This window comes from Pseudundibacterium arcticum (assembly GCF_042646465.1).
Classification (GTDB): Bacteria; Pseudomonadota; Gammaproteobacteria; order Burkholderiales; family Burkholderiaceae_D; genus Undibacterium_A; species Undibacterium_A arcticum.
In genome coordinates this window covers 1-44,796 of sequence record NZ_JBHRTP010000071.1, presented here as the reverse complement: position 1 = coordinate 44,796, position 44,796 = coordinate 1, and the positions used below count along the sequence as shown (strand labels likewise).

Sequence of the window (44,796 nt, the reverse complement as noted above, 5' to 3'; positions counted from 1 at the left end):
ACAGGCTGAGGATGACGAGGTTTTGTTAACAGCCATGACACAACTCAGGGAGCAACCAGCCGAAAACTGGAACCTGTCAAATTACACATACAACATTGCAAATAACGAGCTCAAGCGACAGTTCCAGACGTGGACTGGGTCAGGTCTTTACGCAAAATATTTCGATAATTACGAAGATGAATTTAACTTGAATCCATTCGTAAGTATTGAAATGGGCGGTCTGATGGATACAGACGTTGCCGCCCCGTTTATGGAATATGCGTTCTTCCGAGTAAATCAGATGCTGGATGGCCGGCCGACACTGATTTATATTGAAGAATGTTGGTTTATGTTGGCCAATGCGACCTTTGCTGCCCGCATTAATGACTGGCTCAAGACGCTTCGGAAAAAAAATGCTTTTGTGATCATGGCGACACAATCACTGCAAGAAATCGCAACAAGCGACATCTTTGCAACCATCATCGACAACATGCAGAACCGGATTTATTTGGCGAACCCAAATGCGTTCGCGCACCGGGAATTGTATGAGACTAAATTTCAATTAAACGGCGCCCAGATCGATCGCATTGCAACCGCCATTCCGAAACAACAGTATTACATCGTTACTCCCAAACTCTCGAGAATGGTTAATGCTAAATTTCCAAAGGAAATTATGGCCTGCACTGCTGCTGATGAGCGGTCAAAGTCAATTTTTAGGAAGCACTATAAAAACGGGAATGGCTCAAATAATTGGAAATTTGACTATGTGGCGGAGCGGGTCAGCTGATTTTTTTGGAAAATCGATTTAATAGTCGCCTTTCACTTCGGAGAGAAAAATGGAAAAAGTAGTTGTAACACTGAAACGGGTCGCGATCGCGACGATGATCATGTCCGTCTTGGTTACGGATTCAGCCTTCGGCATGGCGAGCGGTAGTGTGGTTTTCGATCCTGCGAATTTTTCAAAAAATCTTGTAACGGCTATGGAGGCCTTAAAGGCAACCTATGACCGTGCGATGCAACTGAAAACTCAATACGAACAGTACCGGACGCAGTTAGCGCAATTGAAGGGACTTTCGGAGGGCGACCTGTCGTCTATGCGGTTGCGTAATCAAGATGAACTCAGCAATATCAACGGATTTATACAATCTGTAAACCGGACCTATGGCGACGTAGGACAAAGCCGCAATTTATTGCAAAAGCGATTCGATGATCAAAGCGCAGCGCAAATGTCATGGAAAGACTATACCGAGAGCGAAAACGCAAGTATCAAGCGCGGAGTTGAATCGGCAAAGAGCCGGGCCGCTATCGATCGTCAGTCTCTGGAAAAGGTCAATACAGATTATGACCAGGTCAGGGAATGGCAAGGGAAGATCGGTAACACGGCGGGCATGCATGAGGCGATGCAGCTGATGAACGCCCAAATGAATAAAGTCATCACGCAAAATGGCGAAGTCATCAAAACCATGGCGCTGAATAGCATGCAGAAAAATAACGAAGATGTCGACTCTTTGAGCAACCGGCAAAACGAAGCCCGCATGATTAAGAAGCGCCGTGAAGAGGAAGCCAAACGAGTACATGACGCCAACAACCGCTCCCGTAGCGAGCTGGAATCCTGGTCTAAAAAATAAATGTGCGTTGCGCACGGAAGCTGAAGCCTGTGCATCACGAAAGAAGATAATGAGCAACCCGAGCGGCGATTTAAATGGGATTAATCTCGTTCTGGATACCTTCCGGGACGTAGTGGTCAATCTTGGTCAGCACAATCCGCTGAACGAATACGGGATTACCCTGTTGTTTTCGATCATTGGTATGTTGCTTGTTTTCCAATCGCTCCGCACTTTGTTGGAGGGTGGGAGTAGCAGACAATTGATCGCTCAGTTTCTGTATCTCGTCATGCTCGGTTCTTTTGCTTCACTGATGATTACGGATGACTTCCAACTGAAGCAGAAGTTAATCGATTCGGCCGATATGATCGCGGACAAAGTGTCGCCCACAGGGGCGGGATCTAGTGGCTTTGATGCGGCGAGCTCCGCATTAAACGTCATGTTCAATGCGGCCTTTACGGTTTTTGATTCTGAAGCTCCAACTGCTAATTTTGGTCAAGACTTGCCGGCCGGCGACAAGGGGGCAGATCCAGCTTCAAATACTTCCAACGGAGGAAGTGTTTGGGGGGCCTTGACGAACATAGGTGCGTATTTGGGAACAGGGTTGCAAATTGCACTTATGACCCTTTTACTTAAATTTTTTGCGATGGCGATAATGATCCTGGGTGGATTAATTGCCATGGCTCAATTTATCGTCAGCCAAATACTTGTTCATATTGCGATCATTCTGGCACCAATCTTCATTCCATTCCTGGTTTGGGAGCAAGCTTCATTCCTCTTCGACGGTTGGTTAAAGTTTTTCATCAAGGCGGTGTTTCACAAGGTTGTTGGTTTAGTTATGGTGGGCCTGCTGAATTCGACGGTTGCTGTGGCACTCGGTAAAATTTCCGCGATGAAGATTGACGGTTTTGCTGAAGGTCAGGCATTGCGGTTGTCCGCTTTGATCGGAATTATGGCTATTGCGGCCATATTTGCGTACCTGATGTGGCAAATAGGGTCGATTGCAGATGGTTTGTTGAGCGGCGCAACCAGGGCGGGTTATCGATTTACCGGTGTTCCAAAAGTGCCTTCCATGCCTAAACCCGATTCGAAGCCGAGTGGGGGTGGTTTGCCGGATGGCGGCGGATCCGGAGCACCTGCAGGAGGAGGGGGCGCGGGTGGCGGAAATCTCACGCCCTCAAAAACCTCTGGCGCTGGTTCGGGAGCTGGTGGCGCTCAGAATTTACCCGGCACTTCGTCTTCATTCAAAGCATAGGGGATGACGATCTATGGACATAATCAAGAATAGGCTGGCAGCGAGCCTTCTCGAATCATTTGGGCCGGCCAAAGAGGAAGTCTTGGTATATCTCACCAGGCTTAACGAGATTCGGGAATTATCGGAAAATTCTAAAGAAGCACTTCAAGAATTCGAAAAAAATTACCGTGCATCAAGTTTCAGGGTCGATTGTTATTGCGTATTAGGCAACATTGTTAATGCGCGTCCGTATCTCTCTGTTGCTGGAGCCTTCGCTAGTCTGTACGTCGGATCGATGTTGTTCATGTGGTTATTAAGGAAAATTCACATCCTTGGAGCTTGATTTATAGAAATTTCATGTACCGTATAGCTAAAGCAACATATACGGGCTAACACATGAACGAGCTAACCAAACAACGAGCCGGGGACTCCAGCAAAACCACATCTTTGCTGCTTTATGGGTATGAAGCCTTTTATCTCTTCGTAACCGTAGTCCTGAATTATGGGATGTGGCGACAATCCCAAGATCATTTCGTGTGGCAGAGTGTTGCAACTGCACTTTCGATCATCCATATTTGTTACCTATTTCAGGCACTTCACGTATTCAGGCGCGTTGATTTGTTCATCGCAATTGGCTTTCTTCTAGCTCAATTGATGGTGATCTGGAAATTTGCCCAGTTGGGATCAGGTTGGATTCTTGTCCTCATTCTCGGCCAAGGATTGCGTATGGCTTGGAGTGCAGCTGCTGATCGTGCGACCAATTCCCAACAGACTGCTCACCCAGGCTCTCCCTCCACGTCAGTGACAGCGCAGATGCAGGCGGCGAGTATGGCGCCCGCAAATCCGACCGCGGCGCATGACACCCATCGATTTCCAGCGCAATGGCCTAAGCGGGTACTCGATGACATCCATGGCATGGAGGAAGTAAAGCAACGCTTAAAAAGGGCCGCGACTGAAATCGTTGCTCCGAGCACTGACCCATCGCGACATCCAAATGGTCGGAACGGAATTCTACTGTTCGGCGACCCGGGAAATGGCAAGACCGCTCTGGTAGATGCATTGGCAGGGGAAATGGGTCTGAAATATATCACCGTGACGTACGGGGACGTGGCGAGTAAGTGGATCAATGAAACGACCGAGCACGTCATGATCTCGTTCCGTGAGGCAGTTGCACAGGCACCATGCCTTCTGTTCTTTGATGAGATTGATAGTCTGATCCCATCAAGAACCTCGCCGGCCGGTGGCGGCTTCGATGAAACCTCCAAGACGACCAACAGTATCCTGACTGAGATAGTCAATATCCGTAACAAAGGTGTGATCGTCGTTGGTGCGACCAACTTCCTGGACAAACTTGACAAAGCTGCCATTCGAGAGGGACGTTTCGATTACAAGATCGAGGTGCCTACTCCGGACATTCATGCGAGACTCGGCATCTTGCTCGAATCGTTGATGCATAACCTGCCCCATGTTCCCTATGATCCGGATTCAGTTCATACCGTAGCCCTCCGTTGGGATGGTTATTCCGTTAAACGAATCCAGGCGGTCGGGGAGGAGCTGGCTGAGATGGATCGAGAAAGGCCAATTATCAAGGTCGAGGGCGAGCAGCTTCTCGCGGCATTACGTCGCGTGCAAGGTCGGAAGGGAAAAATACCGGCCGATACCAAAGATATCGCAGACTTGATACTTCCGACAAAGCTACGCCAAAAGCTGACGTCGATCAGCGTTCGCATGAAAGAGTTTGAACGGGTGGAACGACTCGGCGGGACCGTTCCTGCGGGTTTATTGTTTTCTGGAGAGCCAGGAACTGGCAAGACGGAAACGGCCCGCTCTTTGGCTAAAGCCTCGGGCTGGGCGTTTCTGTTCACTTCGGGTAATGACCTGATCAACAACCCCGCAGAAATCGATCGCATTCTCGCGGAAGCAAAGGATATCAGGCCGTGCATTGTTTTCATTGATGAGGCTGACGATATCCTTGCAAACAGAAAGATGTCGCATGTCACCTCTGTAACCAATAAATTGCTGGCCGCGATGGATGGCGCCTCCGGGAAAACAAAGGACATCGTGTATGTAGCTGCGACCAATCACCCTGATCAAATTGATCCAGCCGCTTTGCGCGGAGGGCGATTCACCGAGAAGCTGTATTTCCCTCTTCCAGACAGGGCAGGGATCGAGCAATTTGTCGAACGCTGGATGAGTCAATCCCCCGCCAGTTTCGCAATGGATCTTTCTGCGGCTAGCATAGCTGTGGCAATTGGCGTGGACACCTCAATTGCAGATGCGTCAGCGATTTTGCAGGAAGCTGTAAACCAGATGATCGGTCGCTCCAATGACACTCAGGGCACGCCCGTCGAGATGATGGATGTCTTAGAAGCGAAGAACGTTGTTCTAGGATAGGTTTGCCCCCCGGCCGGTGCAGCGACTCCTGCACCGGCACCAACACAGACTCCGTGTCCCGCCGACACGACGCAATATCTCCCCCTTTACCCTTATCAATAATTGCCTTGTTTTCGGCGGTTTATCGCGCCGATATTCATGCAATTCAATGATGAAATGATGACTCATTAGCATGGAGAGTACATCTTGGGTATCTTCGGGTCCAATCAGTCAAAGAAAGATTCATTTGCGGCCATTTCCGACATGGGAAACGCGCCGCTTACGGCATTCGCCAAAGCTGAAATTCGGTTCCATGAGATCTATGGATCGTCCAAGGTAGAAGCTTCTCGTTGGTTTGTGTTCGCCGTTGGGTCATTGGTCGTCATATTTATGATGGCCGTGGCCTTTTACCATTTTTTACCACTCAAAACTGCTGTTCCATACATGGTCACCCTGAATCGGGAGACTGGGGCTGTCGCTCAAACTGTCGAGGCTTCGAAATTTCAGCCAGATGAAAGCGTAAAGAGCTACTTTTTATCCAAGTGGATCGAAAAAATGCGAACGATCGATCCATATCAGACCCAAAAAAATATAAAAGAAGCGTACGCGCTTACCCGTGACAAAGCGGTTCAAGAGTTCACGGAGTATCTAAACGAAGAAAAGCCTATTGAGCGCCTGGTCAAAGACAGCACCCTGACACGGACCGTCAAATTCATTTCTATCAATCCCGGTGTTGAGCAAAATATTGCGTTCATTCGCGTCGCAGAAGAGGAGCGAACTGGGGCTAATAAGGTAACTACCAATCGCTACATGTTCACCATTCATTACGCCATGACGCCTCCAAAGGACGGAGAAGAGCTTCGAAAAAATCCGATCGGTATTTATGTAACGCACTTCGTCAAATCCGAAGAAATTGGAAACTAGGGCTCCTGATTTATGAAACTCATTCGCAATCTGATCGTTGCTTGCCTGTTCTTGGCGCACTCATGGGCCGCGGCAGAAATTTCAGCGACTGCGTTACCTGGCGACACTCGTCTTGTTGTGTTCACTTATGACCAGCACAACAGCTATCAGATTCTCTCGCGTCCCAAGTCGGTTACCGATATCCAGTTCAATGCAGAGGAAAAGGTCCGTGCAATCGCATTGGGTGACACGATTCAATGGGAAGTAGCTAAAACGGCTGATGGACAACATATCTTCGTCAAGCCGAAATTTGAAAACGTTCACACCTCAGCCACGGTCATTACCGACAAGCGTACATATCAGCTGCTGCTAACGTCGAATTCTACCGAAGGGAAGTGGTATCAGCGCGTCACATGGGACTATCCAGAGCTGATTCTTCTCAACGAAATAAAACAAGCTGATGTGGAAGAAAAATCGGTAGCAGAAGATAAACGGTTGACGTCGCAGGTGGTGGCGCCCGGTGTATCTCTTGAATCGGTGAACTTTAGCTACCAGATCGACGGTGATGCGCCGTTCAAACCAGCTGGCGTAATGGACGATGGAAAATTCACATACATCCGCATGCCTCAACAGCTACAGGAGCTGCCAGCACTCTTCTTGCTTACTCCGGATAACGATGCCGAGTTAATAAACTATGTAGTCCATGGTGAGTATTTGGTAGTGCAGCGCCTGATCGATCGAGTTTTGCTCAAAATCGGAAAGCAGGAAGTGCGAATCACAAATTCCAAGACGACTCGTTCTGGGTTGATGGGCCTGTTCAGAAACTAACCGTACCTACTCATGTCATCGTCAAACCAAGATTCGCTGTTGTCAGCGAACATTGATAAAAGGGGCTTTTCCGTACCGAAGAATCTGATCTGGATCGTCGGCGGGATTGTTATCGCGAGTGTCGTTATTGTCATGTTCGTGCAAATCTCGATGGCTGGTAATCAGGCACCGAAGCAACAACAATTAAAGTCGCAAGCAGATACCGCGACCGTCCCATCTGTTGAAACCATTGAACGGATCGCAGGCGAGCAAACTGACGCCGGCAAACGACAAAACGCTGAGGAAGCGAAGCGGCTTCAAGAAGTAGAGCGCGCTAAATTGCAGGCGGAGAACGACAAAGGCAAAAATTCTCCTCTCCCAGGAGGCGGTGGCGGGGAGTCGTTTCCCGCGGTCGACAAGTCTGGAAATATTGCGCTGCCTGTTCCATTAGGGACTCCCCAGCAGTCGGGAAGTGATCCACGTATCGAAGCTGCAGCACGGGAGAATTTAATACGTGCGGCTCCAATAATGGCCATCAATGATTCGTCCGACACTCTTCAAAATCTTAATGGGGGCAACTCTAAGATTTCTGGGATGGCAAAGATTTCCGATCTGCAGACAGAACAGGCAGAAGGGCGTGCACAGGCACAGGAGAAGATCAACAGTTTGCTTGGCATGGGGGCCGGTAGTCCGGGACAAACCACGGCCAGCAAGGGGAAATTGGAAAACGACTGGCTTAAGGAAAACGCGACCATGGCGGAGAGTCACGAGCCTTCTCGCGGATATGCGCCAACCTCGCGCTTCGTCCTGATGCAAGGAAGTGTGATCAACGCGGTTATGTTGACTGCTATGAATACGGACCTCCCGGGAGAGGTGCAAGCGCGGGTCACGATGGATATTTATGACTCGATTCGTGGAGCTGCACTGCTGATCCCGAAAGGGACCAAGCTGATAGGGCGCTACAACAGTGATATTCGCGTAGGTCAGGACCGGGTAAATCTAGCATTTCAACGAATGATTTTGCCGAATGGCATTTCAGTCGATCTCCCAGGGAACATCGGCATGGACGCTGCCGGCAGGGGCGGGGTCGGCGGCGATGTTAATAACCACTATACGCAGATGTTTTTTGTGTCGACGCTGACTGCGATCGGAGCCTATGTGGCTGCATCTGCTGAACCAAAAAACTCCGGCGTCACTGTCAATACCGGATCTCCTGGGATTGCGGCTGCAGGACAGATTTTCGGGGATGTGAATCGTGCGGTGATCGAACGAAATAGGTCCTTGGGCCCGACGATCACGGTCCCGGCCGGAATAAAGTTTTCAGTCAACGTTGCGCATGATATCGAGCTAGAACCATATCGCCGCTAAGCAGGACAGACCAAAAGATATTAAAGGGAATTCGGAATGACCATTTTGTCTTACTTAACATGCCGATCGAAGGTAATGCTCTTGCTGGCTTCAGCATTTCTGGCAACTGGAGCCAGTGGTGCTCAACCGGGTGCGGCTGGGTACAACTTCTCGTACTCAACCAAAGGAGATCGCTCCGTTTGGCCAACGCAGGTGTTTGACAATGGGACGGAAACTTATTTCCAATTCAATCCAGACCGCACTATACCCGCCATTTTCGCACTCACACCTTGCGGAAATCGCGTACTTATAACACCACGGTCTCAGGGTCCGTATCTGGTTGTGCCGGGATTGTACAAAAACTATTCGCTCCAGCTCGGTGCTCGTTCGTCGACCGTCGACTATGCCGGTACGCAAGAAATCCCCCTGGAAGAGAGCATTGCGAATGAGGCAAACTGTGCCAAGACCTCGCCTGCTACCGGTGTTGCGTCAGGAGCACGTGAATATGGGGCGGTGATGCCGACACTTGGGGATCCGGCTGCAAGTCCTCGACCAGCTGGGATAACCCAGGCTAGAAGCGTCGTCGAATCTGCCAAAAAGGCCGCGGCCGATAAATTGGCAGTGGCCGACAGGAATAAAGCTGATTCAGAGGGAGCAAAGGCTGGGGCTGGGGCCATGGCGGCAATCGCTGGCGGGACTGGTGGTCCTGCACCCACGTCGGTGACGGCCGCAGCTGCGACAGTACCAACAAAGCCAGAAGGGTGCCCCTATGTGATCTCTCCTTCGGACACCAAACTGAGCGAAGTCCTGGAGCGATGGGCCACAAAGGGCGGCTATCAGCTCGCATGGGAAATCACCGGCGAGGAACCGGTGATTTCGTTGACCGCACAGTTTTGCGGCAAGACGTTCCACGAGGCCCTCGAAATATTGCTCTCCTCGTATGACGATACGACGCCCATGAAGGCGATTCATTGGAAGCAAAACAACGCAATTCAACTCGTCTCGGGATCTAAATAATGAATATCGGAACAACTGTCATTAGGATGGCCGCGATCGCTGGTGTTGTCGCCACGTTATGTTCCTGTGCGGTCAATAAGGAAGTCTCCGAGGCGAAGAAGCAGATGGTTGCGCGCATGAATGACTTGGAAAAGACCATGCCAAAGGCTGAGGACTCGAGTAACCGTAAGCACATCCTCTACCGCGACGGAGCTTATTTCGGTAACAAGATGGTCGCGGTATCGTCTGAAAAGTTACTACCACCTGTTTTTGCAAAACCGTTCGGCTCTGGCGAAATCAAGTTCATTTCCTCTTCTGACGGACCGGTAAACCTTCCAACCTTTGCAGAAATGTTGACGAAGTACACCGGTATCCGTGTTGAAATAAGCCAAGATATCTATCTCAAATCGTCAGCTTTGCCGTCCGATGGTCAAGGAGCAGTTGCGGGTGCGTCGACGCAGGTCAAGAATGACCAGGTGAGCAATTATGCTTACGAAAATGAGCGCAGCATTTCTCTCGATTTTAAGGGTTCGCTTGCGAATTATTTGAACCTAGTCTCCTCCAAGCTCGGAATCAGTTGGGAGTATGAGGCTGGAACCATTCATTTTTTCCGTTACAAAAGCAAGTCCTTTGAAATTAAAGGTGCTACAGGCGCATTCAAGCACATCACAGCATTTTCCACTGCTGGCCAGATTGGAACTGGAACAGGAGCCAGCTCGTCTTCCGCCGGCGTTTCGACAAAACTGACCCGTGATCTCGATTTCTCATATCTGAAGGATCTGACTGCACAGGTACATGCACGTAACAGTGCGGGTGGAACTGCGATAGTTAACAACGCCTCAAGCACGATTACTGTCACCGACACTCCTGAACGCCTGCGTGACATTGGATTGTTCATGGAGGATATGAATCGTCGTTCAGTTCGCGTTGCCTACTTCGATTTGAAGCTCTATCGCTTATCCGATACGGACGGCAATCAGGCCGGTCTGAACTGGTCATCACTGATGACAAGCAACAAGTTCCGCTTGTTTGGCATCCCAGGCGCGAGCCTGGTAACCGACACCGGGGGATTAGGAGTATTCAGACTCGCACCGAAAATCCCGCTTCCTACCCCAAGCTCCCCCGGCTCAATCGGCGATGGCTTAAGCGGGGGCGAAGGGAGTAGTTTGCTAATCCAAGCTATCAATCAGATGACCGGGGTCTCGGAAGAGTGGTACGACAATGGTTATACCCTCAACAACATGCCTCTGCCATTCAGCAACTCGACAACCAAGGAATACGTGGCCGAGGCCGGCACAACAGCGAACAACACGTCGTCCTCTACGACTGTGACCCAGAAGGAATACTCCTTCGGCGTGAACATCGAACTGACCCCTCATATCTACGACAACAACTCGATGATGCTGGAAGTTGTGGTTGACGTGACCGATGGTGTCCCGTTCGAGGTAACCAGTGTCAACGGAACCCAAATTAAATCGAAAACCGTGCCGCGCCGCGCGAGTCGTCAGATGTTGATGGTGCGTCCTGGCGAGCAGATCGTGCTGGCAAAGCTCGGGCGGAATTCAAATTCTGGAAAGAATAACGTTGGACTGACCGGTGCGTCCACCGCTGTCGACAAGCAGAAAGACAGCATGCTCCTAGTCATTACTCCAGTGCTTTGGTCCACTCCAAACGAATCGACTCACTAAACACTCGATGAAATTCGACACTATCCACGGGACACCGGTAGTTCTAGGAATTGATTGGTTCGACCTGTCTGGCGAGCCGTCAACTCTGAAGAAAAACATAGCTAAGCTGATTAAGTCAGGACGCCCTACGCATACACTTGAACGACGCGGGCAGTTTAGTACTTTGTTGGGCCTGACTTCTGTCAAGGGCAAGGCTCGTGTTCCGAAAAAAACTATTAGTGCACTCGCGTGGTTCGCCTCAACGAGATCGGAAGAGGGAACCTCGCAAGCGATTGTTTGGGTGCAGGGCGATTCCAGTAAGAACCAAGACGTTAGTAATATGCGCGCGTGGATTGGGGCCCTCGTCAACGGCTTGCCGGCAAAGCGTGGGGACCGCATGGTGCGGCTTGGCGATGTGTCGGCAACATTGGCTGAGATTTTCAGCGACCGCGGTCACGATGCAATCATCCACGTGGTCAATTACAACGATCAGGGTTTCAACAGCTTTGGGGAGCACATTCAGGAATTTACGTCTGTCAGAGCGACTTCGCTTGCAACTCTATTTCCTGAAAATGTTCCAGCTGACGCGGTTATGAAGCAGTATGGTCTTGCTTCGCGAACGGTCGCGGTCTTAGGCATCTGCTTTTTTGGCATGCTTGTGGCCGCTGCCGCGGCCGGGTATTACCTGTACCGGCAAGAGCAAGAGAAGCAGAGACTCGCGGAGATCGAGCGTCAGCGGTTAATCGCTCAAAATCAGCCCAAACCGGACCAGGTATATACCGACAAGTTCGTCAAGTATTTTAATAATGGCCCACAAAGGGTGTCAGCTCAGGTTGCAGCGCAGCGAATCTTTAAGGAATACAAGTCCCTTGAGGCTTATGAACGAGGTTGGAAATTCTCCAAATTCGATTGTACATTTGTACCGGTCGCCGCTCCCGCCGCTAAGCCTGTAAGTAAACCACCTCCAACATGTGCAGTGGAGTATTCGCGCTCTGCTGAGGCAGGAAAATCGCCTCTTACAGAGGAGGAATACCCGGACGTTGAGCACTCTGTTGATTCGGTTCTAGCAAAACGCACATTGATGCTGAAGACCGATCCAATCGCTGGGATAATACCGCCTCAAAATCTTCAAGATATGTTTGCGCCAAAGGTATCGACTGATTTGGTGATTAAGCAATTGCGTGTGGTCGAGGATATGAAGTTGGCTCACAGCTACAAGGCACCAACAGCAATCCCGGCTTCGGATGGCCAGCAGGCACCATCGGTCGGTTCATCGCCATTCGAAATTAAAAAGGGGGACTGGTCGATCAGCGGTTCCTATGCTCTGTATGAGCTTCTCTATGACATGCCTCCTTCCGCATTCGTAGAAAACATCAGCTTTACTTCGGAAAAGGGAGCCATCATGTTCAAGGCAAATGGCTACTTCTTTACGACTGACGTTCACAAAGCGACCGCGACAATACCGGCGCCGGCTCAACACGGTCCTGGCCCAGGTGCAACGCGGCCGATAACGTCGACGAATCCGGTGCAAAGCGCCGCAACTAATCCTACAACCGCGCAGCCGGCCAGAATCGACAGCGCTACGAATTAATCGTAGATACAGGCAAAAAAATGAAATTACAACATCTATGGTGTGCGATCGGCCTTCTGTGTCTTTCCATGGTGGCTCAGGCAATTACGATGGAAGAAATTCACGAACTGCAAAAGGCCAGTCTGGCGAAGTCCCTCAAGGAGGGGTTGGAGAAAGACAAGGTAGGGAAGTCCGACTCGCCAGGCGGTCCTTCACTGACTGCTGGAACGCAGCAGCCGGCCGTGTATTTCAAGCCGGTAGCGCGCGATTCGATCAAGGATATGACTCTGACAGGATTGTTCGGTGTGGGAAGCGATGTTGAGGCCAAGATCGTTTTTCGGGGTGAAATCAACTCGATTAGAAAGGGAATGGACATAGAAGGGTGGGTCATGACCGATGTTAAAGACCGTTGTGTAGAGATGAGCAAACGCGTTCCAATCAATGTGAAACGTAAGCGTAAGGCTATCGCTGAGAACGAAACCAGGATTGTCTCTCTGTGCATCAAGACTATTGCGCGTGATTATTCAGTAGCCAACTTCAACCCGAACTCGCCTATTACCGGAAGCTCGTTCGCCAAAACACAGAATAGCAATCCTCTGGCGATATTGCCGCCGATCCCTCTGCGCTAAAAATTCACACAGGAAAAACCATGAAGCCTGGAATGTTGGGGACTTTCTTCAAGGATGCCGGACGCAGCGCCAGCGCCAGCGTTGAGAGCGCTCGTGGTCCAGAGATTCCTCCTTTAGGTAGCAAGCGGCCTGAAGTCCATCCGGCGCCTCCATTGGCTCTGGTACAGCATCCACAGTTGACACCGCCCAACGAGCGCAAGGTAAGGCAAACTTGGACCAGTTCTGAAGTCACCAACGAGGAAGCGCTGAATGTGGACTGGCAAAAGGCCCGAATTGTGCCGGTCGAGCGCGAAATGTCTCAATTTGCTGGAAAGGGACAGCGCAACTACTTGATTATTCAGAAAAGCCAAACCGTTCTCGCCTTGCTGGTTACCAAGGGGATGTTGGATGACGATCTGGCTTTTAACGTCCTACTTAACAACGTAGAAGGGCGCTCCGCCTTTAAGGTCGAGAAATACCTGGTCAGTCAAATTGTATTGAAGACTGCGCTCGAAAAGGTCACCAAGAAGGACAGCACGCAGGGTGCAGTGGCCAAACAGGCTGAAAGCGAAACTCTCGACGACTTTCTGAGAGTAGTACGTCGTGCAGTGGAACAGGACGCATCTGACATTCATTTTCGCGGTGACCGCAAGAATCCACGAATTGAATTTAGGGTACTTGGCACAGTCGTCAATAGCGGTATCGAACTGTCCTACGATCGACTGCAGGCCTTACTCAATGCCCAGTTCCAAACGCAGTCAGAATCGGGCTCCAACACCGGTTCGGTGCTTACTTACCAGTCTCAACAGCGAGCGGCTTTTCCGATCGACATCGAGGTTGGGGGTAAGACGGAAGCGTTGAAGTTGCGTTTTGAGATTACCAATAGCCAGAGTGGATTTCATTCGGCTATGCGTATCTTGTGGATGTCGGGAGACAAGGTAAAGAAAGGGCAGACGCTCAAGAGCGATATGCTGCGACGCGGCTACCACGATGACCAAGCCCAACTCCTCGCGCTGGCCAGCCTCAAGAATGGCGGTTCCATCGTTCTTTCTGGTCAAACCGGTTCGGGCAAGACAAATACCCTGTACAACATCATGGGGTGGATCTGTACCGACAATAAAATCTCCATTTCTATCGAGGACCCGATCGAGGGTGATCTTGCGGGCGTCACGCAGATACCGGTTGTGGTACGCGACGGTGAAAGCGTTGACACCGCAATTAACGGGATCATCAAATCAATGTTGCGCTTAGATCCCGATATTGCGCTGGTATCCGAATTGCGTGGCCGTGAATCCGCATCAGGTTTCCAACAATTGCTTCAATCTGGTCACAAGTCACTGACGACGGTTCACGCTGACTCACCGATCGGTATCTATGAACGACTGGCTTCCGACCAGCTCGGGATCGACCGTGGATTTCTGTCTACGCCTGACAATTTAACGCTCTGCGTATTTCAAAACCTCGTCCAAGTTGTTTGCCCAGAATGCGGATTGCCGCACTCTGCGGCGGGAATTTCCGCAGACTACATGCGAAGTCTCGAACGGACCGTCAAATGCGACCTTTCTTTAGTCCGCTTCCGGAACCCGGATGGTTGCTCAATTTGCCGCGCCGTTAGTCCGATCCCTGGTATCGCGAAGCGAGAAGTTGCCGCGTCAATGTGGTTGCCTGACGACGATACCTTACTTTTACTGCGCAATCGTCAGGTTCTGGAGGGGATTCGGGAATTTGGTAGCCGCCGTTCTGTACTGCATGACAGCGACACGACCGGGAAAACGGCGATGGAGGTAGCGATCAAGAAGATGATAGATGGCAGGGTCGATCCGAGGGAGATCGAGTCTGTATTTGCACCCTTTGAACTATACGAAAGTCAGCAAAAGCACATGCGCAAGGGAGTGGCATGTTAGATCGTTTCATATTTCAGCTGCGGTCGATTTTTTTCCGCTCGAAGGTTGACCAATTTTTCGGCGAGTTGATTCAGCAACTTGAGTTGAGTGTCGTGCTGGGGCGATTCATGAAGTCAAGAAGCGCTGCGGCTCAGTCTCAAGGCTCTTTTCTCGCCCCTGTGTACACCGAAATGGCAGATCGCTTCGCGGACGGCAGATCGTTTTCGGACAGCGGGGAAGGGATCTTGTCCAATCTGAACATTCTTATGATTCAGGCCGGCGAACGAGTGAATAACGTGATCGAGGGCGTCCGCACAGCGAGATTCCTCAATCAGTCGATGGCTAGGATCAACGCCTTGATTTTTCAGACCTTGTGGTGGCCGGTCACTATGATTTTCATCGCAGCGGCGGCGACATTCTTCTTTGGACTTACCATTGTGCCGGAATTTATTGGACTGATTCCATTAAGCGGCTTGGGCACCAGCTATCAGTTTGCAATGCCGGTGGCGACGTGGTCAAACGATCATGTCTGGGTTGTTCTGATTCTTGCAACAGCCCTGTCGTATGCGGTTTGGTGGGGCCTTTTCAATCTGACTGGCAGTGCTCGCGCGATTCTGGATCTCTTTGTGCCTCCTTTCAATATTTTCCGGTTGAAGAAGGCGGGAGAGTTGCTGATCATATTTTCTGGCTTGATCAGAAACGGAGTTCAGATCGACGAAGTGCTTTCCATCGTGATCGAGCGCGAATGCAAATACATGCGTTGGCACCTAGAGCTGATGCGCGAGCGGATCGCAGACGGTTTCCCCTTGGTGGGCGGGCTTGACGCCGACGGGCAGGTTACTGTCGGTGCTCTTGATACAGGTCTTCTTCCGAGCCCCGTGATCGAGCAGCTGATGAGCTTTAATAATTCAGGAAAACTTGAATATGCTATGCAGCGCATTGGCTTTGAGAACGTTGACGATTTGCTTCTAGTAGTGAAGATCAATGTCGTACTAATAGCAAACGTGATCAAGGTAATCGGCATGTCGGTTGTCGGTTGGCTGGTCTATGACACTTTGACCCTTTCCACGAAATTAATGGCATTTAGCCAATCAACGCAGTTCTAACTTGATTCACTCCTGATTCACCATTCTTATTCAGTAAAGGAAACCGAAATGAAAATGTCTCAAATTAAGGTCAAACAATTCAAGTCTCTGCCTCGTCAAAAAGGTGTCACCCTGATCGAGCTCGTTGTCGGAGCCGTAATCGTCGCTTTGGCGTTGGCCGCGCTGGTTGGCGTAATCAACGCACTTCGTGGCGACGGGAAGACATCGGCGGAGATCGACCGTCTAAATTTGGGCTTTGAAAAGGCGTTGGGTTACCTTGCAACGAGTCAGGACACCTCCGCTATCTCCAACGACATCGTCATTCGCAACGGGGGTGTGGCGGCTGATGCCATCTCGATGCCATCTACCATCAAGACGAAATTCGGCGGTACGACGGTTTACGCGCCGGCATCCCTCAACTCGCCAAACGATGCAGTCAGTGCTACTCAGACCAACATCGATGAAAAGAATTGCCTCAACTATGTGAAAGCACAGGGTGCCTCCTTTGCACGCACAACAGTCAATGGCCAGGTCGTCAAGGATGTCACCGATACCGTCGTGAAGGATGCTGCTCTGTCGGCTGCCTGCGCCAATACGGCGGCAGGAAACACAGTCGAGTTTGTACGACTGAAATCCTAAGCACAAGCAGCCAAAAAAAATCTGCAGTCAGGCGATCCCTTGCTTATGCGCGAGGGATTTTCCATTTTCCATGGAGATAACAATGACTCATCGGTATGAAATTAAGAAAAACCGTTCTCAGTCGGGATATACACTCGTCGAGTTGATCGCCGTGGCTGCAATTGTCGCGACGGTGGCCTCTGCTGGCTACGCGATCAAGTATGCCACTTCCAACTACAAGTCACTGGATGCCGCGGCAGTCGCCATCGGTCAGTACGGGAACGCAGTAGACAACTTTGAAACCAAGTTCGCCACTGAGCTTCTGGACGGAACAGCCATCGCCGGCGTTACCGATCCCTACCATCCGACCGTTAAGGAGCTCGTTTCGCTCGGGATGTTACCTCCCGGGTTTAATCAAAGCCGCCTACCTGGCGGTGACATGCTGACGACGATCCAGAAGGTGCCAGCCGGTTGTGCTCCGGGATCGTGCGATTTGTACTGGATGACGGTGGCCTCTAAGCCGTTCATGCAGGCAACATCCAACAATGTGGACGAAGCGGGCGCCGGCAGAGTGGTTAAGGCGATTGGTGCGCAGGCAGGGTACTCACCGAGAGAGAATCCCGGTGTATTCAAGGGGTACAACGACAGCTGGGGAGCGGGTATTGCAAATCCGGTCGGTCAGGCTGGTGTGGTTGCCATGCGCGGTGGATACGGCGCCAGCGTGCTGGCCAAGTTCTTGCGCACCGACGGTGGGAATCAGATGAGTGCCGATTTCAAGGGTGGCGGGCATAATCTGACTGGTGTCTCGAATATGACCGCAACCGGCACAGTAACAACTCAAAACCTCGCCGCAACGAACGGGTATATCAATACGTTGCAAGGAAATACCGCGACGCTGACGGGTAACATCAAAGCGGCAGACGCGACGCTGGGCAATGTCACCGCTAGCGGTATCGTGCACACCGCAGCCGGCTTGGTTTCGGACGGTTATGCGCAAGTGGCAAGTTGGATCAGCGGCGCGTCATTAGCGACCTCTGGAGATATCGCTGCCGGCAACAACGTTTCTGGCCAAACTGTTTCAGGCGTGAATGTCGTAGCTGCAAATAATGTTCAGGCGACAGGTACAGTGCTTGGGTCGCAAGTTCAATCATCGGGCGATGTAACAGCACAGGGGAATGTTTTTGCTGCAAAGACCGTATCTGCAATGCAGCTAACTTCGAATTCCTATATCGGCGTCGGCGGCGTCATAAACCCGGGTGGCTTTTGCAATCCTGACGGGACCCTAGCGCGTGATGGGACCGGTCAATCATATGCTTGTGTCAGTGGAATTTGGAAAGCCACGCAAGCCGACACTGGCTCAGCATATGTTACTTACGTTCCTGTAGCCGACTCGCAAATTTTTGGTCGTGCCAATCAGGTCAATGGAAAATTTCTCGCGACGGATGTGACTGATTCGATTGGAAATCACAGCATTGTCCCAACGCAAATGGGTTACACAGGTAGGACGGGTGGCACATGTACTTTGGTAAACTGGACAACCCCTTGTACCGTTGGGGACCAGACCAGTGGTTGTGATGCTAATTACGCGGGCCTACGGCCAGCTTCTATTCGATTCAATAGATATATGTATCCCGATGCGGCGCAGTCCGCTACGTTTGATGTTATCTACGCAGCAGATCGACGGTTCGATGATGGTTCAGGGACTTGCCAAGCCAGTAATGATGGCGGAGCTTATTACATCACTACTTACCATAAACAATAAATAAAATAGCGCCGGTTCAGTTCGGCGCTATTTTTTTGAGCAAGTTTCGTTACTTCATCTTCGATCGGTTGTTTGTTGTCAACTTCGTCGCGATGGATTGCGCTACGACAGCTTCAGTTTGACAAGCCAGAGTTTCAAACGTCGGGTTGGCATCAAAGGTAGCGCTCTCTACGGGGTAACGGAGGGTGTATGCCGGGCGCGCTGCCGAATTCAAACAGGAGGCATAGTGATATACGTCCCGCATCCGATCCAAGGCGACCTCGTTCTGCACCGAGTCATGGGACGTCTGAAGGGTACCGTCCGGATTCCGAGGTGTCATCAAGAGGTCGAGCAGGATTGGAGACGCGTTAGTGAATATCCCTGAGACCCATTTTCCGGCCATGATGGGAGCCCCATTTCCATCAATGCCGTTCATCTGATAGCCGCCTTGGGCACTGAGGCTAGCAATGCGAAGCACTTCGGAAGAAGGGAGATCGAATTTAACTCCGAAACCTTCCATAGCGGCGAGCACGTCCTTATATGCAAACAGGGTATCGTCGACAGAACCAGGGACCGTCTTAGATAAGTCTTCCCGTGCCGTAAGGTCATTCTTAAGAATAAAATTGCCGACACCAAGACCGATTGACGCTTGCTCTCCGTGGAGCAGAGCCAGGGCCAGTGTTTCGCCCTTCGCAGCTTTCAGAGTTGCAACTTGGGAAGCCACGTGCGTAATCGGCGTAATTACGAAGAAGTTGTAGTCGGTCGACGCATAGGGCGCCAACAGTTCCATCGAGACGTTCGTCTGCTTGGTGGCATCTACTGACGAAATGAAGTAGCCGCCCGTAGCGACCAGACGGAATATCCCGCTCGGTGCTTGGGTCATAGAAAGGTTGAACTTACCGTCAGCGCCGGTCGGTGTAGCAGTTACACCCAAAGACTGACCATTGGTGCCATCTGAGTTCACCAAATAAGCGGTTACGGTCGCGCCGACTACTGGTGTCGACATAACAACACCAGAAATGGTGGTGACCGTGGTGCCGGTGACCGCAGCGCCAGTAAATGGGTCGATCGGGTGCTGACCGGACGGCGTAGGGGTTGGCGTAGGTGTGGCTGAGGACGCACTACTGCCGCCGCCGCCACAACCGAAGAGAGCAGCGCACGCGGTCAGAGCAATCAATTTTTTCATGGTTACGACCTTTCAAAGTTATTAGTATTTGTTGCTACAGTGCAATTCTACAGATCAATTTTAAATGTCAAGGCCTGTTCCAAGCCAAATCCATACAGTTACGAGCTCAAATTGACATCCTCCCGCAACAAAAAAACCGCCAATTGAAACGGCGGTTCAGGTTTTGGTGAGTTCGAAATTAGTTGCGAGGTTTGAACTGTGCCGAAAACTTGGGCAGGTCCGTTGTTGCGCGGCGCGCATCCTCGAATCGAATCTGCCCGTTGTCATACAGCGCCAACAGATCTGTATTCATAAGGTGACACCCTTGATGGGCCATTGAATCCATCATCGGTCGGATGCGAGAGAGGTTCCGCTGCTCGATCATCCGTGCTAGATCGTGATTGACGGTCATCACCTCACTGGCCAGGTGCCATGCTTCCCCATTCAGAGACGGAATCAGGGCCTGACAGATTGTGCCGCGCAGCGTTTGCGCCAAAGCTTGCGCTTGATTTTCTGTGTCACCGAGTAGCCGCAACATCTTCATCAATCCGAATTCAGTGGACTTGGCATGCAGAGTAGCAAAAACCAGAGGTCCGGATTCGGCTAATGCCACCGCTTCAAGTGCAGTCTCCATATCCCGGATTTCGCCGATCATCACGACTTCCGGCCGCTGCCGCAGGCTGTCACGGGTGCCATGATAAAAGCTCTCGACGTCTGCATCGGGACCAACCTCACGCTGAGTAATCATGCATTTCCTAGACGGGATCAGCAGCTCCACGGGATCTTCCACGGTGACGATATGCCCCGATCGTGTCCGATTGATTTCGTCCAGTATGGACGCCAGGGTGGTTGATTTCCCTTGGCTGGTATCTCCGATGATCAGTACCAAACCGTGCCGGAGTTGCGCAAATTTTTGGGCATCCTGATGCAATCCCAACTCCGTCAGTGGCACCGGCTCCCTCGGAAATCTCCTAACTACGGCTCCCAACCCTTTTCGGCCTTGAAAGGAAAAGAAGTTGGCCCTGATTCGAAAGTCGGTCAAATCGACACCCTTGTCGATGGCGCGGACCTTAATCTTTTCTCGCCATTGGGGATCGAGAATCTGAAAGAAATCTTCAAGCGCCCGTCTCTCAACGTAGGTATCGGCGACGGCCACTACTCGATTCGGCTGCTTCAACATTAGCGGACTTCCTTCGTGAATGAAGATGTCGCTAAACACTGCTCCGGAATGCAGGACATGAGTTATTTGCTCTGAAAGACTATTGAGATCAGACATCCCGGAGACGCCGGCAATATCGACCGTCCCGATTGCCGGGCCACTATTGACGGGATTGATCGGAACTACCTCCTCAATGTTCATATCTTCGACGGACATAGGGAATCCAGGATGCTCGGCACGCCCCCGCTCAGGCGGGTGCCCTGCAAGAGAAAGCGAAGGGGAGGGATTTAACGAATTGGTGGCCATGATTATCCAGGAAGTTATTTGTCATGCTGGAGATTAGCCCACGGCCGGGGCAAGGTTGGGCACGAAAAGACCATCAATTCAGCGCAATTCTTGCTTCGAATTTGAAAATTACGGGTATGTGACTGCAAATTGGCTCAATTTGAGCGGTTTATCGCCGCTGATTTTCATGAATATTCACTGAAAATTTGCAATGGGAATTCTGACAGTGCTTTGGGTACTGCAGAACTTGGGAGGCGCGTTCATCGCGATCCACATTTAACTTCATGCGTGCAGCATTGAAATACCAAAAATTGCTTATAAATTAACAATGCCACGACTCGGTCAATACCTAGCTCTGATCTTCGGGATCGCCATTTCGCTACATGGGTGGGCTGGCGACGTCGCCAATCCTGAAGACTTGCGTCTGCTCGCAGTAAATGGCTACGAGGGTAAATGGACTGCCGACATGGCTTACAGGGGGGTGATTTTCTCGATTGCTCCGGGTGATGAAACGATTGAAGGGTGGAAGGCTGAGTCTGTCGCCCAGAATTATGTGGTGATCAGATCGGGCGATGGCCAAGATGGTAGTTCGCCGACGAGAAGGACACTCACAGTTAATGGACAAACAATTCTTGACTCCATTCCATCGCCAAGCGAAAGCTCACATACAACGGGTAATGCGACACCTACTAGGGCAGGTGTTGCAGTAACCGCACCCGTCGATCAAGTAGTGCCGTCAAAAAGCATCACTAGCGTGAATGTGTCCGCTGTGGAAAGCAAGGCGGTTCCGGTGCCAGAGTTCAAGCCAAGGGCGGCAACTTCTATTTCTTGGCAGGCTACCGTTGGCTCTCCAATCAAGCAAGTATTAAAAGCCTGGGCCCGGGCAGCGCAATGGGAGTTGGCTTGGGACGATGGCATACCGAATTATCAATTCCAAAATCAAAAGGAATTTTTTGGTTCCTTAGTCGACGCGATTTCGGGTCTCGTTGAATGCTTACCGGACAGCCATAAAGTCCAAATTACGATGTACGAAGGCGATAAGGTCATTCATGTCCACACACGTTAAGGTTTCTCAAGTGAAGTGGCCGCTCGCGGCAGCTTCCATCGTCGCGCTTCTGTCTGGTTGCGCATCATTTCCGCGCCCACTGACAGAGCCAGCGATCGTGACATCGACGGATGCAAGCGTCATGGCGGCGGTGCAGGAAGGCGATGCGGCCACGTCGATGGATCTTGACGCTGGATTCTCTGCCGAAGACGTATTCATGCTGCACCCCATTGACGAAAGTGGTCCAGTGCCAGACCGGCTGGTGAAGGGAATCACCATCACAGAATCGGGGATATTCGATGCGCTTCGTTTGATCGGTCGGGATGCCGGCCTTACGCTTAATATCGAGGGTGGCGTGAATGGTAGCGAACGATTTGGTTCAACCTCAGCGTTCGACGTGCACGGCAATCTGAAAGAAGTGCTTGAAGAACTGTCGGAATCGATGGGCTTTTTTTACAGCATACGCAAAAACACACTTTTCATTCAGCAAGAGCAGCAATTCGTAGTAGAGTTGCCACCGGCACTGAGCGAAGACAACGCGTCGGGGCTGACCAACACACTGCAATACCTCGGCGCAAAAGATACCTACATCGATCGGATGAACCGTTCGCTGGTATTCAAGACCAACCGGAAGTCGCTGGCCAAGATTGAGGGTTATTTACAAAAAATCCGCGAGACTCGCTCGCTGATCATCTATGACGTGAATATTTTTCAAGTCGATTTGAAGGATAACTCAGATACCGGCATTCAGTGGAACAAGTTGGGATGGTCCGGTACACCTGGTGCTCTCAACGGAGTCTCGAATGTCAGCGGAGCCGGGAACGGAGCGACCGGTACCAGCAATACCGTTGCGGATGTGATCGGGAACGCGATTACCGCAACCAAATCCTCTCTTGGAATGGGGTTGGTGCTGTCGAGCGCTCGGTTCTCTATCGATTCGCTCATTAATTTCCTGCAAACACAAGGCAGTGTCAAAGCGATCTCTCGCCCTCGATTGGCCGTTATCTCCGGGACCAAAGGCACGTTGCGGGTCGGACAAGTCACGACCTTCATTTCAAAGGTCGGCACGAACTTTTCCACCTCTGTCAATCAAGTCACCACCGAAACAAAGGACCTGAAAACCGGTCTTGAGCTCGGCCTCTTCGGTGATTTTAGCGATAACACGGTCTATACCCGGGTTGGCCTGTCGATCTCCGAAATTACGCGGCTGGACAAGGTAACGGCACTAGGCACGGATTTTACCTTGCCCCAAACGGCCGACCGCGACATCAATACCGTCATTCGTGCGCGTCCCGGAGACATGATTCTATTGGGTGGCATCACTATTGACCGCGACACGATCAATGCCAACGGCGGCATCTCGGGTACCGGAAAATCCAAGGAGGTCACTCGCTCGGAGTTGGTCCTGACCTTGCGAACCAAAGTCGTTTATTTCCGGGGTAAGGGCTACAAGACTGCAGAAGTCGCTAAATCCACCACACAACTGATCGGCGTCACGCCGAAACCGGTCTTATTGCCGGCCGCCGTGGCGGCGATCCAACCACCGACCGTCCCGGCACCAACAGTCATCATTTCATCCGGCTCGTTTGCGTCGGCAAAAACCAAGACCGCCAATTGATGCCATCAACACCGAACGGAATACCATCTTGAACAAAATTACGCCTACGCTGTTGTCGCTTGCGGTCCTGACACTTGCATCATCCCCAAGCTTTGCGCAGATGCAAATCCCCAATCCGCTGATTCAGCCCCAAGGTCGCGCCAAGCCGGCGACACAGGCGACCGATGGCAAGGATGTGCCTGCACCCTTCCCGGCCAATTATGCGCCGCGTGGAATGTCGGACCTTCCCTATCCTCAGGCGAATGGCAGTAATGGCAACGCCAAGACGCCGTTTGCCGAGGTTCGTGACAAGCTGGCAACGTTCTATGTGTCGGCGATCGTTGGTAATCAGGCGATTCTTCGGCGTGGCGTTGTCACGCAGCCTGTCAATGTCGGCGCCCAGCAAAACCCTATGGCAATGGCCCCGCAGCAGTACAACGCCGCACAGCAAATCAATAAGCCCGCAGCTGCTGTTCAAACCGAAACCATGTTCGTCACCGATGGCGAGCCGATTGATTTTGTGGGCGACGCCATCACGCTGATACCAAAGGTCACCGCAAACCGCGTGTGCATCTACTACACCGAAGATGGCGCGTCGCAGAAGAATTCGCGACGGCAAGTCGCTTTTTTGGGGCAAGTGGAAACTTCGACGGCTTCGGCTCCACCAGCGATCGTGCTTGAGAAGTCCGATCCTGCCTACAAGCAGTTTATTTCGGTAGACCTCAAATCGCGCAACGGTGGTGGCGCCAGTGCGCAGCCGTCGACCAACCCGTCCATGGTCAGCACGCCCCCGACCAATTGAGCGTCGCAATGTCGAATATCGAAACTGCTAAAAAGATGCACTCTGGCCATGATGAGTCGCTGGCCACTGGTCGTGCATTGATCGAGGCCGGCTTTGTCACAAAAGCGCAGCTGGAGATCTGTCTTCGCCAGCAACGTGCCTATTTGGAATCTGGTCGCGCATATTTCATTGAGCAGATTCTGGTGATGAACCGGTTCTGTTCCAAGGCGCAGATTTCAAGCGTCATCGATCAGGACTCAGCCGGTGGCCAGAGTAGTTTGTTCCAGTTGTTCCTGCCGGTCCAGATCTGCAAGAGGTATCTCGTATTCCCACTGCGGGTCAACAATGGCGTCATGGAAATCAAGTCGGCGAGACCATTGACACCGAAGCAGATCGAGGTAATCCGGGCATCGAGCTATGTGCCTGCTGCGGAAGTGAAAGTCATACCAACCGACCTCGCTGAGATCACGAGCATCTTGTCCGGTGTCTTAAATACCGAGCACACGTTTGAGGCGATGCTGGATCGGATGAAGCTTTCCGAAATCAACGGCGTCATGCTACGACAGGCTATTCATTCCATGCTAGTCGATGCTGTCAACATGCGTGCGTCGGATATTCACATCGACAAACAGCCAGATCCTAAGGCATGGATCAGCCATCGCATTGACGGCCGCATCATCCAATCGCACCTGATTCCGGCACGCATCATGGCTGCGATTTTCACGAAGATCAAGACCGAGGCAGGTATGGACGCCTCCGACGATCGTCGCTCGCAGGATGGCCGTGTCAGCATTGAAAATCATGGCAGGCAAATCGACTTTCGTGTAGCGACTCAGCCGGTCGTGGGCGGCGAAACCATGACATTGCGCGTGCTCGATCCAGAATCCCTGCTCGGGCTGGATGCCTTGTTTCCCAATCAACCCGATATGACGGAGATGTTCCGCAAAATTGCCACGGTCAACGGCAAACGCGGAGGGTTGGTGATATTTTCCGGCCCAACCGGATCTGGCAAAACTACTTCGTTGTATGCCTTGAGTCAGCAATTCCCGCGTGACGCCATCAACATCATCACAGTGGAGGACCCAGTTGAGTATGTTGTCAGCTTCATGCGCCAAATTCAGCTGAATCAATTGCTCAACGAGCAATCGATGGATGTTGAACGGTCGATGCTGCGGCAGGATCCTGATGTCATCATCCTGGGCGAAATTCGCGACGCCGATACGATGGGCGCTGCACTGCAGTTTGCCCAGTCTGGCCATCTAGTTTTGGCTTCCATCCACGCCGACAATGTGGTTCAAACATTCCAACGCGTCATGTCTTTTGTTGAAGGCGAGTCCAGCAGCAAGGCATTGTCCATGTTGGCCAACACACTGCGCGTCGTGGTCAATCAGAAATTGGTGCCGCGGTTGTGTTCCTGCGCCGAGCCACACTCCGATGTTGAGGCGGCCTTGTCCGTTGCCAGAGCAAGCATCGTCCCCATCTCCCTGGGGGCCAACCTTAAACGGAAAAAAGGTTGCCTGCGTTGCCGCGACACCGGGTATTACGGTCGTGCTGCGGCACATGAAACGATGGTGATCCCAATCGATGAGAACTATCGTCGCGATATTGCCAAAAAAATAAGCGAAGGCAGTAGCAGCTTTGCCGATGTGCAGGACATGCAAGGCGTGACGCTCAAACGGCGTCAGGATACGCTCGGCCGGCTTGCCGAGGCTGGTGTGATCGACTTGGACACGGCTGTGCGCCAGGTGAATGAGGAGTTCATCTGATGTTTAGCCAACTGCGTAGCTACAAAGTCCACTATATCCTGCCGTACCGCAGTGATTTGTCGGCCACAGAGGACCGGGTTCATCGTGGGCAGTTCCATCACCGGGCCATGATGGTTGGCGAGAGCGAAAACGCAATTGTCGGCCAGATTATTGAGCTTGGCGGCACACCTGTAAATTTCCAGCTGATGAAGCCGCGGAGCCGGTTGTTTTCTAAAATCACCGGCGCCTATAAAGAGCAGTTCTTGCGCGCAATTTACTTCAACTGTTCCGCGATGTCGGCCGCAAAGGCATTGGAAGCAGTGATCGAATCGGACACCAGCAGTGTGCGAACACAGCTGAACCCGGCACTGGCGATCATCAAGCGCGGCGGTAGTTTCATGGAGGCTATTGAGGCACTGAACGCATTCGATGAAAGTACCTTGGCCATTCTGGAGGCTGGTGAACGTACCGGCACGCTGTCCGAGGCAATCAACACCGCCGTAGAACACCTCCAGTCAAGCGCAACGACAGCAAAGCTGATGATCGGGATGGGGACCTTTGCCGCGATAGAAGTGTTCATGGCAGTCAGTTCATTGCTAGGCAATCGGTATGGAATGTTGCCGAGTATGACCAAGAACATTCCAGAAAACCTCGCGCCTGAGAAGCTGGAAGAACTTAAAACAGCGATCAAGTATGCGTTTCTGTCGAACGACATCATGATCTGGGCGACTGTCGGGGTGTTCTTTCTGGCGATTCTCGGAACGTATTCCTATTTTGACAAGGACAAATCGTTCCGCAAATGGGTCGATGACCAAGTTCAAAAGATACCTGCGTTTGGCTTGGCCATCCAGCACGGTGCGGTGGCCAGCAGTTTCCGGGTGGCAGCATCGTTGCTTAAGGGGGGAGTTCATCTTGCGGTAGCCATGACGATCGCCGGCAAAAGCACCCGCGTGCCTGGCGTCATGTCGTACTGGTCGGAAGCGCAAAAGCGCGCCGAAAATGGAGAATCTGTCGCTGCGACTTTGAAACAGCCGCTGTTGGACAACTCCAATCAGCTGCTGGTATCGGCCCACACCAATAGCAAGCAGTTGGCCGATTCATTTTTCGTTATCGCGACGCGTAGCGACGAAATGGCCAAGAAGTCGGCTAAACGCTTTGGAATCATGCTGTTTTTTGCGATGGCGGCATACACGATGCTGTCGGTTTGCGTCTCGCTCTATGTTCTCTGGATTCAGAACGAATCGATGATGTCCGGATTAAAAGGTCAATAATGCTTAGCACCGCCAACTTTGAACAGATTCATTCCGGCATGATTGCCGGGCGGGTCCCGAATCATGAGCGTGACATCGAGCTCACCATTTTTTACATTGCCCGGGATTTATTGGGTACCGACAATCTTCACTTGTTAACATCGGTCAGCCAGGATGGACTGTACGTGTATTACTTCGCCTCTATATCGAGCGCGTTCGCGTCGGTTCCGTCATTTGAGACGCCGTTAGCTGCGGCATTTCCGAATAATCCTGAGCATCAGGGCGATGGCGTATACCTGCTATCGAAGGGCTCGGTATCGGTTGCGGTCATCCAGGATGGCGAGAAATTCCGCTTGCTGGTGAACAACGTGGATGCCGTTGCCAGCGCCATCGCTGACCTCGACTTGCCGGTGTATATGGCGGAGCAGTTCACGCCGGTGCCGATGCTGTCGATTACAGAACGGCATCGCCATCTGGCCGACGCATTTTCCGGCAAGGTCATCAAGTGGAGCACGGTCGTCACGGTGGCTGCACTGGGCCTGGGTCTGATCGCAAATGTGGCATCGGCAGCCTTTACGACATCGCTGAAAAGCACCAACGACCAATACGCGAGCGAGCTTGGCTTGCTGGTTGCGAAGATCGAGCATAGCTCCCCGCTTTCGAAGCAGCTGGCACAGATCCAGAAGATATCGGCCACAGTGGTTCGAGCCGGTGGCTGGATTAATTCCTATGAGCTGGCCGGCGACAAGGAGAAATTCGTCGTTTCCTTGCCTGATTGGGTGACGCAGGACTTCATCGCCGCTCTTGGAAGAGAGGCGGTCGCCGATCGCGATTTGACGAACAACATCATCAAGGTAGAAAAAAAATGAGCGGCACACTCGCGAAGCTCGGCGGCATGGGCGGGCCTTTTTTGAAGGCGGGTCGATACATCAGCCTGGTGGCCCCTACGGCCTTGTTGCTATCGGCACTATCGATATGGTTTGCCACCACGCAAATCAACAAGGTCATTTCCACGGGAGCGCAATCGGCGGCCAACGCCATCACCAAGAACCAGCCTCCCAAGATGAACAAGCGAAATATGGACGCCGCCGGTTACGCCGAAGTCGTCAACCTGCTGTCACGCGGCAATCCAGCCGTGCGGGTTCAACTTGGGATTAACAAGGATTCCATCGTTGTGTCTGTTGCCGATCCGGAGCAGATGCCCGAATGGGTCTTTCTATTGTCGACCCTGCAGTCCTATCGGCCCGGGCTGATCTGGACCGCCGAGCGGATTTGCCTGAAAAAATGCGAAGACAACCGCGCTGCGTCAGCTGAACTGACGGCGTATACGCAAGAAGTCATCGTGAATTAATCACCATCCACTAATTCTGTTTTTGGGACTCACCATGAAAGCTGCAAAACAAGTACTCCTGGCTTCTGTTCTGATTCTGGTCGTTGCCGGCGCGGTCGCCGCAATCTACGGGCCTTCTTACGTCAACGGATCGAACCATTCGGCGGGACGGTCAGCTGGCAAAGGCAATGTTCTCGCCACAGTGAACGGTCAAGTCATCGCGGAGGCGGACATGTTGCCTCTTCTGCAAACCGGTTTGGATCGATCTGTCGCACTGGATCGTCGCATCACGCAAACCGTTTTGGCGCAGGCCGCCGAGAAGACGTATGCCACGGAGGCACAACAGGCCATCGACGATGCGAAGAACGACATTCTCGCGCAGATCTATACGACCAAGCGCACTGTTGCGTTACGAGCCGAGGTCACGGACAAGGATATCGCGACCTTCTACGACAAAAATGTCAATGCAGACCAATTCCGCCTGCTGAAGATCAAAGGTTACGTCACAACCGAGGCCAAAGATGCTCAGGCCTTATACGAACAAGCATCCGGGCCTAAGGACGCAAAGGAAACCAAGGACGCCGTCGCAAAAATGCAGTACCTGAAAAAGGATGGTGAGCATTTCCTTGCGGTGGCGCAGGTTCCTTACAACTTGGGGCAGGTGCTGAAGAAGATGAAGGCCGGGGATCTCTTGCAACCAGTGGTGATTCGGGAAGGCGTGTTGGTCGCGATGGTGGAAGAAATCAAAGAAATGCCCAAACCTGGTTTGGAAACTGTCAAGGAAGAGATTCGTAACTACCTTGTAATGCAAAAAATCGATGCCGAAGTTCAATCGTTACGAAAATTAGCGAGGATTGAACTAAAGGGGTGAATCAGGCAGCGATATTCTCGGCATGTGTGATTAGCAAATAAATTGATAATTCGATAATTTTTTAAAAGGGGTTCAAGATGCAGCGTTTCAAAATGACTAAAAATAAGCAGGGAGGTTTCGTCGGCGTGATCTTTTTGGCGATTGCGTTGATTGCGATTGTGATGGGCGCTATCGCGTACATGAGCCGCAGCAGCGCTTCCGGCGTGGGTGATCAGGGCGCGAAAACCAACGCATCGGTAATTTTGAAGCAGGCTGCGGACTTCAAGGCCGGGTATGATCGTCTGCTTGTCAGTGGCACCGTGACTGGCTCTCAAATTACTTTTGATACGACGGCCGCCACCGGGCTGTTCGACCCAGCTGCTGGCTATGCCATCCTGCAAGTGCCGCCTGCTGCGGCGGTCACGACCGGTACGGCCGCATTTACATACAGCAAGCTGGTGACTCTGCTCGGTGTCGGTACAACCGCTGCTGACAACGTCCTTACCGTGGGCAACCTGACTTTGGCGGTCTGCCAGCAAATCAACAAGACTTTGTATAACGACGCCGCAACGGCGACGCCTGCCGCGACCACAGGCTCGACTGCGCAATGGACGACCGCACCGGCAGCGATTGCTGATGGCACTGGCGGCAAGTCGGGTCGTAGCGAAGGCTGCGTAGGCACTTCGGACGGCGCCTACGTCTACTACAAGGCAATGCAAGAAATTTAATTTCCTGGATGCCGAAGCCATTGCGCGGAATCTTTTCTGCGTAGTGGCTTTTATGCATTCTGCGCTCCGCACAAGATTGGATGGTCAATGTGAAGAAATATCGACAAGGCGGGTTCATCGGATATGTGTTGATGGTAATCGCAATGCTGTCTATGGTCGCACTGGTCGCAGCCAAGATGTCGCGGAGCGGCGGACAGCAACAATGGAACTTCGAAACCAGAAACACGTTGCTGGATCAATCTAAATTGATTCGCAGCCGTGTCATCGGTTGCGGCATCGCCTACCCTTCCGGGAATAACGGTACGGGCTTCCACGCTCGATTTCCAGCGACCGCTGGCACAGGATTGGTATCTGACCTCGTGTGCCCAGGGCAACCGGCGCCGAATAATCTCTGGACTGGGGTGGGAGGAATGACTTTGCCCTCGGTCCCTGGCGGCTTTTCTGCCTGGAGCTATACCAATGACGGCACCAACGTGAGGATCAGCATTCAGACAACAGCTGGAATCGCTGATATAGCCGCGGTGGCGGTGCTTGACACGCTGGTTACTCGTATCGGCAGCAATGCTTCTCGGACCGGTGCGGTTCTCACAATTATTTTGATGGCCTAATCGTCAACCACCCCGTCCTAAAGGACGGAGCTTGAAAGGCACAAGCCCCGATAGTTCGAGTTGACCCGGGTTCGTTCTGCCGGCGTAAGCCGACAAGAACTCCGTTGCAAGTAGGTACAAGACCGACGCCGGGATGCTTTATCCAGTCCCGGATAGATGGGCGAAAGCCCATCACTCGAAGTTGCGGTAGCAGACAAGCTATAGGGTACGCACGAAACGGACCGCAACAGGCAGCAAATCATCGCTGCCGAAGCCGGCTTGCAACATTCCCAAGGATAGCGAGACCGTCAAGTTATCGACGGCCTCCGACACAAGGCGCGTAAGCGCAACCTGCCGCAGGGTATCTGCGGTACGCAAGAAAAAGAAACAAGGGAATCGACGTGGCAGTATTTGTACTGGACAAGAAAGGCCGGCCGTTGATGCCGTGCACACCGAAGCGGGCGCGCAAGCTGCTCGCGTCCGGCCGTGCTCGCGTCCACCGGCTGTTCCCGTTCTGCCTCCGGCTCGTCGACCGTTTCATCGAAGATGCAGCACTCCAACCGCTGCGCCTGTCGCTCGACCCGGGCAGCAAGACCACCGGCATCGCCATTTCTCGCACTGCCGACGTGATGGACGCCGATGACGTCATTGAACCGGTCATGCACATTACGTTTTTGATGGGACTGGTGCACCGCGGCCACGCCATCAAAGACGCGCTGCATGCTCGTGCAGCGATGCGTCGCCGGCGTCGCGGCAATTTGTGCTACCGCGCACCGCGCTTTCACAACCGCACCAAACCGAAAGGCTGGCTCGCACCCTCGCTGCAGCACCGGGTCGACACGACCATAGCGTGGGTCGAACGGCTCTGTCGTCTGGCCCCCATAACGCACCTGGTGCAGGAGCTGGTGCGCTTCGACATGCAGAAGATGCTCAACCCGGAAATCGCCGGCGTTGAGTATCAGCAAGGTACGCTGGCTGGCTACGAAGTGCGTGAGTACCTGCTCGAGAAGTTCCACCGGACCTGCGCCTACTGCGACGCCAAAGGCGTTGCGCTGCAGATGGAGCACATTCACCCGAAGGCGAAGGGCGGCTCGAATCGCGTCAGCAACCTGACGCTGGCGTGCGAACCCTGCAACACAAAGAAAGGCGCACGCGACATCACCGAATTCCTCGCGAAAGACCCAATACGGCTAGCGCGCATCCGGAAGCAAGCCAAAGCGCCGCTGCGCGACGCTGCGGCCGTCAACGCCACGCGCTGGGCGTTGTTCACCGCACTGCAAAAGACCGGCCTTCCGGTGCAAACCGGCACCGGCGGACAGACCAAGTGGAACCGATCGCAGCTCGGCATTATCAAAACCCACGCGCTGGACGCGGCCTGCGTCGGTGTCGTCGGCGACGTGCGCGGCGCGAACACTCCGACCTTGTGCGTCAACTGCACAGGGCGCGGTTCACGCTGCAAGACGCGACTCGACAAGTTTGGCTTTCCGCGCGCCTACTTGACAAACAAGAAAACGTCTTTTGGTTTTCGCACCGGTGACATGGTGGTGGCGGACGTGACAAAAGGTAAAAAAACAGGCGTCTACAAGGGTCGTGTGGCAATTCGCATGACGGGCAACTTCAACATCCAGACCGGCATTGCGGGCGCCGCGACCGTGCAGGGCATCTCGCACAAGCATTGTCGCATCGTTCAGCGCGCCGACGGTTATGGCTATGTCTGGCAGACCACCCAATTTCAAACCAAAGACAAGGGCTACGAACGCTTCGCGGTCGGCTCCTGTCCTCCCCGCCCTGGACGGGGTATCTCGGAGCATATTCTGATGAACATTCGATTCTCACATCGCCTGATTGCATCTGTTGTGGCACTGACCATCGGCGCGACTCCGGTCGTTCCCGTGTTTGCGACGACCGCAGATGAGGTTCTTGGCTTAGCGGACATGACACGCGCAGCCACGCAACGCATCGCGGTTCAGCAAGCCGTCATGTCATTGGCCACTGAATCGAGCGATATTGACGGCGATGGCTATATCGAAGCACCCGTAATTCTCGCCGGAACTGGCCCAGTCGGTGGCGGGATCATCCCGTTGTCCAGTGCTGCACCGAAGGACGACTCCTACGGCGTCAAGTTGGGGTACTGCTCTTGGGATAACGGTTCGACCAATAGCAGCGTTGGCCGTATCACAGGCGTTGTGAACGGGTATTCCGCGCCAGTGTTCGCGGTCATATCGGCGGGCATCGACAATGCGTTCCAGACCAGCTGCGCAGACATTGCTGCCGGCACCGGGGCAAAAGGTGACGATTTCCTGATCGCCTATAGCTCAACGCAGCTGCAGATGGGGACCAGCGGCACGCTGTTTTTTGGCGATCCGGTGGCCGACGTAACCGCTTTGAACGCTTTGAACGCCGGGAGTCTGAAAGATGGTCAGGTGCGTCTCACGAAGGCAACGAACGCGCTTTATCGCTGGAATGCAGGTACGACCACATGGGTGTCGGTAGGCTCGGGACTGCCATGGGTAGCATCTGGCGCTGGCTATGTGTCAAACAGTCAGGTCGCAGCGATGGGGGGGAATGCCATAGGCCTGGCCAACGGTGCATATTTTTTCCGAGTTGGCAGCGAACCCGGTCTGAATGTCGCGTATGACTACGGCGGGATTCAAGCACGTAACAACGGGGTCGCAGCGGCATTAAATCTCAATCCACTGGGCGGGAACGTCAATGTCGGCGCGAACTTGTATGCCAAAGACATTACTGCTTCGCGCGGCGACGGCACCGGCGTCATCTTCCTCAATGGCGCGAACACTCGCTACGTCTACTTTGACGGAACTCAATATCAGATGCCGGGCGCAAATTTATATGTCAACGGCAGTCAGGCCTGGACGCAAGCCACGCTGACAAATTTAAATCAGCTCACCAATGGCCCAGGGTACATCACGGCAGCGCAGGCTCCCGTGCAATCCGTGTTCGGGCGCACAGGTAATGTGGTGATGAATTCTGGAGATGTCACCACCGCCCTTGGATATGTTCCGGTCAATCGCGCCGGCGACACCATGTCGGCTGCACTGGGCTTCACGGCGCCGGGCACCGCTGCCACCATCGGGCCTGGCAATGGCGATGGCGCAAGCTCAACGACCAACAATTTTGCCCTGAAATCATGGTACGGCATCGGTTTCGGACCGAACATCACCGGCCAGCCGGTGGCTAACGGTAGTTATTCGCACTGGTTCAACGTTCGTACTGGTGACACCGGAATGGCGGGCACCCTGACTGCGGCACACATCCTGGTGAATACATCGGGCACCATAGGCCTCGCCAACCAGACTGCCTACGACATTGGCGCTGGCCGCATTGCCGCGGGGCAGTCCATTTACTCGTATGGCACCATCTGCGTGGGCAACAGCAGCGGCGACTGCACTGGCACAGGCGGAGCTATCCTGTCAGCCAGCGCGATGACCATCGGCGGCTCCAATGTCTTGACCGCTGCGAATATTTCCGCCAACGTCAACGGCGCGATGATTGCCAGCGTTCGGACTGACCAGAACACCGACATTGGCGTCGCCAAGATGATGCGCTGGAAGAACTATGGCAGTAATCACGTCCTGTTCGATGCATCGGCCAGCACGGCACCAGAAGGCCAGGCCATCAGCAACAAGGATGCGCAGGTTGCCTGGACTGGCAGCTATCCAACTCTGATGGGCTGGAACGGCACGAACACGTATGGCGTGCGCGTCGACAGTGCACGACTCGCCGATACTGCCACTACGCTGATAGGCAACGCCACTATCGCTGAAATTAACAACAATGGCTGGTATCGCTCCAACGGGCAGGCCGGCTGGTACAGCTCTACCTACGGCGGCGGTGTCTGGATGGTCGATACCACTTGGGTGCGCGCCTACAACGGCAAAGGGTTCCTGACTGACGCCTGGTTATATGCCGGAGCCGGCTTGCAGATTGCCGGTAACGTGGCAATCGATGGTTCGCGCAACTTCAATGGTGGCGCCGTCACGGCCAGCAATTACGTCCAACCGGGAAATATCGCCGGCAATGGCTGGGGCTGTGCCGCGGCTGGCTCGATTGGCCGGGATGGGTCCGGCAATCTGTATGTGTGCAACTAGGAGGCTGCAGTGAACAACTTACCACTGCTGACAGCGTCTACCGGGCCCTGCCAAGTACGCTCCCTGGAAACCGCCAGCCATTTGTTGCGAGCGTTGCTGGTGGGCTGCCTATTGCTGGGATTCTCGCTGGCCGCGCATGCGCTGACCTGGAAGCCGCTGTGTACCGATGGCGGGTCCGGACAAGGCGCACACAACGGAACCTGGCACCCACTCAACACGTCGTCCACCGGCGGTGGCACGTGGAAACCCTTGGGCGCCTGCACTCAACCGCTGACCGCGAGTGCCAATGGCGATAACTTTGGCTGCACCGGCAATACGACGGGTGTCCAGTACTACTGCTATACCTACCCTACCGTCATTGCCAGCGGCGGCACTGGTGGATATACCTACAGCTGGACAATTACAGCCGGTGCCAATTTTGGACTTGCCAATGGGACAACGGCAGGCCCCACCGTTAACCATCTAGTGGTCAAAGCCGGCTACACCGGCACAGCTGTGTTGTCCGTCACGGTAACGGACAATACCGGCCACCAAGTCACCGTAACCAATATTCAGTGTATTTATACGGCATAAGGAGCCACACAAATGCGTATCGCTTTTTATATGGCTTGTGATTTTACGCATAGCGATACTGATCCGTGCTGGATCTGACCACTCGATGACCTCAAATTCATCTGGCTTCACGCCCAGTTTTCGTCCGTCCGAGAATACAGCTGCGACCGCGCCATAGCTGTTTGTCCAGGCGTCCAGTTCCATTCCGCGAAAGGCCACAGGAATATTGTCACCCATCGTGGCGAACCCGATCACCGGCATGGGATCCGCCGTCACGGTCTTGATCATGCGAATCCGTTTTGGGACCGTCTCTCCGAAGGGGTAGCCGTCTTTGTGTGCGTGGGGGCAGTCAATCACAGGACGACTGTTTTCAACGCTCACGAAATTACCTCTCGCTGATCGCACCCCAATGTAATCTTCAGTTCCGCGATGCTTACATCCGTTTCTTCGTGAATCCGAATCAACATCGATGCGCCCATTTTAAGGGCGCCGTGCCTGAGCTTACTAATTAAGGGAGGAGCCACTTCAAGAGCACGAGACAATGCCGCGGCGTTTTTCAAATTTAGCTGTTTCATCATATTATCGAGAATCTGATTTTGACCTGTAGTTTTGTCGATTGCCATGTGTTGCGCTTTCTATAAGGATGAAAAATGGGATTAATAATTCCGAGTCCAGCCAGCTCCGTTAAGCAAACCGCCTATTTAACGCGGGGAACGGGCCGATCCTGGTTGTGAACAAGCAGTCAGACCAGAGTCTAACGCTCGCGTTTGGAAAAATAGCGTAGCCAAATTTTGTAAACTTTTAGCGCATAGGAATCGCGTTCGGCGATCGTTTCACTATGATAGGCACCAACCGCCATCCAAGTGTTCCCGTAACGACGCATCATTTTTTTGTAATGCCAAGCGCCGATATAGATATTCTTACACTGGTCAAGAAGGTCGGAAGGCGCAATTCCGAAACGCGATAGTTCAGAAAAGTGAATGGAATTGATCTGCATGCAGCCCACATCGATCGATCCGTTTGAATTTCTGCGTACTGTGCCATCGCAGCGCCAGTTTTCTTGAATTGCAATCGACCGTAGAATGTCGGGACTAACCTGATGGTAGCTTGCGGCGGCGTCAAAGCAGTCTTGTACCGCGAATGCTGAACGCTGTGCCATGATCAGGCAGAGGGCCAGCGCGGAAAGCGCGCCGGCGGTCCGAGATCCTAAAAATTTGGCGCAAGCCATGTCAGCACTCCGACTGATGTGATGACCGCGAGAACCAGAGGCGCCGCAGCTTTTGGCAGATGCGACTTGGTTGATAAATTTGCCGCATGGATTGCAAAACACCCGGATGTTTTGCCTTATTTTGTTGCACATAGTCTGCAAAGTTTTCTGAGATGTTTTCTTCAGAGATGTTCGGGTCGTACCTACGTGCCTTACTTGCGAAGGCGAGGTACATCTTCTCGCGGCCGTCGCCTTTTCCGTGCAACATCGCATGAACGCTGCGGGGGTCATTTTCGACCCATGCAACATTGCTTTGTTCAAGAGTCCAATTTGCCAGTGTGTTCATTTCCATCTCCTTTATAAGAACCGTGAGATAGAAATAACACGCAGTTTTGATCAGTCAAGCCCTCGAAGTCGTCATGCAAAGGTAACTTCGAGGGCGACACGTCAGCCTGTAAGGCCGTCTAGGTTAAATGTTGGTACCGAATAAGGTCGAGACTTATTCTTCTCGGTAGAACGCGTGTCCGCGGACTGTGCTGATTCGGTAGGGTGTGTCTGGCGCGAATCGCTTAGGTCGATGGGAGGCGCAGCAGTTGATACAGCTCGAGTCGTAAGTGATCCTTCGGCAATGACTCCCATGTGAATCAAAGCAATCAATCGGTGACGAATCGCTGTTTTGTCACCATTAAGTTTAGCGAGCTGGTCATAAGCCATATCCCCAGGACTGATGACGACTCTTGAGATGATCCTATTCATGGTCAGCTCGCGAGGTTTGCTGCCCATTGTTCTCCGACCATCTGAAAGCCGCGAACATTGCTGAAAATAGGATCGTCATCAAGAATGATTTTGCGATTCGGTATCGCCTTCTCAGTCTCTTTCTTGAAGAGAGTAGCGCCGCCTCCCGTCAGAATGATGTTGTCGACGTCGTCCATATTGCCTACGCTCTTCAGCATCGCTGCCAACGATTCTCGAATCGCATTCTCGGCAACCTTACCGTACCTACCGTTGATGTCGATTTCCTCGCCACTAATATGCACTTTCTGTCCGGTTCGGAGTGCTAGATCGATCCGCTCCAGAACCCCCATATTATTTTTCTTCCCCTGTCCCATGGCATCCGCCACACTGGTCACAATCTTGGAGACGCCGCCGTTATAACCATCGCTGCGTCCGGGGATCGGTGAATTGCCTTTGGCCAAAAACCAATCAAATGTGCCGTGGCCAACATCAAGAATCAAATTCTTCTGGGCGCTCATCTGGTTGTACAGCCGTCGCGGTACGCTGTAATTAAAGAATGCTCCAACTGGCTGTGGCAAAATTCGGACATTCGCTACCTGAACGCTCATCTTGGCCGGTGCACCAGGGTTCGCTTTTAGATGAGGATTGGGAATGGTATGGCCACCGACCATTCGCTCACGTAACTTTTCCCGGTGTGATTCAAATGTGGTCAGAGGGAGTCCAAGGACCAACATATCTATCTTTGGAGTCTTCATGTAATACAGTGCGCCGCGCACCAGGGCCATATAAATGTTGGAAAGAGAGTACTCGGCATCCATCAAACGCATGGTAGAGCTGGACTCGGCCGTTTCGGAATCCCTCCCGACGACGTAGGAGGCACCGTCAATCTCGACCTCGATGAACTCGCCAGCGGACAGTACGCCTCCCGTCATCCCAAGTGAGTTACGAGGTTGCGGAGCGATAGAAGGGAACACCTTGCACCCGAATTCAAATTCCCCGTCTGCGGTGGTGAATTTAGTGTTGCCGTGGCCAACGTCGATCGCACGTGTTGTGGTCATAAATATCTCCCTGATTAAAGAAAATTACTGTGATTACTTTACTTCGCCAATCGATAAAAACTAACCGCGAATAACCGCTAAAACTCTCGGATTCCCAAGTCGTTTGAGAAATTTTGACAAAAAATCGAAATTCTTTGCACGAGGCTTCGGATAAATTCCACGCGCCGTCAAAGTCGTGCAATAAATTGAAATAATTTATAAAAAAATGGCACGTTTTATCACGCAGTGTTCAGTGGAAGACCTAACACTGCTTGAATTGACAAAAAGTGAAAAAAAGTGAAAAATTTTTTCACTATTTCGCATTTACTCCTTTCAAGTTACAAGGTCCGATCTTCACCTCCAAAATCCCCTTGACAAGCATTTTGAGCTCACCTATTCTGGCCTCACTATCTGGTCGCACGGCCAGTTATGCAGCTGGGCATCTAGCATCTTCCTCACCGGTTCAAGACACCGGTACAAAAATCTTCTTCAAGGCCTCGCGCCTTTTTTTAAATTCAATGGATCAGAATTCCATTGGAAACAGAGTGTGTCTCAAAGCTAGTGTTCATGCGGTTCTCCAGTCCTTTTCGGACAATGAAACGACAATGAGATTTTTTTCCAAATTCCTGTAACGACATTCAAGCCTACTTGCGGGCGGTTCGGACATACGAACTGCCGTCAGCGGTTGATGCTCACGGTACGCAGCTATCTGTACGCCGGAGGTCGACTTCAATGGTGAGTTCTACCCTTCTGGTGGCAGGGAGGGATTAAGGAAATGTGAATGTCTGTCGTCCCATATTCCCCCAAGCGCGGTAAGCGTATATCGGGGACGTTTTTCCAGTGCAGCGATAAAACTGGACAAGACAGCAAGTCGTCACACACGCGACTTGCTCCCAATCTCCCGCAGAAAATGCACCAGGAGATGGGCATAACAGATTGGCGGAAACGCTCAATCGCTATGGTTCGATCATTTTTTAAGACACGACGCTCGTCCGCGCAAGACGTATAAAAGCGCCGAACCTCCAGCCGTTAGGAGAACCACCGTACCGGAATTGAAGTATTTTCCCCATGCGTGCGCTCGGGAAAAGACAGCACTGGAAGGAGCTGCCGATGCACAAAATGACATACACGAAGCACAGCAACGCAATAGAAGAGACTGATTGGCCCGCGTCCAATCGCGACAGCCAGGGTGAAACGACAGACGCCGTGCGCTATGCCGTCCGCATTAGACATAGGAGAGCAATGCGGGGGATTCGCGCCACTGCGTCCAAACCGGCCGTATCAGTGGCGAGCAATACACCCGAGTCCATGACGACAGCCGAAGGCATGCGCCAGCCATGGCATCCAACGGTCGAATTCCCGTGCATGCCAACACTCCTTCCCTTGATGGGACCTTTCCTGACCATACCTAACTGACGAGCCAACGGAAGCACAAATCACATAGAAAGCGGAGAAAGCACATGAACCTGCCTATCACCCAATACACACCAACATCTCCTCTCAATGGAGAAGCGTCACGGCAAGCCGGCTTTGCGCAGGTTTGGTCCGGCGTCCGATTCGCATGGCAACTTCGCCGTATGAAACGCACGTTATCCCGTATGCAGCCGCTGTTTTCCGTCGTTTGGGAAAACCTCCTCGACACCGATCGTCACGTAGCCATACAAATGCTCGCGGCAAGGGTGTATGGACTTCATGTAGCGGACGCGATCGCACTCAAGCCTGTCGTAAGTTGCCAAAATGGACATATCGTTCTCGGCGCCGGGGCAAAAAGTCAGCACAAGATACTGCTCAACACCCGGTTGCAGAAACAGACCATGCAGCTGCTCGTTCAATTTGTACGTACTCATTCGGGCGATAGCAACGCGACACTGGCCAATCCTCTTTTGACCGCGCCGCAGAATCTCACGCGTTATGGCGCCCTGGTCGACATACACGTCCAGCGCCTGCGTACGCAATACGCCTTTGTGACTGCGGAATAGGAGAATCGGACATGAACCATCATTTTTCCCATCGCGCCAAGGTTACCGAAAAGCCGCAAGGCGGCGGCTGGCAGCACAAACTCAAGGCGCTGATCGATCAACACAATCACATGAAGGCGAACGGGACCAGTGTCGCCTCCAACCGGACGCGGGAAGAACGCTGTGAAAAGCTGTTCCAGATGTTCCGCACGCTTCGGGATAAGCTCAACTTCAAGATCGAGGATCCGAACAACCTTAAGATCAAGCACATCGAATCCCTGGTGAAATATTGGGTCGAAGAAGGCTACGCGCCGGCGACGATCGACAATTTCCTCAGTCACCTCCGTCTGCTCTGCCTTTGGATGAAAAAGCCCGGGATGGTCAAAAGCCTCCAGGTCTACGCGCCAGAGGTCAAGCGGACCTATGCGGCCAAGCACGATAAGAGCTTCGTCGCCAACGATGTCGATTTTTGGGAAGTCTGGGAGAAGGTGCGAGCGATGGACCAATACGTCGCCATGCAGCTGCTCCTGATCAAGGCCTTCGGCGCGCGGCGCAAGGAAGCCGTGATGTTCAAGCCGCTGATCGCTGATCGAGAGCTGTATATCGAACTGTTCGAAGGAACGAAGGGCGGACGGCCGCGTATGGTGCCGGTCGAGGATGATTTCCAGCGCAACGTGCTCGCGACACTAAAAAACTTTGTCGCAAGCAGACTTGCCGACGCCAAAGGCCATATCGGCGATCCGGACAAGGATCTCGAGCAAAATTTGAAACGCTACAGCTACGTCCTGGGCGCGGTGGGCATCACCAAGAAGTCGCTCGGTGTCACCGGCCATGGCCTGCGCGCCGAATATGCCAACGACCAGCTGGCCAAGCTCGGCGTGATCACCACGATCCGGGGCGGAAGCGGCAAGGCAGAAGACAAACTGACAACGAAAATCGCTTACCTGAAAGTGTCCGAGGCTTTAGGCCATTCCCGTGAGGACGTGATGACGGCGTATGGTGGCAGGCGTCGACCATCGCGCCAACCGGAATGCGGCGATGTGCAGCGTCCCGGCAGGACAGCCGAACCGGGCGCAGAGGAGGAACGGAATTGAAGAAGGAACTAGCGCAACGGCTGGCCGCGCACTATACACAAACGATGACGGACGACATCCGTCCCGCGCGGACGCAGCAACGACCATCGGAGGTGAGACATCTCAGCACTGGCGAATTGGCCCTTACGATTCTGATACGGCAATGCATGACAATTATGGACCGGCGCGATCCGGCATTTCGCGATCGCTTCGAAGCTCTGTACCGAGAGGATGAGGGATATGTGGCGATGCAGCTGCTCGCCGCCCAGGTATTAGGCTTGCGCATGCATGAGGCAGTCATGATGAGGCGGAGCGTTCGAAATCTTGACGGCGCGATCTTGATCGACAGCGGGCGGGGCGCGCTTCCGCTCGAGCACCAGCTGCAGGGACAAGACGAACTGGTTGTGATGCAGGCGATAGACCAATTTTTGCGCGTCCGTAAAGGACAGCCGTTCGCCAGCCTGAACAACCCGTCCATGTCCGTCGAGGACAATATTGCGCGCTTTTACGAACTGACGGTGGCCGGACTTACGAGGGCGCCGTCGCGTCAGGACATAGCCGCCTGAATTAGCGCCCGAATTCCTCGGAATTGCCATTGATAAGGCGACAAACGGAGTTGCTCTGTTGATTGGTCATGGGCGGAGCAGGAGCGCCTTATCTAGCTACTAACAATTGAACTTTGTCGGATGCCTGAGACAATCAAACCACAAATTCAGGAGGGGGAAAATAGGAAAATATGGAAAATCACTCTGTGAGTAAAACCGTAGATTTGATCCCGAAAGTTATGTCAACCGGTTCATTAACAGACAGTGAATTGGAGGCTTTTCGACGGTTTGGCGAGACATGCGCGCGGAGAAGGATTAGATGTTTCTAAGAGCATGATGTATCGATTAGCTGCGAATGGCTTGGTTCGGCACATTGGCGACGGGCAGTTCGAAACGACCGAACTTGGTGAGTCGTTTTTTCAACCTGAACTCAATCCTGTTTTTTCCCAGGCTATTGTTCCGCCCGGATGGGAAATCGGACAGGTTGCAGGAGGCGAACCCTTTGATTTCACGGATAAGCCTGAGTTCGTGCATACTGCATGGAGCATCTCAAGCGGTGCGGCGACTCCAAGCTCGATAGCTCCAATCGACTACAAAATTCTTTTAAAATTCAAAGAGTTAACCGCGAAATTTTAAGAAATCCAGGCCTACCCTCATGATCATGATTGGACGCAGCCACAGCTCTAACCTTGATACTTACGCCAAAAAGCGCGACTTCACTGCGACCCCTGAGCCCGCAGCTAGTCTCAAAGATCGCGCAGGACCCCTCTTTTATGTTATTCACGAACATGCTGCACGCAACCTTCACTACGATTTACGGCTTGAACTAGACGGCGTTTTGAAGTCCTGGGCTGTTCCGCATGGCCTTCTTATCAAGCCAGGTGAAAAACACCTCGCCGTGCAAACCGAAGATCATCCGATCGATTATGCGAGTTTCGAGGGCGTCATACCGCCTAAACAGTACGGCGCCGGAAAGGTCATTGTTTGGGATTGCGGCGTGTATTCGCCGGATACGGGCGGTTCCTATTCCTTTCATGACCGCGCGACCGGGCAGGCGCGCGTTCGAGATGCGCTTGAGGAAGGCAAACTCAGCTTTACCTTCGCCGGTACAAAGCTCAAAGGCTCGTTTGCATTGATACGCACAGCGAAAGGCTGGCTTCTGATTAAACACTCTGACGGCATAGGACCGGTCGACATCGAGTTAGAACGGTCCCCGCTTTCAGGGGAAACGGTGACGGCTGTCACGGCGTCAGTCCCGCGGCTACTGTTGACACAGATGGTGCCTTCTGAACCCCAGGAGCCTACGCCGACAAAGATCGCAGTGATGACGGCGCAGACGGCTGAGCAAGCGTTCTCACACCCTGAGTGGCTATTTGAGCCAAAGCTAGACGGTTACCGTATGACTGCCTATCTGAACAACGGGAACGTAAAGCTTCTTTCTCGTGGAGGAATCGATTATACAAAATACTTCCCGAATATAGTGAAAGAGCTTGCCAGGCAGCCTGTTCAGCCGGCCGTGCTGGATGGGGAGATAATTGCATTCGAGAATGGCCGTCCATCTTTTTCAGCTCTACAGGAGATCACCAAATTCGTATTGGTAGATGACAAGGCGCATAGCTGCGTCTTTTACTGTTTTGATATTCTCCATGCGGTCGGTGTGAACACGCGCCATGCCGCTTACCTAGATCGTCGTCGTTTTCTGAAACAATGCGTGACACAATCCGATCACGTAAAAATCGTCCATGCTGAGCAGGATGGTCTCGCGCTTTATCAGGCTGCCATCGAGACGGGGCTTGAAGGGGTCATGGCGAAGAAGAAATCCAGCGTCTATAGCGTCGGTGCGCGTTCGCCGAACTGGCTTAAAGTAAAGCCGATCCGCACAGCCGAATTTGTTATTGTGGGTTATACGAAGGGGAACCGAGGGAGTTTGGGCGCGTTGCTGCTGGGTTATTGGGACAAAGGTACGCTGCAATACGTCGGGCGTGTCGGTACCGGATTCGACACGCGAACCATCTCAATGCTGCTTGGCAGATTGCAGCCGCTAACAACTAAAAATTCACTTTTGCCTGACAAGGCGGTTCGCGCGGCCTTATGGGTCAAACCTGAACTGGTTGCAGAAGTAAGTTACTTTGAGCTAACCAAAGAGAACAAGTTGCGGCACCCGGTCTTTGTAAAACTGCGTGAGGATGTCGATCCTCGTATGGTCTCTTTGCCTTCTGCAAAGCCGGTATCGCCCCCGGGCAGAAGTGAAGTGGACGCCGATGAAATTGCGCAGCTGTTGAAGCAGCTTGGCGAGAGTGATGCGAAGTGCATCTTGAAGGTTGGAGGCCATCAGATCGTGCTGACCCAACTGGATAAAGTGATGTGGCCAGCGCACAAAAAATACAAGGCGCTAACGAAGCGGGATCTCATTCACTATCTGATGAGCGTATCTCCCTATATGCTGCCGCACCTGCGGAACCGGCCGGTTACGCTGATTCGCATGCCGGATGGGATCGGGGGGGAATCCTTTTTCCAAAAGCATCTCGATCAGAAGCTGCCGCTTTTCATGGAAACCGTCGCAGAACCGTCAAAGGCGAAGACAGCCAAACCACTCCTGCTTTGCAACAATCTGGCCAGTTTAATATGGCTGGGGAACCTGGG

Annotated in this window: 38 protein-coding genes and 1 pseudogene; 31 read left to right on the top strand and 8 right to left on the bottom strand. The window is 52.7% G+C overall.

The annotated features are described in order from the left end of the window. The 15 genes from ACFOFO_RS19885 to ACFOFO_RS19815 form a co-directional block, all read left to right on the top strand. A partial coding sequence (locus ACFOFO_RS19885; protein WP_449369384.1) for a TraG/VirB4 family ATPase occupies window positions 1-766 on the top strand: 766 nt, incomplete at its 5' end. A gap of 49 nt (window positions 767-815) precedes the next feature. Then, complete coding sequence (locus ACFOFO_RS19880) at window positions 816-1,607, top strand: hypothetical protein (protein ID WP_390328580.1); 792 nt, start codon at window positions 816-818, stop codon at window positions 1,605-1,607. 49 nt (window positions 1,608-1,656) lie between these two features. Next, window positions 1,657-2,838, top strand: coding sequence for a type IV secretion system protein (locus tag ACFOFO_RS19875; RefSeq protein ID WP_390332552.1), 1,182 nt, complete (start codon window positions 1,657-1,659; stop codon window positions 2,836-2,838). A gap of 375 nt (window positions 2,839-3,213) precedes the next feature. Continuing rightward, a complete protein-coding gene (locus ACFOFO_RS19870) occupies window positions 3,214-5,211 on the top strand; it encodes an AAA family ATPase (protein ID WP_390332551.1) in 1,998 nt (665 codons plus the stop codon). A 186-nt stretch (window positions 5,212-5,397) separates the two neighbouring features. After that, complete coding sequence (locus ACFOFO_RS19865; RefSeq protein ID WP_390328569.1) at window positions 5,398-6,114, top strand: VirB8/TrbF family protein; 717 nt, start codon at window positions 5,398-5,400, stop codon at window positions 6,112-6,114. Window positions 6,115-6,126: 12 nt separating this feature from the next. Further along, the gene (locus ACFOFO_RS19860; RefSeq protein WP_390332549.1) at window positions 6,127-6,921 is read left to right on the top strand and encodes a TrbG/VirB9 family P-type conjugative transfer protein; all 795 of its coding nucleotides are present in this window, start codon (window positions 6,127-6,129) and stop codon (window positions 6,919-6,921) included. 39 nt (window positions 6,922-6,960) lie between these two features. Then, window positions 6,961-8,268 carry a TraB/TrbI/VirB10 family type IV secretion system protein gene (locus tag ACFOFO_RS19855; protein ID WP_390332547.1) on the top strand — a complete coding sequence of 436 codons (1,308 nt, stop codon included), beginning with the start codon at window positions 6,961-6,963 and terminating at the stop codon, window positions 8,266-8,268. A 36-nt stretch (window positions 8,269-8,304) separates the two neighbouring features. After that, complete coding sequence (locus tag ACFOFO_RS19850; RefSeq protein WP_390332545.1) at window positions 8,305-9,264, top strand: TrbG/VirB9 family P-type conjugative transfer protein; 960 nt, start codon at window positions 8,305-8,307, stop codon at window positions 9,262-9,264. Next, entirely contained in the window at window positions 9,264-10,931 is a 1,668-nt protein-coding gene (locus ACFOFO_RS19845; RefSeq protein WP_390332543.1) for a hypothetical protein, read from the top strand. The genes ACFOFO_RS19850 and ACFOFO_RS19845 overlap by 1 nt, the downstream gene beginning before the upstream one ends. 7 nt (window positions 10,932-10,938) lie before the next feature. Beyond that, window positions 10,939-12,501 carry a hypothetical protein gene (locus ACFOFO_RS19840; RefSeq protein WP_390332541.1) on the top strand — a complete coding sequence of 521 codons (1,563 nt, stop codon included), beginning with the start codon at window positions 10,939-10,941 and terminating at the stop codon, window positions 12,499-12,501. Window positions 12,502-12,521: 20 nt separating this feature from the next. Then, on the top strand, window positions 12,522-13,109 hold the full coding sequence (locus tag ACFOFO_RS19835; protein WP_390328555.1) for a hypothetical protein: 588 nt from the start codon (window positions 12,522-12,524) through the stop codon (window positions 13,107-13,109). A gap of 20 nt (window positions 13,110-13,129) precedes the next feature. Further along, window positions 13,130-14,992: an ATPase, T2SS/T4P/T4SS family gene (locus ACFOFO_RS19830; protein ID WP_390332540.1), complete on the top strand. Its 1,863-nt coding sequence runs from the start codon at window positions 13,130-13,132 to the stop codon at window positions 14,990-14,992. Next, complete coding sequence (locus ACFOFO_RS19825) at window positions 14,986-16,077, top strand: type II secretion system F family protein (RefSeq protein ID WP_390332538.1); 1,092 nt, start codon at window positions 14,986-14,988, stop codon at window positions 16,075-16,077. The genes ACFOFO_RS19830 and ACFOFO_RS19825 overlap by 7 nt, the downstream gene beginning before the upstream one ends. A gap of 48 nt (window positions 16,078-16,125) precedes the next feature. Further along, on the top strand, window positions 16,126-16,695 hold the full coding sequence (locus tag ACFOFO_RS19820) for a type 4 pilus major pilin (RefSeq protein WP_390328546.1): 570 nt from the start codon (window positions 16,126-16,128) through the stop codon (window positions 16,693-16,695). Window positions 16,696-16,777: 82 nt separating this feature from the next. Beyond that, window positions 16,778-18,436, top strand: a complete 1,659-nt coding sequence (locus tag ACFOFO_RS19815; RefSeq protein ID WP_390332536.1) for a prepilin-type N-terminal cleavage/methylation domain-containing protein — start codon at window positions 16,778-16,780, stop codon at window positions 18,434-18,436. Window positions 18,437-18,485: 49 nt separating this feature from the next. Here the strand turns inward: ACFOFO_RS19815 and ACFOFO_RS19810 are convergent, their stop codons facing one another. After that, window positions 18,486-19,601, bottom strand: coding sequence for a hypothetical protein (locus tag ACFOFO_RS19810; RefSeq protein WP_390328543.1), 1,116 nt, complete (start codon window positions 19,599-19,601; stop codon window positions 18,486-18,488). 178 nt (window positions 19,602-19,779) lie between these two features. Beyond that, complete coding sequence (locus tag ACFOFO_RS19805) at window positions 19,780-21,045, bottom strand: type IV pilus twitching motility protein PilT (protein ID WP_390332534.1); 1,266 nt, start codon at window positions 21,043-21,045, stop codon at window positions 19,780-19,782. Window positions 21,046-21,352: 307 nt separating this feature from the next. Between ACFOFO_RS19805 and ACFOFO_RS19800 the strand changes: the two genes are divergently transcribed. Both ACFOFO_RS19800 and ACFOFO_RS19795 read left to right on the top strand, forming a co-directional pair. After that, entirely contained in the window at window positions 21,353-22,090 is a 738-nt protein-coding gene (locus ACFOFO_RS19800) for a TcpQ domain-containing protein (protein ID WP_390332531.1), read from the top strand. Next, window positions 22,074-23,405, top strand: a pseudogene (locus tag ACFOFO_RS19795) (type II secretion system protein GspD); the annotation flags it as partial. The gene ACFOFO_RS19800 and the pseudogene ACFOFO_RS19795, both read left to right, overlap by 17 nt. Window positions 23,406-23,642: 237 nt before the next feature. Here the strand turns inward: ACFOFO_RS19795 and mprA are convergent. After that, window positions 23,643-23,693 (bottom strand): MprA protease, GlyGly-CTERM protein-sorting domain-containing form, encoded by a 51-nt coding sequence (mprA, locus tag ACFOFO_RS19790; RefSeq protein WP_390329403.1) that lies wholly within the window; start codon window positions 23,691-23,693, stop codon window positions 23,643-23,645. Window positions 23,694-23,787: 94 nt separating this feature from the next. Here mprA and ACFOFO_RS19785 point away from each other — a divergent pair, with 94 nt between their 5' ends. From ACFOFO_RS19785 to iscB, 9 genes are all read left to right on the top strand, one after another. Then, a complete protein-coding gene (locus ACFOFO_RS19785; protein WP_390328531.1) occupies window positions 23,788-24,468 on the top strand; it encodes a hypothetical protein in 681 nt (226 codons plus the stop codon). 8 nt (window positions 24,469-24,476) lie between these two features. After that, window positions 24,477-26,213: a GspE/PulE family protein gene (locus ACFOFO_RS19780; protein ID WP_390328528.1), complete on the top strand. Its 1,737-nt coding sequence runs from the start codon at window positions 24,477-24,479 to the stop codon at window positions 26,211-26,213. After that, window positions 26,213-27,463 (top strand): type II secretion system F family protein, encoded by a 1,251-nt coding sequence (locus tag ACFOFO_RS19775; RefSeq protein ID WP_390332528.1) that lies wholly within the window; start codon window positions 26,213-26,215, stop codon window positions 27,461-27,463. The genes ACFOFO_RS19780 and ACFOFO_RS19775 overlap by 1 nt, the downstream gene beginning before the upstream one ends. Beyond that, a complete protein-coding gene (locus ACFOFO_RS19770; protein WP_390332527.1) occupies window positions 27,397-28,311 on the top strand; it encodes a hypothetical protein in 915 nt (304 codons plus the stop codon). Before ACFOFO_RS19775 ends, ACFOFO_RS19770 begins: the two co-directional genes overlap by 67 nt. Further along, on the top strand, window positions 28,308-28,793 hold the full coding sequence (locus tag ACFOFO_RS19765; RefSeq protein ID WP_390328521.1) for a hypothetical protein: 486 nt from the start codon (window positions 28,308-28,310) through the stop codon (window positions 28,791-28,793). The genes ACFOFO_RS19770 and ACFOFO_RS19765 overlap by 4 nt, the downstream gene beginning before the upstream one ends. A 34-nt stretch (window positions 28,794-28,827) precedes the next feature. After that, window positions 28,828-29,643: a peptidylprolyl isomerase gene (locus tag ACFOFO_RS19760; RefSeq protein ID WP_390328520.1), complete on the top strand. Its 816-nt coding sequence runs from the start codon at window positions 28,828-28,830 to the stop codon at window positions 29,641-29,643. A gap of 77 nt (window positions 29,644-29,720) precedes the next feature. Further along, window positions 29,721-30,350, top strand: coding sequence for a hypothetical protein (locus ACFOFO_RS19755; RefSeq protein WP_390328517.1), 630 nt, complete (start codon window positions 29,721-29,723; stop codon window positions 30,348-30,350). A gap of 80 nt (window positions 30,351-30,430) precedes the next feature. Further along, window positions 30,431-30,958: a hypothetical protein gene (locus tag ACFOFO_RS19750; protein WP_390328515.1), complete on the top strand. Its 528-nt coding sequence runs from the start codon at window positions 30,431-30,433 to the stop codon at window positions 30,956-30,958. 380 nt (window positions 30,959-31,338) lie between these two features. Then, a complete protein-coding gene (gene iscB, locus ACFOFO_RS19745) occupies window positions 31,339-35,046 on the top strand; it encodes an RNA-guided endonuclease IscB (protein WP_390328512.1) in 3,708 nt (1,235 codons plus the stop codon). A 462-nt stretch (window positions 35,047-35,508) separates the two neighbouring features. Here iscB and ACFOFO_RS19740 read toward each other — a convergent pair whose 3' ends face one another. The 5 genes from ACFOFO_RS19740 to ACFOFO_RS19720 all read right to left on the bottom strand — a co-directional run bounded on the left by ACFOFO_RS19740 (window position 35,509) and on the right by ACFOFO_RS19720 (window position 38,598). Continuing rightward, the gene (locus ACFOFO_RS19740; RefSeq protein ID WP_390332524.1) at window positions 35,509-35,886 is read right to left on the bottom strand and encodes a hypothetical protein; all 378 of its coding nucleotides are present in this window, start codon (window positions 35,884-35,886) and stop codon (window positions 35,509-35,511) included. 89 nt (window positions 35,887-35,975) lie between these two features. Beyond that, window positions 35,976-36,221, bottom strand: coding sequence for a hypothetical protein (locus tag ACFOFO_RS19735; protein WP_390328508.1), 246 nt, complete (start codon window positions 36,219-36,221; stop codon window positions 35,976-35,978). Between the two features lie 131 nt (window positions 36,222-36,352). Next, on the bottom strand, window positions 36,353-36,826 hold the full coding sequence (locus tag ACFOFO_RS19730; protein WP_390332522.1) for a lytic transglycosylase domain-containing protein: 474 nt from the start codon (window positions 36,824-36,826) through the stop codon (window positions 36,353-36,355). Between the two features lies 1 nt (window position 36,827). After that, window positions 36,828-37,151, bottom strand: coding sequence for a hypothetical protein (locus ACFOFO_RS19725; protein WP_390328504.1), 324 nt, complete (start codon window positions 37,149-37,151; stop codon window positions 36,828-36,830). Between the two features lie 412 nt (window positions 37,152-37,563). Beyond that, window positions 37,564-38,598, bottom strand: coding sequence for a PRTRC system protein D (locus ACFOFO_RS19720; protein WP_390332519.1), 1,035 nt, complete (start codon window positions 38,596-38,598; stop codon window positions 37,564-37,566). A gap of 1,439 nt (window positions 38,599-40,037) precedes the next feature. On the opposite strand from ACFOFO_RS19720, the gene ACFOFO_RS19715 reads away from it, so the two are divergent. The 5 genes from ACFOFO_RS19715 to ligD all read left to right on the top strand — a co-directional run. Continuing rightward, the gene (locus ACFOFO_RS19715; RefSeq protein ID WP_390328493.1) at window positions 40,038-40,556 is read left to right on the top strand and encodes a hypothetical protein; all 519 of its coding nucleotides are present in this window, start codon (window positions 40,038-40,040) and stop codon (window positions 40,554-40,556) included. Between the two features lie 11 nt (window positions 40,557-40,567). Beyond that, on the top strand, window positions 40,568-41,629 hold the full coding sequence (locus ACFOFO_RS19710) for an integrase domain-containing protein (protein ID WP_390332517.1): 1,062 nt from the start codon (window positions 40,568-40,570) through the stop codon (window positions 41,627-41,629). Then, window positions 41,626-42,174 carry a hypothetical protein gene (locus tag ACFOFO_RS19705; RefSeq protein WP_390328484.1) on the top strand — a complete coding sequence of 183 codons (549 nt, stop codon included), beginning with the start codon at window positions 41,626-41,628 and terminating at the stop codon, window positions 42,172-42,174. Before ACFOFO_RS19710 ends, ACFOFO_RS19705 begins: the two co-directional genes overlap by 4 nt. A 312-nt stretch (window positions 42,175-42,486) precedes the next feature. Continuing rightward, window positions 42,487-42,789, top strand: a complete 303-nt coding sequence (locus tag ACFOFO_RS19700) for a hypothetical protein (protein WP_390332515.1) — start codon at window positions 42,487-42,489, stop codon at window positions 42,787-42,789. Window positions 42,790-42,808: 19 nt separating this feature from the next. Then, window positions 42,809-44,796: non-homologous end-joining DNA ligase (ligD, locus tag ACFOFO_RS19695; RefSeq protein ID WP_390332513.1), on the top strand; the 1,988-nt coding region annotated here is incomplete at its 3' end.

What these genes read in the sequence shown, in the direction of transcription:
- ACFOFO_RS19880 (WP_390328580.1), top strand. Translation starts at nt 816, where the DNA reads ATGGAAAAAGTAGTTGTAACACTGAAACGGGTCGCGATCGCGACGATG.
- ACFOFO_RS19875 (WP_390332552.1), top strand. Translation starts at nt 1,657, where the DNA reads ATGAGCAACCCGAGCGGCGATTTAAATGGGATTAATCTCGTTCTGGAT.
- ACFOFO_RS19870 (WP_390332551.1), top strand. Translation starts at nt 3,214, where the DNA reads ATGAACGAGCTAACCAAACAACGAGCCGGGGACTCCAGCAAAACCACA.
- ACFOFO_RS19860 (WP_390332549.1), top strand. Translation starts at nt 6,127, where the DNA reads ATGAAACTCATTCGCAATCTGATCGTTGCTTGCCTGTTCTTGGCGCAC.
- ACFOFO_RS19850 (WP_390332545.1), top strand. Translation starts at nt 8,305, where the DNA reads ATGACCATTTTGTCTTACTTAACATGCCGATCGAAGGTAATGCTCTTG.
- ACFOFO_RS19845 (WP_390332543.1), top strand. Translation starts at nt 9,264, where the DNA reads ATGAATATCGGAACAACTGTCATTAGGATGGCCGCGATCGCTGGTGTT.
- ACFOFO_RS19840 (WP_390332541.1), top strand. Translation starts at nt 10,939, where the DNA reads ATGAAATTCGACACTATCCACGGGACACCGGTAGTTCTAGGAATTGAT.
- ACFOFO_RS19835 (WP_390328555.1), top strand. Translation starts at nt 12,522, where the DNA reads ATGAAATTACAACATCTATGGTGTGCGATCGGCCTTCTGTGTCTTTCC.
- ACFOFO_RS19830 (WP_390332540.1), top strand. Translation starts at nt 13,130, where the DNA reads ATGAAGCCTGGAATGTTGGGGACTTTCTTCAAGGATGCCGGACGCAGC.
- ACFOFO_RS19825 (WP_390332538.1), top strand. Translation starts at nt 14,986, where the DNA reads ATGTTAGATCGTTTCATATTTCAGCTGCGGTCGATTTTTTTCCGCTCG.
- ACFOFO_RS19820 (WP_390328546.1), top strand. Translation starts at nt 16,126, where the DNA reads ATGAAAATGTCTCAAATTAAGGTCAAACAATTCAAGTCTCTGCCTCGT.
- ACFOFO_RS19815 (WP_390332536.1), top strand. Translation starts at nt 16,778, where the DNA reads ATGACTCATCGGTATGAAATTAAGAAAAACCGTTCTCAGTCGGGATAT.
- ACFOFO_RS19810 (WP_390328543.1), bottom strand. Translation starts at nt 19,601, where the DNA reads ATGAAAAAATTGATTGCTCTGACCGCGTGCGCTGCTCTCTTCGGTTGT.
- ACFOFO_RS19805 (WP_390332534.1), bottom strand. Translation starts at nt 21,045, where the DNA reads ATGGCCACCAATTCGTTAAATCCCTCCCCTTCGCTTTCTCTTGCAGGG.
- ACFOFO_RS19800 (WP_390332531.1), top strand. Translation starts at nt 21,353, where the DNA reads ATGCCACGACTCGGTCAATACCTAGCTCTGATCTTCGGGATCGCCATT.
- ACFOFO_RS19785 (WP_390328531.1), top strand. Translation starts at nt 23,788, where the DNA reads ATGCAAATCCCCAATCCGCTGATTCAGCCCCAAGGTCGCGCCAAGCCG.
- ACFOFO_RS19780 (WP_390328528.1), top strand. Translation starts at nt 24,477, where the DNA reads ATGTCGAATATCGAAACTGCTAAAAAGATGCACTCTGGCCATGATGAG.
- ACFOFO_RS19775 (WP_390332528.1), top strand. Translation starts at nt 26,213, where the DNA reads ATGTTTAGCCAACTGCGTAGCTACAAAGTCCACTATATCCTGCCGTAC.
- ACFOFO_RS19765 (WP_390328521.1), top strand. Translation starts at nt 28,308, where the DNA reads ATGAGCGGCACACTCGCGAAGCTCGGCGGCATGGGCGGGCCTTTTTTG.
- ACFOFO_RS19760 (WP_390328520.1), top strand. Translation starts at nt 28,828, where the DNA reads ATGAAAGCTGCAAAACAAGTACTCCTGGCTTCTGTTCTGATTCTGGTC.
- ACFOFO_RS19755 (WP_390328517.1), top strand. Translation starts at nt 29,721, where the DNA reads ATGCAGCGTTTCAAAATGACTAAAAATAAGCAGGGAGGTTTCGTCGGC.
- ACFOFO_RS19750 (WP_390328515.1), top strand. Translation starts at nt 30,431, where the DNA reads ATGGTCAATGTGAAGAAATATCGACAAGGCGGGTTCATCGGATATGTG.
- ACFOFO_RS19740 (WP_390332524.1), bottom strand. Translation starts at nt 35,886, where the DNA reads ATGATCAAGACCGTGACGGCGGATCCCATGCCGGTGATCGGGTTCGCC.
- ACFOFO_RS19735 (WP_390328508.1), bottom strand. Translation starts at nt 36,221, where the DNA reads ATGGCAATCGACAAAACTACAGGTCAAAATCAGATTCTCGATAATATG.
- ACFOFO_RS19730 (WP_390332522.1), bottom strand. Translation starts at nt 36,826, where the DNA reads ATGGCTTGCGCCAAATTTTTAGGATCTCGGACCGCCGGCGCGCTTTCC.
- ACFOFO_RS19725 (WP_390328504.1), bottom strand. Translation starts at nt 37,151, where the DNA reads ATGAACACACTGGCAAATTGGACTCTTGAACAAAGCAATGTTGCATGG.
- ACFOFO_RS19720 (WP_390332519.1), bottom strand. Translation starts at nt 38,598, where the DNA reads ATGACCACAACACGTGCGATCGACGTTGGCCACGGCAACACTAAATTC.
- ACFOFO_RS19715 (WP_390328493.1), top strand. Translation starts at nt 40,038, where the DNA reads ATGAACCTGCCTATCACCCAATACACACCAACATCTCCTCTCAATGGA.
- ACFOFO_RS19710 (WP_390332517.1), top strand. Translation starts at nt 40,568, where the DNA reads ATGAACCATCATTTTTCCCATCGCGCCAAGGTTACCGAAAAGCCGCAA.
- ACFOFO_RS19700 (WP_390332515.1), top strand. Translation starts at nt 42,487, where the DNA reads ATGATGTATCGATTAGCTGCGAATGGCTTGGTTCGGCACATTGGCGAC.